Source organism: Kitasatospora sp. NPDC056184 (assembly GCF_042268405.1).
Classification (GTDB): Bacteria; Actinomycetota; Actinomycetes; order Streptomycetales; family Streptomycetaceae; genus Kitasatospora.
On sequence record NZ_JBHJUI010000001.1, the window covers coordinates 1,118,770 to 1,175,195 of the forward strand.

The window sequence follows — 56,426 nt, forward strand, 5'->3', positions numbered from 1 at the left end:
GCCCGCCCGCCTCTCCCTCCTCCCCCCCCCCCCCCCCCCCACACCCCCCCCCCCCCCCCCCCCCCCCCCCGCCGGCCCCCCCGGGGGGGGGGGCCCCCCCCCACGGCCCTGCGATCCGGCCCCGCGACCCGCGGGGCCCCGGGCTCAGCCCTCGGTCCAGCCGTGGGCCTTCGCGCACTGCAGCACGGCGTTGCGCACCTTGAGGACCTGCTCGCCGGTGAGCGACGGCACTTGCTCCAGCAGCAGCTCGGTCACCTCCACCAGGAGCTCCGCGGAGGTGAGGACGTCGCACTCCACCTCGTCGCCCTCGGCCGCCGCCGCCCGCGCGGCGGACACCGCCGGACCGGCCGGCCGGGTCGGCGCCCCCTTGGGCAGGCGCACCGAGGAGGCCTTCAGCCCCCGGTCGCCCTCCTCCATCTCGAACTCGACCACCAGGCCCGAGTGCACCAGCGACTCGGGCATCAGCATGTCGTTGACGTGCAGGAAGACGTCCTCCCCGCCGTGGTCCGGAGCGATGAACCCGTACCCGCGCACACTGTCGTACCGCACCACCCGACCGGTGACCACAACACACCCCCAAGGACAACAACCCGGGCCCCCTGCCCGACACCTGACGTAGAGAATAGAGGACCGGCCGCCCGGAACACGTCCCCGACCGCCGCGGCGGCCCCGCTCAGGGGGCGACGGACTCGATCGCGGCCCTCAACCGCTCCAGCACTCCGCCGAGTTCGGCGCGCGGCGGAGTGGCCAGGGCGAGTCGGAGGGCGGCGGGGCGGTACGCGCCGGTGGCGAAGGCGTCGGCCGTGGACACCAGGATGCCCCGCTCGGCCAGGACGGCGGCGACGTGGTCCGGGCGCTGGTGCGGCTCCAGGGACAGCCACAGCAGGTAGGAGGCGGGGTGCGCCCGGACGTCCAGGCCGGCGAGGGCGGCGCGCGCGATGCGCTGGCGCTCGGCGGCGTCGGCCCGGCGCTCGCGCTCCAGACGGGCCACCGTGCCGTCGGCGAGCCAGCCGGTGGCGACGGCGGTGACCAGGCCGGGGGCTCCCCAGGCGGCGGCGCGCAGGCTGCGCGTCACCGGCCGCAGCAGGGCGTCGGGCACGACGGCGAAGCCGAACCGCAGTCCGGCGGCGACGCTCTTGGACAGTCCGGCGACGTAGCAGGTGCGTTCGGGCGCCAGGGTCCGCAGCGGGGGCGGCGGCGCGGCCTCCAGGAAGGCGTAGGTGCCGTCCTCCACCAGCAGGCAGTCGTGGGCGCGGGCGAGGGCGGCCAGCCGCTCGCGCCGAGCGGCGTCCAGGACCCAGCCGAGCGGGTTGTGCACGGTCGGCATGGTGTAGACGGCGCGGACCCGGCGGGCCCGGCACAGCCGCTCCAGCGCGTCGAGGTCCGGGCCGTCCGGGGTGACCGGAACGGGGGCGAGCTCCAGGCCGCGGTCGGCGGCCGGCAGTTTGATCCCCGGGTAGCTGAGCGCGTCGACCGCGAGGACGTCGCCGGGCCGGGTGACCGCGCGCAGCACGCAGTCCAGCGCCTGCTGCGCCCCGGCGGTCAGCAGGACGTTGCGCGGGGCGGTGTCGATGCCGCGCTCCAGCAGGTGGGTGGCCACCGCCGCCCGGTCGTGGTGGTGGCCGCCGGGCGGGTGCTGGCGCAGCAGCGCGGTGACGTCGCCGGAGGCGGCGAGCGCGCGCAGGGCCTGGCGCAGGTCGTCGTCCTGGCCGGGGGAGAGCGGCTGGTTGAACGACAGGTCGGCGACTCTCGGCACCGGGAGGGCGCGGGAGGGTTCGAGGCCGTCGTAGCCGGAGCGGACCCTGACGAAGGTGCCCCGGCCCTGCTCGCCGACCACCAGTCCGGCGGCGGACAGTTCGGCGTACACCCGGGTGGCGGTGGCCGGTGCGATGCCGCGCTCGCGGGCGAGCGCGCGGTGGGTGGGCAGCCGGGCGCCGGCCGGCAGGGCGCCGGAGCGGATCGCGTCGGCGTACTCGTCGACGACGGCCTTGTAGGCGGGCGGTCGCATGTCGGCACCTCTCGGTCGAGCGGAGCAGGCCGGGCCGGGCCGGTGAAGTGTATCCAGGACAATTCCTGGATTGCCCTGCCCGCCCGCTCCTAGCCTCGGCGGCGAACCCGGCAAGCGGAAACGGAGTACGGGCATGACCGTGCACAGCGCGCGCGACGGCGACGTCGCGATCCTGACCATCGACCGCGAGAGCAAGCTCAACGCGCTCGACTACCCGACCGTCGACGCGCTGCTCGCGCACCTCGACGCGGCCGAGCGCGACGACGCCGTCCGGGCGGTGATCCTCACCGGCGCCGGCGACCGCGCCTTCAGCGCCGGCGCGGACATCCCCTCGCTGGCCGGCAGCATCGCCCGCTCCGCGGACGGCCCGGAGACGGCACTGCGCGAGATCGTCCGGCGCGGGCACGCGCTGACCCGGCGCGTCGAGGAGTTCCCCAAGCCGGTCATCGCCGCCGTCAACGGCCTCGCGTACGGGGGCGGGTGCGAGCTGACCGAGGCCGCGCCGCTGGCCCTGGCCGCCGAGCACGCGACCTTCGCCAAGCCGGAGATCACCCTCGGCTTCCCGCCGCCCTTCGGCGGCTCCCAGCGGCTGCCGCGCCACGTCGGGCGCAAGCGCGCCCTGGAGCTGATCCTCACCGGCGACCCGGTCCCGGCCGCCCGCGCGGCCGAACTGGGCCTGGTCAACGCGGTCGTGCCGGCCGGCGAGCTCCTCGGCGCGGCCCGCGACCTGGCGGCCCGGATCACCCGGCACGCGCCCACCGCGGTGGCCGCCTGCCTGCGGGCGGTGACCCGGGGCATCAACCTGCCGATCGAGGAGGGCCTGGCCGTCGAGGCGGCCTGGTTCGCCGCCACCGTCCCCACCGAGGGCGTGCGCGACGGCCTGCGCCGCTTCCTGGACCGCTCGGCCGACCGGCGTTGAAGCGGCGGGCACCCGCCGGGGCGGTGCCGCGGCCGCTACCAGGGCACGACCTGCCCCAGGTGGTCCACGAAGTGCAGGCCGCGCGCGCCCCGGTGGTGCTCGATCGTCGCCACCACCCCGGGGACGCTCTCCTCGACGCTCAGCCGGGCCCCGGGGCCGCCGAGTCCGGTGCGCACCCAGCCCGGGTCCATGAGCAGCAGCGTCCGGCCGTCCCCGGCGTGGCGGGCGGCGTGGCAGCGCATCAGCTGGTTGAGCGCCGACTTGCTGGCCCGGTACAGGTCCTGTCCGCCCCTGGTGTTGAGCGCGACGCTGCCCTGGGCGGAGGACATCACGCCGATGGTCCCGGCCGGTGCGACCAGCGGGCGGAGGGCCTCGACGACACGCATCGGGCTGAGCGCGTTGGTCACCATGACCTCGGTGAACACGTCCGTCGGCACCTCGCCGACCGGGAGGTCGCCGCGGGCGATGGCGGCGTTGACGAAGAGCAGGTCGAGGGTGCGTCCGGCCAGCCGGTCGCGGAGCGCCGCGATCTGCTCCGGATCGGTCATCTCCAGCGACTCGACGGCCAGTCGGCCCTCGGGCGACGCGGCCCGCAGCTCGTGCAGGCCGGTGGGCCGGCCGCCGCGGACGGTGCCGATGACGTCCCAGCCGCGCCGGAGGTACTCGGCGGCGATGCCGAGACCGAGGGTGCGGGAGGCGCCGACGACGAGGGCGGTCGGACGGGAGGCGGTCATGGGTGGTCCTGTTCGGGGAGGGGGCGGGAGGGGGCGGGAGGGAGTCGATCACGCGCCCGCACCGGGCGGGCGCTCACCCGGCCAGTCTCCGAGCGCCCCGGTCCGGGGGTCCAATACCCTTCCGGACTCATTGATACCGTCCGGGTATGGATCTGGACCTGCGCAAGCTCCGCTACTTCGTCGCGGTCGCCGAGCACCGCCACTTCGGCCGCGCGGCCGAGGCGCTGTTCATTGCCCAGCCGGTCCTCAGCCGCCAGATCCGCGCGTTCGAACGCGAACTGGGCCTCCGGCTGCTCACCCGGACCACCCGGAGCGTCGAACTCACCCCCGCCGGACTTCAGTTGTCCGAGGAGGCCGGCCGGATCACCGGGGCGGTGGACGCTGCGCTGGGCCGCGTGCGGGAGGCCGGACGCGGGGAGCGGCGGCTGGTCGTCGGGTTCTCGGCGGGCCTGCACGTGGCCGAGGCGATCCGGGCGTTCACGGCGAGCCACCCGGGGATCGCCGTGGACGTCCTCCCGCTGCGCTGGACGGAGCGGGACGCGCCGCTGCGCGAGGGCCGGGCGCACGTGGCCTTCCTGCGCCACCCCTTCGACGACACCGGACTGCACACCGTGCCGATCGGACAGGAGACCAAGGTCGCCTGCCTGCCGGTGACCCATCCGCTCGCGGGCCGCGACGCCCTCGCCCTGGCCGACCTCGACGGCGAGCCGCTGCTCGACGTCCGGAGCCGGCGGACCTCCTCGCTGGACGAGAAGTTCGAGCTGATCGCCTCCGGGCAGGGCGTCGCCCTCCTCCCGCTGAGCATCACCCGCTCGTACGCCCGCCCCGACGTGGTCTACCTGCCGGTCACCGACTTCCCGCCGGTCGCGACCTGCCTGGCGGTGCCGGAGGGGTACGGCCCGGGGCCGGTGGCGGACTTCCTGGCGACGGCCGCCGCGGTGCTGCGCCCGGACCGCGGCGGGAAAACCCCGGAGCCGGGCGGCCCCGGCCCCGTACGATCGGTCCCGGAGCGCGCGAAAACACGGCCCGGTCGGTAGTCCGGGCGCCGAAGGCCCCGGCCGGCGGTCAGTAACCTCCCTCCCAGGGTGTCCGGCGCGTTCCTCCCGACGCGCGGCCGCGCGCGGGGACGTGGCACCACCATGGGAGGACGCACCATGCCGAGCACGTTCAGCGTGTTCTTCGACGACCCGTTCTGGGTCGGTGTACTGGAGGTCTCGGGCCCCGACGGGGTCCGGGCGGCCCGTCATGTCTTCGGGGCCGAACCGGGCAACGCGGAGCTGCTGGAGTTCGTCCGCCGCGGCTTCGACCGGCTGCTGGAGCGCGCGCTCGCCGCCCCCGCCGTGGCCGGTGGGCGGCGGCCGGAACGGCGGGCGGTGAACCCCAAGCGGCTCGCCCGGCAGGCGGCCCGCGACCTCGCGGCCCGGCCGCTGGGCGGCGCCGCCGAGGAGGCGCTGGCCCGCGCGCACGAGCAGGCCGGACACCTCAACCGCGCCGCCGCCAAGCGCCGCGCCGCCGAGGCCGCCCGCGAACGGCGGGAACAGGCCAGGTCGCGCGCCCGGGCCCGGCACCGCGGCCGGTAGCGCCGCCCGGCCCGCCGACCTGCCGACCCGCCGGTTCCGCTGCCCTGCCCGCCCTGCTGCCCGGCCCTTCCGCGGCTCCGCAGGGACGGGCGGGGAACCCGGCGCGCACCGCCCGCCGGGCGCCGCTCGGGGGCAGTGCGAGCCCCCGGCCTCCCACCGTCGCGGGCGAGAACGTCCGATTATCGATCCCACCGGGAAGGGCAGCTGACCGTCCGTCAGTTGAGGGCGGCGAGTGGATCGCTCCCCGTGCGATCCGATGACGACCGACCCGCGAACGACCAGGAGACAGCTGTGCGCATTCTCTTCACCGGCCCGGCCGCACCCAGTCACTTCTTCCCGATGGTGCCGACCGCCCAGGCCCTGCGGGCCGCCGGGCACGAGGTCCTGTTCGCCAGTCCGCGGCCGCTGGACGAGCTCCGCCAGGCCGGGTTCCCGATCGTCGAGATCGGCGACGGGCGGCCCTTGAAGGAGGCCTTCGAGGAGGTGTTCGGCAGCCAGGCGCACTACGCCCAGCCGGACCTGACGCAGGACGAGATCATGGACCTCGGCGCCGCCGCCTTCGCCCTCGCCTCGCGCTCCACCGTGGACGACCTGCTGGCCGTGGCCGCCGGCTGGGAGGCCCGGCTGATCATCCACGACTCCTGCCTGGCCTCCGCCCAGCTGGTCGCGGCCAAGCTCGGCATCCCGGCGGCGCTGCAGAACTTCGGCTTCAGCTCCGGCCTCGACATGGCCGCCCGGCTGGCCGACCGGTTCACCGACGTCTACGAGAAGCAGGGCGTGGCCGCGCCCGCCGACACCACCCCGCTGAACATCGTGCCCGCCTCGCTCGGCGGCGACCCGACCGGCCTGCGGATGCGCTACCTCCCGTACAACGGCGGCGGCGTCGTCCCCGCCGCGCTGCTGCACCGGGGCGTGCGGCCGCGGGTCGCCGTGACCCTCGGCACGGTGATCGCCGGGACGGACGGGCTGGAGGCCATCGCCCCGCTGACCGAGGCCGCCGCCGGGGTCGACGCCGAGTTCCTGCTCGCCGTCGGGGACGCCGACCTGGCCGACCTGGGCAGGCTGCCGGCCAACGTCCACGCGCTGCCGTGGGTGCCGCTCGCCGAACTGCTGCGGGTGTGCGACGCGGTCGTCCACCACGGCGGATCCGGCAGCACCCTCACCGGGATGCAGGCCGGCCTGCCCCAGCTCCTGCTGCCCCAGGGCGCCGACAACTTCACGGTCACCGACGCCATGGTCGCCACCGGGGCCGCGCTGCGCTCCTCCAGCGCGGACGTGGACACCGAGCTGCTCACCCGCCTGGTCACCGACCCCGTACTGCGCGAGGGTGCCACCCGGCTGCGGGCGGAGAACGACGCCCTGCCGTCCCCGGCGGACCTGGTGCCCGACATCGAGGCCCTCGCCACCGCCCGTTCCTGATCCGTCCCCGCCCCCGTCCGTGCCCTCGGCCCCGGACCGCCCGACCGGCGGCCCGGGGCGTCCTCGGGGTGCCCGCCGGTACCGCGCCCGGTTCGCCACCGCTCGAACCTCCGCGCGAAATTCGCTCCCCCGTGTCGGTGCCCGGCCCTAGGGTGCTCCCAAGACGACCGGGGAGAAGAATCCGTGAGCCAAACATTTCGCGTCGACCTGCGCGGAATCGTCGATCTGCTGAGCCACCACCTCTACACCAGCCCGCAGGTGTACGTCCGCGAACTGCTGCAGAACGCGGTCGACGCCATCACCGCCGCGCACCAGGACGGCGGCGCGGCCGGGCAGGCGCCCAGGATCGCCATCTCCTCCGGCGAGGCGACCGGCGACGGTTCGCTGACGATCAGCGACAACGGCATCGGGCTGAGCGAGGCCCAGGTGCACGAACTGCTCGCGACCATCGGCCGCAGCTCCAAGCGCGACGACCTGGGCTTCGCCCGGCACGAGTTCATGGGCCAGTTCGGCATCGGACTGCTCTCCTGCTTCATGGTCTCCGACGCCATCGAGGTGGCCACCCGCCGGGAGGGCGAGCCCACCGTCCTGTGGCACGGCCGCTCCGACGGCGGCTACGCGCTGACTCCGGCCCCCGCCGACCGGCAGCGCCCCGAGGCCGGCACCACCGTCACCCTGCGCCCGCGCCCCGGCTGCGAGCACCTGCTGACCCGCCGCGCCGTCACCGAGCTGGTCGCCCACTACGGCGCGCGGCTCCCGCACACGGTCACCGTCGACGGCGAGCCGGTCACCGGCGGACCGGCCCCCTGGGAGCGCCCCGAGGGCGAGGGCGCCGCCGAGCGCCGGGCCCGCCTGGAGGCGTACTGCGAGGAGGTGTTCGGCTTCGCCCCGTTCGACGTCGTCGACCTCGGCGCGGCCGAGGCCGGACTGCGCGGCGTCGCCTTCGTGCTGCCGATGCCGGCCAACCCGGCCGTCCCTGCGGCGCACCGCGTCTACCTCAAGCAGATGCTGCTCTCCGAGGGCGCCGAACGGCTGCTGCCCGAATGGGCGTTCTTCGTGCGCTGCGTCGTCGACACCACCGAGCTCCGGCCCACCGCGAGCCGCGAGGCGCTCTACGAGGACTCGCTGCTGGAGGCGACCCGGGAAGCGCTGGGCGACCGGCTGCGCGGCTGGCTGGTGCGCCTCAGTGTCCAGGAGCCGGCCCGGCTGCGCTCCTTCCTGCGGGTGCACCACCTGGGCGTGAAGGCGCTGGCCCTGCACGACGACGAGATGCTCGGGCTGGTCGCCGAGTTCTGGCCGATGGAGACCAACGTCGGCCCGCTCACCCTCGCCGAGTTCACCGCCCGCTACGGGCTGCTCCGCTACACCCCGCTGCTGGACGAGTTCCGCCAGCTGGCGCCGGTCGCCGCCGCGCAGGGGCTCGCCGTCGTCAACGCCGGCTACGTCTACGACGCCGAGCTGATCGACCGGTTCGCCGGCGTCGACCGCTCGCTGGAGACCGAGCAGCTGCGCGCGGCCGACCTCACCACCCACCTGGCCCGGCTGGACGCGGCGGACGAGCGGGCGCTCGCGCCCTTCCTCACGGCCGCCGACCCGGTGCTCGCCCGCCTCGGCTGCGACCTGCTGGTCCGCTCCTTCGAACCGTCCGGTCTGCCCGCCCTCTACCTGCTCGACGAGGACACCGCCTTCCAGCTGGACCTGCGCGGCGCCCGCGAGCAGGTGGACGACACCTGGGCGGCGATCCTCGGCAGCCTCCGCGACGAGACCGAGCCCCGGCCCCGCCTCGTCCTCAACCACCGCAACCCGCTGGCCCGGCAGGTGCTGGCGCTGGCCGACCCGGAGCTGCGGGCGACGTGCCTGGAGGGCCTCTACGTCCAGGCGCTGCTGCTCGGCCACCACCCGCTGCGCCCGGCCGACACCGCGGCCCTCAACCAGTCCTTCCTCGGCCTGATCGGCCGGGCCGTCGCCGGAGGCGCCGCGTGAGCCGCACCGAGCAGGAACTGCGCGAACTCTTCCGCAGCACCCGCGCCATGCCCGACGGGGCGGCGAGGTTCGCCGCCCTGGACGAAGTGATCCGCCACGCCGACGCGCTCGGGCTGGTCGAGTTCGCCTTCGACGTGCGGATGGAGGCCACCGAGGTGTTCCAGCGGAGCTGGGCGCCGGCCAAGGCCTTCCTCACCTTCTCCTGGTGCCTGGCGGCCTACGACCGCGAGCCGGGGCGCTTCGAGGGCGGGCACGAGCACACCCTGCTCTGGCAGTTCAAGTGGATGGTCGCCAGCGTCCACCAGTTCCCGGAGATCCCGCTGGGCCGGTCCGAGGACCTGCTCGACGACATGGAGCGCCGCTACCGGCGCGGCGGCCACAGCCCGCACGCCGTCCTCCAGCACCGCGGGCTGCTGGCCGAGGCCGTCGGCGACCTCGCCCGCGCCCAGGAGTACTACGAGCAGATGGCGCTCACCCGCCGCGACAGCCTCTCGGACTGCTCCGGCTGCGTGCCGAGCAGCCAGGTGCGGACCCTCGTCGCGCTCGGCCGCGACGAGGAGGCGATCCGGCTCGGCGAGCCGGCCCGCCGCTCGGGCTGCGCCGAGCAGCCGCAGTGGCTCAACTCCGAGCTGCTGCTGCCCTACCTGCGGACCGGCCGCGGCGAGCAGGCGGCCGAGGCGCACCGCGTCGCGTACCGGCGGATCCGCGGCAACCCGGCCGACCTCGGCGAGCTCGCCTCCAACCTGCTGTTCTGCGCGCAGAGCGGCAACCCGGGGCACGGGCTCGACCTGATCGAGCGCCACCTCGGCTGGCTGGACCGGGCCCGGACCCCGCTGGCCGAGATGGAGTTCGCGGCGGCGGCCGTCGCGGTGCTGTCGGCCCTGGAGGCCTCCGGTGACGGGGAGCTGCTGCTGCGCTTCCCGACCGTCCAGGGCCGCCGCCGCCCGGACACCGCGGTCGCCGGGCTCGCCGCCGAGCTGCGCGAGCGCGCGTTCGGCCTCGCGGCCCGGTTCGACGAGCGCAACGGCAACGGCTACCAGAGCGCCCGGATGCGGGAGTGGGCGGCCGCCGCGCCGATCGGCGAGCCGGTCCCGCTCCCGGGCTCCGGCGGGGACCTGCGCGCGCGCAGCGGCGAACGCGTCCACCGCCTGACCGAGCGGGTCGCGGTCCTCGTCGCGGCCGGCGACGCGCCCGCGGCCGCCCGTGCCCGGGTCGAGCTCGCCGAGGCCCTGCTGGCCGCCGACCGCCTCGCCGAAGCGGCGCAGGCCGCCGAGGAGGCCGTCCGCGAACTGGACCGGCAGGGCCCGCCCGCGGAGGCGGCCGCCTGCCGCTGGCTGCTCGTCCGCATCGGTGAGGAGAGCGGCGAGCGCGGTGCCGCCGCCGAGCGACTGCGCGAGCTGCTGGACGACCCGGGGGACACCGCCCTGCCCGCCGCGCTGCCGCCCCGGCCCGAGCTGGAGGTCCGGCTGGCGGAGCTGCTCGGCCACGGCGGGGACGCGGCCGCCCGGTTCCTCGCCGCGGCCCGCGGCTTCGCCGCCGCCGACCGGACCACCGAGCGGCTCGGCGCACTCGTCCAGGCGATGTGGCGCCACCCCTACGGCGACACGGTGGCCGAGACGGGCGTCCTGCGGGACATCCTGACGGAGGCCCGCGGCACGCTCGACACCCTCCTCGACGGGTCGCCGCCGGACGTCGCCCCGCACACCGCCGAGGTCGTCGCCGTCCTGCGCGGCTACGTCGACCAGATCCGCGCGGCGGGCCGCCACCGCGAGGCCGCCGACCGGCTGCTCACCGCCCGCACCCTGCTGGAGCACCGCCTGGCCGCGGACCCGGCCGGGACCGGGGACCTCACCGAGGAACTCTGCGACGTGCTGACCGACCTGGGCGAGGAGTACCTGCGCCTCAACGACCCGCCGGCCGCCGAGGAGGCCGCCCGCGCCGCCCTGGTCGCCGCGGACGACACGGCGTACACCTGGGACGCGGCACTGCTGCTGGTCCGCGTGCTGCGCCTGCGCGGCGCCACCGACGAGGCCGCCGCCGTGATGGCCGCCCACGAGATCACCGAGGACGAGGTCCTGGAGGCCGACGAGTACTGACGGTTCCGCCCCGGCCCGCCGGCCGGCGGGCCGGGGCGGCGGCTCCGCTCACCGGCAGGGGAGGAGGGCGAAGGTGTAGCCGCGGGACTTCAGGGTGCGCAGGACGGCGGGCAGGGCGGCGACGGTCTGGCTGCGGTCGCCGCCGCCGTCGTGGAGGAGGACGACGGAGCCCGGCTTGACGGCGTTGAGCACGCGGCGCTCGATGGCGGCGCGGCCGGGTCGGGCCCAGTCCTGGGGGTCGACGCTCCACAGCTGGATGCTCTTGCCGAGGCCGGCCGCGGCCGAGCGGACGGTGCCGTTCACCCCGCCGTAGGGCGGGCGCAGGCACGTCGGGGTGGTGCCGGTCTGCGCCCGGATGCGGGCGTCGGTGGCCGTCACCTGGTCCTGGAAGGCGGACCTGGAGAGCTTGCGGAGGTCCGGGTGGGACCAGCTGTGGTTCTGCACGCTGTGTCCCTGGGCGGCCACCTGCCGGGTGACCGCGGGGTTGGCGGCGACGTTCTGGCCGATCTCGAAGAAGGTGGCGCGCACACCGTACTGGGACAGCAGCGCGAGCACCTGCGGGGTGTAGCGGGGGCTCGGGCCGTCGTCGAAGGTGAGGTAGACGACCTTGGCCTCGGCGGCCTGCGCCGGGGCGGCGGGCAGGGCGACGACGGCGGTGGCGGCCGCCAGCAGGGCTCCGACGGCGAGCCGGGCGGCGCGGCGCCCCCGGGGCCGGTCCGCTGCGCGGGGTGAAGACACAGGTCCTCCCTACGGCCGCGGCACGGGAACGAACCCGGTGCCCGCCCCCTGCCCGGCACTGCGCCCCAATGTAGCGGCCGGCCCACGCACCGTCGCGGGTCCGCGGCGGACCGGGGTCGCACTTCGGCCAGGCCGCGCGCCCGCGGCCCGCAATCGGCCCTCCCGGTGCGCCCCCCGGTCGAGGTACCGTCGAAGTCCGCGACCAAGGAACGGTTCCCGATGCCCCAGCAGCCCGCGCTCGCCCCCGACGGCGCCCGTCCCGGCGCCGTCGGCGCCGTCCCGCACCCCGCGGAGGCCCCCGGCGCCGCCGTGCCCGGTCACCCCCTGGACAACCCGGTGCGCTCCGCGCTGCTCGGCCCGCACGCCGGCCTCGCCGAACGGAACGGCGCCGCGCTGCGCTACCCGGCCGACGTGTCGCCGTTCGTCGCCCTGCCCGACCGGCCCGACGCCCGGGACTGGCGGGACCTGGCCGCGCTGGTCGAACCCGGCGCCGTCGTCGGCGCCGTCGGCTCCCCGGACGAGGTGCCCGCCGACTGGGAGCTGGTCCACGAGCTGCCGGGTGTCCAGCTGGTGGGGGAGGCGGTGCGGACCGGGCCCGACGAGGAGGCCGTCCGGCTGGGACCGGCCGACGTGCCGGAGATGCTGGCCCTGGTGGAGCGGACCCGGCCGGGCCCCTTCCTGCCCCGCACCGTCGAACTCGGCCGCTACCTGGGCATCCGGCGGGGCGGCGTGCTGGTCGCGATGGCCGGCGAGCGCCTGCGGCCGCCGGGCTGGACGGAGCTGAGCGCCGTCTGCACCGCCGAGTCGCACCGGGGGCAGGGACTCGCCTCCCGGCTGGTGCGGGCGGTCGCGGCGGGCGTGCACGAGCGCGGCGACACGCCCTTCCTGCACACCGCGGCGGAGAACACCGGCGCGATCCGGCTCTACGAGGCGCTGGGCTTCCGGCAGCGCCGACGGGTCACCTTCCTCGCCCTGCGCGCCCCCGGCGGCGGGCCCGGGGAGTGACGGCGGCCCGCTCGGCCGGGGCCTCGGCCGCGGGCCCGGCCGCCGGTTCAGCGGGCGAACGCCGAGATCACTTCGGCGAGTTCGACCTGCGGCTCCTCGGCGAGCAGTTCGGGGAAGCGGGCGAGCAGGCCGGCTACATAGGGGGCGGCGAAGTGGGCCTCGCGGGCCGCCTGGTCGGCGTACCGCTCCACCACCAGGAAGCGGTCACCGTCCTGGCGGGCGACCGTGTACGCGAGGGCGCCCGGTTCGCGCAGGGTGGACTCGGCCACCTCGCGCAGGGCCGCGTCGAGGGCGTCCGCCTGCTCCGGCCGCGTCCGCAGGATCGCCAGCACCATGGTCATGGGAGTTCCTTCCGTGTCGGTAGGAGGCCAGCCTGGCCGCCGGGGGCGAGCGGCGGATAGTAGAAATGCGACAGGCCCCGCCCGAGCAGGGCGGTCGGCCGTTCGCCGGTGAGCCGCCGGAACTCGCGGACGAAGTGGGCCTGGTCGTAGTAGCCGGCCGTCAACGCCGCGGGCAGGTAGTCGCGTTCGTCCTCCCGCAGCAGGTGCCGGGCGAGCCGCTGGAACCGCGCCAGGCGCTGGAACTCCTTGGGACCGGCCCCCACGGCCGCCGGGAACGCCCGCTGCAGCCGGCGCGCGCCGACCCCGGCCGCCTCGGCGAGCCGGTCCATCCGCAGACCGGCCGGCCGGCGGTAGACGCGCCCGACGGCGGCGTCCAGCCAGGGCTCCGGGCGGTGGTGCTCGACGAGCAGCCCGGTGAGGAACCCGTGCAGCGCCGCGACGCGCTCGCTCGCGCCGGCGGCCGTGCGGACCCGCTCGACGAGTCGCCGGCCGGCCGCGCCCCAGAGGTCCTCGGCGGCCACGATCCGGTCGGCCACCTCGTCGACGCCGAACGGCACGAGATGGCGCAGCGCGCCCGCCCGCAGCCGTACCGCCAGGAAACCGGTCGCCCCCGGCCGCCGGTCCAACTGCCAAGCGGTGCGGCGGAGGCAGACCAGGTGCGCGGCCGGCAGCGGCGTCGCCGCCGCGCCGCCGTCGGCCGCCCGCAGCTCCACCCCGCCCGCCCAGTGCACCCACAGCTCGGCGCCGGTCCCCGGCAGCAGCCGGGGCAGCGCACCCGCCCCGCCCTCGCACCACCAGTAGCGCTCGACGAGGGCCCGCAGCGCGGGCGCGGGCGGTGCGTGGCCGATCCGCGAACGGTCCGACGGGAGTGGAGTCATGACGGTGATGCTAGAAGGCGGAGCCGCGCCTTCCTCTCGTGGTCGAGCAGTGCCGGGAAGCCTATGCGGCGCGGCAGCAGGGCGCTAAGCTGCGGAGTTCTGAGCCAGTACCTGACAGGCCGTGCCACGGCCGGTGCCCCGGGCCGCCCCTCACCCGGATCCCACCGACCGCGTCATGACCCGTTGCCGTTCGGTGCTGGGAACTCTGCTGGATCGCGCTGAAGGAGGGGCAGATGGAGTCGTTTCCCGTACGGATGGTCCGGTCGTCCAGACGCCGTGCCGACCTGTTCGCCCGCGCCTACCGGCGCGTGGCCCCCGGCGTCCTGCGGGTCAGCGTGGGAGTGCTCTACCTCTGGTTCGGGCTGCCGAAGTTCTTCTCCGGAGCCAGCCCCGCCGAGGACCTCGCCACCCGCTGCATGAGCCTGATGACCTTCGACGCGGTGCCGCCCGGCGTCTCCCGGTTCCTGCTGGCGCTGATGGAGGTCTCCATCGGGTTCGGCCTGGTCACCGGGGTGCTGCTCCGGCTGACCCTGGCCGTGTTCTTCGTCCACATGACCGGCGTGTTCGCGACGCTGGTGCTGCTGCCGAACGACGTGTGGGCCCACGGCGTCCCGCCGGTGCCCACGCTGGAGGGGCAGTACATCCTCAAGAACCTGGTGCTGATCGCGGCCTGTCTGACCGTCGCCACCCGGGAGCGGAACGTGCCGGGGGCCGAGGCCGAGGCCGGAAGCGGGCCGGGGACCGGGACCGGTCCGGTCCGGCTCCGGACGGTTCCGAGCCCGCGCCTCCGCTCCCGCCGGCCCCGCCGGAGTTCGGTCGGCCGGGCGGACGCGGTGCCGAGCCGCTTCGCCGGGTCGCCGTCGGTGGCGGCGGCTCGCGAGCCCCAGTAGCCGCTCATCGGGACGCCGAGCACGCCGATCAGGTCCGCTCGACCTCCGCAAGCGCGGCCGGGCCGACCCCGCCCGCGACGGGATCTCCCGTTCCGGGCCGTGCGTCGACGAACTCCCGTACGATCGACCGTCATGGTTGATCTCTATCCTCCGACCGGCCCCTACGACCGCGGGTTCCTCGACACCGGAGACGGCAACCGCCTCTACTACGAACAGCTCGGCAACCCGGACGGCAAGCCCGCCGTGCACATCCACGGCGGCCCCGGGGCCGGCACCCCCGACCGTCCGACCCGGGCGTGGGACCCGGACGCCTACCGGGTGGTCCGCTTCGACCAGCGCAACTGCGGCCGCAGCACCCCGCACGCTAGCGACCCGGCGGCGGACATGCGGCTGAACACCACCCGGCACCTCATCGAGGACATCGAGCGGCTGCGCGAACACCTGGGCATCGAGCGGTGGTTGGTCAACGGTGCCTCCTGGGGTTCGGCGCTCTCCGTCGCCTACGCGGAGCAGCACCCGGAGCGGGTCACCGAGGTGGTGATCGCCGCCGTGTTCACCGCCCGCCGCTCCGAGATCGACTGGCTCTACCGGGGCGCCGGGCAGTTCCACCCGGAGGCCTGGGACCGGTTCCGCGCCGCCGTCCCCGAGGGCGAGCGCGACGGCGACCTGCTCGCCGCCTACGCCCGGCTGACGGAGCATCCGGACCGCGCCGTCCGCGAGCGCGCCGCCGCCGACTGGCTGGCCTGGGAGGACGCCGTCGTCTCCGGCGAGCCGAACGGCGTGCCCGGCATGTACAGCCGCCAGGAGACCGACGCCCGGGTGGCCTTCGTGCGGATCTGCGCCCATGTCTTCGGCAACGGCGCCTGGTGGGAGGAGGGACAGCTCATCCGCGACGCCCACAAGCTGGCCGGCATCCCCGGCGTGCTGGTGCACGGCCGGCACGACCTGGGCTGCCCGGTGCAGACCGCCTGGGAGCTGGCCAAGGCCTGGCCGGGCGCCCGCCTGCACATCATCGAGGACTCCGGCCACGCCGGCAGCGAGCTCATGGGCCGCACCATCCGCGAGGCGCTGGAGGAGTTCAAGACCCGCTGAGCACCCAACCGCCCCGGCGTGCTCGGCGGGTGTGGCCGCCGGGCCCCGCGGTTCCGTACGATTCCCCCGACGCCCGTAGGACGACACCGCCGGGGGGATCGTGCCGCCGTCAGCACTGCGCGCCCTGGCCGGGCTGATCGACCGCTCGTTCACCCGGATCGCGGCGGCCGCCGTCGACGCCCGCACCTTCGACCGGGCCCTGATCACCCGGGAGGCGGCGTTGTCCGACGACATCGACGCCGTTTTCGCCGCCCTGTCCGCGCGGCCCGCCCCGGGCCGGGAGTGGGCCGCCCCGGGCCGGGAGTGGGCCGCCCGGCGGACGCTGCGCTGGATCGCCGGCCGCGACGGGCCCAGCCACGCCCGGGTGGCGGCGCACCCCGAGGCCGAGGGGATCCCGCTCCCGGCCCCGCCGCCCGACGATCCGGCCCTGCCCCACCGGATCGCCTCGGGCTGGGTCGGGCCGCCGCGGCGCCGGCCGCTGGGGGAGGCCACCCGAGGCGCGCTGTCCCCGTACGATCCGGCGGACTGCCGGTTCCTCGGCCTGGAGGCGGAGTTCTGCGGCGACCGGCGCGACGCCGTCCTGACGGTGCAACTGCCGCGCCGGTACGACATCGACGAACCCGCCTGTGCCCAAGCCTGGTTGAGGATCAGGTGCGAAGCGGTCACCGAACTCGCGTTCACGGCCGGCCGCAGCCCGTGCGGCGCACTCAGCTGGCACGCCGGGGAGGGCGGGGTCGAGGTGCTGGCCGGCCGCCACGGCCGCCTGGTGGCCGAGCGGGCCACCCTGGAGATCGAGGACACGTACTGGTACCTCAGCGAACCCGGCCGGGCGGCCGCGGCCGTGCTCCCGCGTCACCCGGGGCGCCACCGCGAGCGGTGGCCGCTCGCTTCCGCCCTTCCCGAGCACCGGGGGGCCGGGCTCGCCGGGGCGCTCGTACGGCAGGCGCTGGCCGCGACCGCGAAGGCCCGCCGGGCGGACCGGGTCGACCAGGGGGAGATCCTCGACCTCTGCCGCGTCTTCGAGGGCGCCGGGACGGACGCGCTCGCCGCCGGCGCGCGGGGCGGGCGGGCGTTCCGCAGGCTGATCCTGCGCTGGGTGGAGCGGGGCGGGGATCCGCTGGCCGGCTGGTTCGCGGGGGTCCTCCACGTGAACAGCCGCCCCGGCCCGACCGGTGCCTGGGCCAGGGCGCTGGCCGTCGAGCTGACCCGACGCCCCGCCCCGGCCCGGTCCCTGCCGCCGGAGGTGCCGCCGGACCTGCCCGCGGCGGCGGTCCTGCGGCTGCTGTCGGTCGACTTCGACGGGCACGTCCACGGGGGCTCCCGCGCCGGGGCCGTGGCCCAGTTCGCCGTACCGCCCGCGGACGGAGGCGGTCGCCGCGAGGGCTGGGACCTCCTCTCGGTCGGCATCGAGAGGCTCGAACAGGTGCGTCTGCTCCCCGGAGCCTTCACCGCCCCCGACCGCCTCCAGCCCCTCCGCCAGGGGGCGCGGTCGCTGGAGTCGGGCTCCGCGCTCTCCGTGTCCTGGAACGCGGCGGGACGGATCCGCACGGTCGGCCCGCAACCGATCATCTCCATCGTTCCCCTGCCCGAGCGGCGGCCACGGCGGTGGACCGTCGGCTGACCCGGTGCGGGGAGGCTCAGCGCGCCCCCGGGGCGTCCGGCAGCCGTGCGACGGCGGTGCCGGCCTGGGACTCGCCGAATCCCCAGCCCGCGACCAGGGAGCAGCCGGCCGCTTCCAGGACGTCGTCCCAGGGCCAGCCGTCGGCGCCGGAGTAGAAGCCGCCCTCGCTGCGCGCGTCGGCCCGGGAGAGGCAGAGCATGCGGAGGTGGTCGCGGAGCGCGGGATGCGTGACCGCGCCCAGCCGCTCCTCCCAGGGCTCGGCGGCGGAGCGGGCGCGGCTCATGTCGCGGACCGACACCAGGTGCTCGGGGCCGCGCTCGGTGAAGGTGGCGGCCCGCATCGCATCGGTGAGCGTGCCGTCGGTGGCGACGCGCAGCAGCACGGTCAGCCAGGTGTTCAGCTTCGTGGCGTGCGGACCGGTCAGGTCGACCCCGTGGCGGCCCAGAAGTGCCCCCAACTCCGCGCCACGAACCAGAAGGTCACCGTACTCGTCGACCGTGCCGGCGGTCCGCAGGTCGGCGACGAAGGCGTCGTCGAACGGCCGGGGGCCCTTGTGCCCGTCCTCGCCCCACACGCCCGTTGCGGCCAGGAGGTCGGCGTCGAAGCGGAACAGCGACTCGCTCAGGTCGAACCGCCACGTCCAGGGGGAGAAGGGGTACTCGCCCTCCAACTCGGGGAATTGCCTCGGCGCCCGGTCGGACAGGGCGTCAGGGGTGGCCCAGGAATTGGGGAACAGGAACTCGTCGAGGGAGTCCGAGGCGTAGTAGACCCCGTAGCGGGCGGCGGGGCCGACGACCGGCGGGTCGCCGAGCAGGATCTCGAAGGCGCCGGCCAGGGCGGCGTCCCATCCGCTGGAGCCGGCCGCGGAAGCCGTCTCGGGCGTCGTCATGAGCACTCCTTCATGTCACGTCGCGTGGGCACCCGCACGGTACCGAGCGCGACCGACACGTCCGCCACGGGGGCACCGGCCACCGCCCCCGCTGGGAGGGGACGGTGGCCGGTGGTCCGTTGGCTACGCCCGGTGGTACGGCGACGGGGTCGCGACCTCGCCGCCGAGGGCGGTGGCGGCGTGGCGGGCCCAGTACGGGTTGCGCAGCAGCTCGCGGCCGAGCAGGACGGCGTCGGCCCGGCCGTCGGCGAGGATCTGCTGGGCCTGGGCGGCATCGGTGATCAGGCCGACGGCCGCGACCGGCAGGTCGGTCTCCCTGCGGACCGCCTCGGCGAACGGCACCTGGAAGCCGGGGGCGGCGTCGATCCGGGCGTCGGGCACCAGGCCGCCGGTGGAGACGTCGAGCAGGTCGACGCCGTGCACGAGCAGTTCCTTGGCGAGCCGGACGGTCTGCTCGGAGGTCCAGCCCTCGCGCCCGTCCTCGGGGTTCTCGGTGAGCCAGTCGGTCGCGGAGACGCGGAAGAACACCGGCAGGTCCTCGGGCCACACCGCGCGGATGGCGTCCACGACCTCCAGGGCGAAGCGGGTCCGCCCCTCGAAGGAGCCGCCGTACTCGTCGGTGCGGCGGTTGGTGTGCGGGGAGAGGAACTCGTGGACCAGGTAGCCGTGCGCACCGTGGACCTCGACGATCTGGAACCCGGCGTCGAGCGCGCGCCGCGCGGCGTCGGCGAACTGGCCGACGATCTCCTTGATCTGCTCGACGCTCAGCTCCTCCGGTGTGACCCGGGCCTCGTCGAAGGGGACGGCGCTGGGCGCGACCGGCGTCCAGCCGTGCTCCTCGTCCGGGCCGAGGGCGCGGCCGCGGTCGACCCAGGTCCGCTCGGTGGACGCCTTGCGCCCGGCGTGGCCGAGCTGGATCGCGGGTACGGTGCCGTGCGCCTTCAGGAACGCGGTGATCCGCCCGAACGCCTCGGTCTGGGTGTCGTTCCACAGCCCGAGATCGTAGGGCGAGATCCGGCCCTCGGGGCTGACGGCGGTGGCCTCGACGATGATCAGCCCGGTGCCGCCGGCGGCGCGCGCCGCGAGGTGGGTGAAGTGCCAGTCGTGGGGAACGCCCGCCGCCTCGCCGGCCGGTGCGGCGCTGTACTGGCACATCGGCGGCATCCAGACCCGGTTGGGGATGGTGAGCGACCGCAGGGTCAAGGGACTGAAGAGGCTGGTGCTCATGTCGGACTCTCCTGGTCAGGACGGAGGGCGGAGCGGAAGCGGACCCGCGAATGATTGCAGCCGCAATCTCTGCGAGAACAATAGTTGCATGCGCTCCCTAAGTGCAAGCGGAGCCCGCTCCGCCGCGGCGTGCGCTCGAAAACCGGTGGACAGCCGTGGGCGGTCGGCCTACCTTGGCGATCATCGGTGAGGGAACACGACTGCGGGGGTGGTGGGGATGGACGTTCGGACCGGCGCGGCCGACTGGTGGAAGCCGCGAACAGCTGCCCCGATCCCATCCGACCGAAGGACGCCCCGAAGTGGATCTTCCACGTAGTTTCGTCATCCGCGAGAGCAGCCACCGCATCCACAACCCGTTCACCAGCGAGAAACTGGCCACGCTCGGGGGCGCCCTCCGGCTGCCGCCGGACGCGCGCGTGCTCGACCTGGCCTGCGGGTCGGGGGAGCTGCTGTGCACCTGGGCCCGGGACCACCGGGTCACCGGCACCGGAGTGGACATCAGTACCGCGTTCATCGACCGTGCGCGGGCCCGCGCCGCCGAACTCGGCGTCGTCGACCGGGTGGGCTTCGTCCACGGGGACGCCTCCGGCCACGTGGCCGATGAGCCCGTCGACGTGGCCGCCTGCGTCGGCGCCGCCTGGATCGGCGGTGGCCTCCCGGGTACGGTCCGGCTCTTGCAGGAGAGCCTCAAGCGGGACGGGATCATGCTCATCGGCGAGCCGTTCTGGCGGCGCCGGCCGGCGGACCGGGAGGCCGTCGCCGGCTGCCACGTCGACAGCGTCGACGACCTGCTCCTCCTGCCCGGGCTCGTCGAGCGGTTCGGTTCGCTCGGCTACGACGTCGTGGAGATGGTCCTCGCGGACCAGGACAGCTGGGACCGCTACCGGGCGGCACAGTGGCTGAACGTCCGCCGCTGGCTCGCCTCGCACCCCGACGACGAACTCGCCGCCGGACTGCGCGCGGAGCTCACCACGGCTCCGGCGCGTTACGTCCGCTACGAACGCGAGTACGTCGGCTGGGGCGTCTTCGCGCTCATGCGTCGCTGACCGGCGGCGGGGCGGCGGTCCGGTCCGTACGGCGCGGGTCGTCGCCCTCCTGCGCGACCTCGTTCGCAGTCCGTGAACCGGTGGGTCGCCGCCCCGCGCCGTTCCGTGTCAGAGGGCGGTGCGGACCGGGAGCCGGATGCCGCGGAACTCCCAGTCGCCGCCGAGGGCCGTGGACAGCACCTCCTCGGAGGCCGTCACCTGGGCGCCGACGTCCGTGCGGATCGGGGTCGGGCCGGTGACCACGTGGTTGCGCAGCCGGCCGAGGCCCTCCGCCTCGACCTCGACGACGTCGCCGGGCTGCACCGGGCGGGAGTTGGCGGGGGTGCCGGAGAGCAGGACGTCGCCGGGGTACAGGGTGATGGTGCGGGCGATGTCGGCGACCAGGTAGTGCATGTCCCACTCCATCTCGTCCGTGGAGCCGTCCTGGACGAGCACGCCGTTGACGTAGGTGCGCAGGTACTTGCCGCGGAAATCCCAGTCGGTGACCAGGCCCGGCCCGAGCGGGCCCAGCGTGTCGGAGCCCTTGACCCGGAGCATCGAGCCGGCGTCGGTGTCCCGGAAGTCGTGCAGGCCGAAGTCGTTGGCGACGGTGTAGCCGGCGATGTACGCCCCGGCCTCGGCGGGGGCGATGTTGCGGCAGGTGCGGCCGATCACGATCGCCACCTCGCCCTCGTAGTTGAGGTACCGGCAGCCCTCGGGGCGCACGACGGCGCCGCCGTGGGCGTTGAGGGCGGAGACCGGCTTGTGGAAGTAGGTCGGGGCCGGGGTGAGCCGGATGCCGAACTCCTCGACGCGGCTGCGGTGGTTGAGGTGGACGGCGACGATCTTGCCCGGGAGCACCGGCGGCAGGTGGTGGGCGGTGTCGGCGGCGACGCGGCGGCCGTCGCCGGCCACCAGCTCCCCGCCCTCGCGGCGGACCTCGACGGCCGCGCCGTCGAGGAGGATCCGGCGGTACTCAGGCATGGGCGGTCTCCTCGTGGGGGTCGACGTGGTGGTGCGGGTCGTGCCGGAGGGCGGGGGCGCCGGCGGGCGGCGCGGTCCAGCCCGCCGCGGGGCGGTCGAACCAGAGCAGCGCCTGCCCGGTGCCGACCGAGTTCTCGTACTCCCCGTACTGCCGCGCGGGCGCGGTGCAGCGCCGCTCGCCGAGGGCGCCGGCCAGCATCAGGTAGTGGCCGAAGCGGGCCTCGGGCTTGAACCGCTGGAACGCGTCCATGGTGTCGAGCACCCGGTCGTGCCGGCCCTCGCGGAACCAGCCGATCCGCTCCTCGTCGGCGGCCCGGGCCTCGGGGGTGAAGATGTGCGCGGGGTCGCTGGACTCGTGGTCGCGCAGCCGGCGCAGCGGCCAGAAGGTGTGCGACAGCGCGCCCGAGGCGATCACCAGGACCTTGCGGTCGACGGCCGCGATGCCGTCGGCGAGCGCCCGGCCGAGCCGCAGGTGGTCCTCGGCGTCGCCGGTCTGGCAGACCCCGATGCTCAGCCAGCGCTTGTCCGGCAGGCCCTCGCCGAGGTACTTCCAGAGGTTGATCGTCGCGTAGTGGACGGGCAGGCAGGGGTCGTCGATCGGGGTGATCCAGGTGTCGTGGCGGTCGGCGAACCGGGCCACCGCGTGGGCGAGTTCCTGGTCCCCGGGGTAGTCGTAGAGCATCCGGCGCATGCCGCGCGGCAGCTCCTCGGAGGTGAACAGGCCGGCCCGGCGCTGCTGGGCGGCGATCACGAACTCGACGGTGGTGGCCCAGTGCGAGTCGAGGACCACGACGGTGTCGTAGTCGAGGGTCTCGAAGACCTCTCGGCGCAGCTCGCGCAGGCCGGTGACCAGGGTGACCTCCCGGCCCTCGTTGAGCTCGCGCCGGGTGGCCTCGGGCAGCACGATGGTGGGCACGTGGGCGAGCAGCCCGGCGCCGACGATCTCACCCATGGTCCGCCCACCCCCTCGGGGCGGTGACGGTGTTGCGCAGGTCGCCGTAGAAGTCGAAGCTCCAGTCGCCGCCCTCGCGGCCGATCCCGGACTCGCGCGAGCCGCCGAACGGGGCGCGCAGGTCGCGGACGAAGAAGCAGTTCACCCAGACGGTGCCGGCCACCAGCCGGTCGGCGACCCGGTCGGCGCGCGCCCGGTCGCCGGTGGCGACGGTGGCGGCGAGGCCGAAGCGGGTGCCGTTGGCCAGCGCCACCGCCTCCTCCTCGGAGTCGAAGGTCTGCAGGGTGAGCACCGGGCCGAACACCTCCTCCTGGACGATCTCGGAGTCCTGGCGGACGTCGGTCAGCAGGGTCGGCCGGTAGTGGAGGCCGCCCAGCTCCCCGTTGGGCCCGCCGCCGAACACCGCGCGGGCGCCGGCGGCCAGGGCGCGCCGCACGAAGCCGTCGATCCGCTCCAGCTGGCGCGGGTGGATGTTGGGGCCGAGGTCGGTGGACTCGGCGCGCGGGTCGCCCTGGCGCAGCGCGGCGGCGCGGGCGGTGAGCCGGGCGGTGAACTCCTCGGCCACCGAGGACTCGACGAGCAGCCGGGTGGCGGCCAGGCAGACCTGCCCGGCGTTGTCGAACTGCTCGACGGCGAGGTCCGCGGCGAGGTCGAGGTCGGCGTCGGCGAAGACCAGCAGCGGGGACTTGCCGCCGAGCTCCAGGCTGACCGGGGTGAGGTTGCGCCCGGCGGCCTCGGCGATCCGCCGGGCGGTGGGGACGGAGCCGGTGAAGCTGATCCGCCGCACGCCGGGGTGGGCGGTGAGCGGTGCGCCGACCTCGGCGCCCAGGCCCTGGACGACGTTGAGGACGCCGTCGGGCAGGCCGGCCGCGGCCGCGATGTCGGCGAGCAGCGAGGCGGTGAGCGGCGACCACTCGGCGGGCTTGAGGACGACGGTGTTGCCGGCCGCGAGGGCGGGGGCGACCTTCCAGCTGGCCAGCATCAGCGGCGCGTTCCAGGGGGTGATCAGGACGGTCGGTCCGGCCGGGTCCCAGCTGACCCGGTTGGTGTGTCCGCGGGTGTCCAGACCGGGGTGCCCGAGGGCGAGCAGGCGGTCGGCGAAGAACCGGAAGTTGTGGGCGACCCGGGGCATGACGCCGCGCCGGTGGGAGCGGAGCAGGGCGCCGTTGTCGGCGGTCTCGACGGCGGCCAGCTCCTCCAGTCGGGCCTCGACGCCGTCGGCGATCGCGTGCAGCAGCCGGGCGCGTTCGGCGGGGGCGGTGGCGGCCCAGCCGGGGAAGGCGGCGGTGGCGGCAGCGACGGCCGCGTCGGCCTCGGTGGCGGTGCCCCGGGCGATCCGGGCCAGCTCGGCGCCGTCGATCGGGGAGTGGTCGGCGAAGGTGTCGGCGGAGGCGACGCGGCGTCCGCCGATCCAGTGCCGGGTGTCCACGGGGACCCCGGCCACCGTCGCGAGGTGGGGCGGCGCCTCGGCGGCGGCCGCAGGGTGGACGGACATGCGCGCCCTCCTGGTTCTCGTTTGGCTCCAAACAACGTAGGGCCCGGAATCCGTGGAGGTCAACCCTTGGAAGCGGTCGGGTCCTTGGTTATCGTTTGCCTCCAAATGACATCCCGGCGGCCTTTGCACCGCCGCGAGTTCGACCGGAGGCACCGTGACGGGCGCACCGCACGACGACGACACCTACGAGGCCTGGCAGCGGCGCGCCCGCGCGCTGGCCCTCCCCACCGCCCACCTCATCGACGGCGCCCCGGAACCGGGCGGCGGCGCCACCTTCGCGGTGGTCTCCCCGCGCGACGGGCGCCTCCTGGCCGAGGTCGCGGCCGGCGGGGAGGCGGAGGCGGACGCCGCCGTCGCCGCCGCCCGCCGGGCCTTCGACCGCGGCCCCTGGCCCCGGCTCGCCCCCGCCGAGCGCGGGCGCGTGCTCCAGCGGCTCGCCGACCTGGTCGAGCGCCACCGCGACGAGCTCGCCCTGCTGATCAGCCTGGAGATGGGCAAGCCGGTCACCGAGGCGCGGGACATCGAACTGCGCGCCGTCGCCGCCACCTTCCGCTGGTACGGCGAACTCGCCGGCAAGCTCACCGACGAGGCCCCGCACACCCCCGGCGACGCCCTCGCCCTGGTCACCCGGGAACCGGTCGGCGTCGTGGCCGCCGTCGTGCCCTGGAACTTCCCCCTCACCATGGCCGCCTGGAAGACCGCGCCCGCCCTCGCCGCCGGCTGCACCGTCGTCCTCAAGCCCGCCGAGCAGTCGCCGCTGTCCGCGCTGCGCCTGGGCGCGCTGGCCGCCGAGGCCGGGCTGCCCGACGGCGTCCTCAACGTGCTGGCCGGCCAGGGCCCCGAGGCCGGCCGCGCGCTCGGCCGCCACCCGGACGTCGACGCGCTCGCCTTCACCGGCTCCACCGAGGTCGGGCGGCACTTCCTGCGGTACGCCGCCGACTCCAACCTCAAGCGGGTCTGGCTCGAACTCGGCGGCAAGTCCCCGAACATCGTGCTGCCCGACGCCCCCGACCTGGAGCGGGCGGCGGCCACCGCCGCCTGGGGGATCTTCTTCAACCAGGGCGAGATGTGCACCGCGCCGTCCCGGCTGCTGGTGCACCGCGCGGTCGCCGACCGGGTGGTGGACGCGGTGGTCGAGCGCGCCCGCACCCTGCGGGTCGGCGACCCGCTCGACCCGGCCACCGAGATGGGTCCGCTGGTCACCGCCGCCCACCGCGAGCGCGTCCTCGGGCACATCGCGGCCGCCCACCGGGACGGCGCCCGGCTGCGGGCGGGCGGCGAGCCGGCGCTGCCCGACAGCGGCGGCCCCTACCTGCGGCCCACCGTCTTCGACCAGGTCGGCCCGCGGATGCGGCTCGCCCGCGACGAGGTGTTCGGCCCGGTGCTCGCCGTGCAGGTCTTCGACACCCCCGAGGAGGCCGTCCGGATCGCCAACGACAGCGTCTACGGGCTGGCCGCGGGCCTGTGGACGTCCGACCTCTCCACCGCGCACCGGATGTCCCGGGCCCTGCGGGCGGGTACCGTCTGGGTCAACTGCTACGAGGAGGGCGGACTCGAAGTGCCCTTCGGCGGCGTGCGGCAGTCCGGGCACGGGCGCGACAAGTCCGCGCACGCGCTGGACAAGTACACCGACCTCAAGACCACCTGGATCCGGCTGTGAGCGCGCGGCGGCCGCTGATCGCGCTGCCCGCCCGCCACTCGGCGTCCGTCTCGGCGCTGCGGTACGCCGCCGTGGTGGCCGCCGAGGCGCTCGCCGAGGCCGTCTACCGGGCCGGCGGCGAGCCGTTCGTGATGCTGCCCGCCGGGCCCCGCGCTCCCGGGCCCGCCGGGGCCGAGGAGGTCGCCGAGCGGCTCGCGCGCTGCTCCGGCCTGCTGCTGCCCGGCGGCGGGGACCTCGATCCGGCGCACTACGGCGAGACCTCCCGGCACCCCGAGGTCTACGACCTGCACGCGGGCCAGGACGCCTTCGACCTCGCGCTCGCCGGGTACGCCCTGGTGGCCGGGCTGCCGACGCTCGCCGTCTGCCGCGGCCTGCAGGTCGTCAACACGGTGCTCGGCGGCACCCTGGAGCAGGACATGGGCGGCCCCGGGCGCGACCACCGGCACGTGGTGCACCCGATCGCGCCGCGGGCCGGCAGCCTGCTGGCCGGGCTGGCCGGCGCGGGGGAGCGGGAGGTCTCCTGCTACCACCACCAGCGGGTGGCCCGGCTCGGGCGGGGGTTGCTGGTGACGGCGTGGGCCGCCGACGGCACCGTGGAGGCGGTCGAACTCGCCGAGCCGGCCGGGTGGTTCCTGGGCGTGCAGTGGCACCCGGAGGACACCGCGGCCACCGACCGGGCCCAGCAGGCGGTGTTCGACGCCCTGGTGGAGGCCGCGGCCGCCGAGGGCCGCCGGGGCTGAGCGCACGACGCGAGGGACCCGTCCATCCGTGGACGGGTCCCTCGCGTCGTGCGGCGTGTCAGGCGTCGCGCCGGCGGCGACCACCCGGGCGCGGCGGCGGGGGAGCGTCGGCGGTCAGCTCGGCGCGGCGGGCCTCGCCGTCCTGCTCCAGGGTGCCGACGACCCGCCGCAGCAGGCCGGCCAGCTGCTCGCACTCCTCGTCGGAGAGCGCGCCGGCCACGAAGGCCTCCTCCTGGTTGAAGCGCGGGAACAGCCCGGCCATCAGTTCCTCGCCGGACGGGGTGAGCCGCAGCAGCACCATCCGCCCGTCCGAGGGGTGGCCGACCCGCTCGACCAGGCCGCGCGACTCCAGCGTGCGGGCGACCCCGGTGAGCGTGCCCTTGGAGATGCCCGCCTCCTCGGCGACGTAGCGGGTCTCCATCTCGCCCCAGATCCAGACCACCCAGAGGACCACGAAGGACGTCCAGGTCAGCTGGGCGCCGCGCAGGACGGAGTTCTCCAGGTGCTGGCGGACGGCGGCCGCCGCGCGGTGGATGTTGCCGACGGCGGCCATCTGCGCGCGCAGCAGCGGTACCCCGCCCAGCTTGGCCCGGACGGCCTGCTCGGTCTCCTCGATGGTGCGGTTGCTCACCGGTGGTCCCCTCCCCGCGGGCGGGCCGCGGTCGTGTCGTGGGGCCGAATCTAGCGCGACCGGCACTCCATTTGCACCCGTACGATTCCTCGGCGGTGACGGCGGTGGTGATGACGGCGGCGGGGTACGGGCCCGGGGTGCGGGCCCGCACCCGGGGTCAGGCGCCGGTGGCGGACTCCAGCAGCCGGCCGCCGTTCCAGACCACCCCGACCTGTCGGTAGTAGGCGCCGATCGGCTCCTCGATCCGCAGCGCCGCCAGCTCCTCGGTCGGCGCCTCGAACAGCTCCAGCTCGGCCGTGCCGCGCCAGGCCGGCCCGGCCTCGAAGGCGGCGGCCCCGCTCTCGACCAGCTCGTCCAGGGCGAGCGCGCCCGGCCGGTCGATGGCGGGCAGCCGGCGGTGGTGGGCCATCGGGTGGCCGTTGACGAAGCCGTTGGTCGCGGACTCCTCCTCCAGCGTCACCACCGCCTGGGCGAGCCGCCGGTCGGCCGCCGCGAGGGTGGCGCCGAACCGGGCGCCGGGGGCGATTCGGGGCGCCGGGCCGTAGGGGTGCGGGCGGGTCTGGTGGATCGAGCCGAGCTTCTTCGGGTAGCCCTGGTGCAGGCCGCGCGCGATGGCGAAGTCCTTGTCCACCCAGATGTAGACGCAGCGCGAGTAGGTGCGGCCCCGGTAGGAGCAGCGCACCACGGCGAAGCACTCCTTGTACTGCGCGCGGACCGGGTCGAGCAGTTCGGCGCCGTCGGCGGCGCAGGACTGCCAGTCGGCCCAGATCAGCGCGACGGCGCCGGGGTCCTCCTCGGCGAGTTCCAGCGGGGCGGGCAGCAGTTCGGCGACCCGGGCGGGGTCGGTGCGGTACTCGACCGTCAGCAGGTCGCCCGAGTAGTGCCAGGGCGGGGACGGGACGAGCGAGGAGCGGCCGGTGGCCGTCCTGGGGTGAAAGAAGCCGTGCACGGTGGCCACGGCACCTCCTGGATCGCGGGGGCCGGGGAGAGCGGCGGGCGGCGGTTCGGAGCGGCGCCGCGCGGTCTCTCGTTTGGGGCCATACGATATGCCCTGACGGGCGGGCTGTCACCCCGTCCGCGCGGATCGCGCGGATCTGCCCGGGGGGCTTGTCCGGCGGTGCCGGTCGGGCCTACTGTTTGATCCCAAACGAGAGTCCCGGGCCGGAGCTGACCGTTCGCCCGCCCGGACCACGGTGAACTCCCCACCCCCCACGCCCGCCTCACGAGGAGGCCCGCAGTGACCGACCCGGTCGCCATCCCCGAAGCCGCCCCCGCCGCCCAGGACCCCGCCGTGCCGGACTCCGCCGCCCAGGACTCCGCCGGGCAGGACCCCGCCGGGCAGGACCCCGCCGGGCGGAGCCCCGAGGCGGTGGCCGCCGACCTGAAGGCCCGCGGCATCGACGTCGTCCGGATCACCTACCCGGACCTCATGGGCTCCGACCGCGGCCGCGACGTCCTGGTCGACGCGCTGCCCGCCGCCGTCCGCCACGGCCTCACCTTCTGCCGCGCCATCTACCACACCGGACCGCTCGGCGAGGTCGTCCCGGTGGAGGGCGGCCTCGACGCCGGCCTGCCCGACATCACCGTCCACCCCGACCTCGCCACCCTGGTCCCGCTGCCCTGGGAACCCGGTGTCGCCTGGTGCCTGGGCCGCGTCACGGACCCGGCCACCGGCCGCCCGTGCCCGGAGTCCCCCCGCGAGGTCCTGCACGGCGTCACCGGGCGCCTGGCCGGGCACGGCCTGACCGCCGTCGTCGGACCGGAGCTGGAGTACTTCCTCTGCGAGCCCGACCCGGCCGCCCCGAGCGGCTGGCGCCCGTACGCGGCCGCGCCCGGCAACGTCTACGTCGCCGGCCGGCGCGGCGACCCGGACGGCCACCTGCTGCGCACCCTGCGCCTGCTCGCCGGGCTCGGCATCGGTGCCACCATGGGCAACCACGAGTTCTCCGGCGGCCAGTTCGAGATCAACCTGACCCACTCCGAGGCCGTCGACGCCGCCGACCGGGCCTTCCGCTTCAAGGCCGCGGTCAAGGAGATCGCCCGCACCGAGGGCCGGCTGGCCACCTTCATGGCCAAGCCGTTCACCGGCGAGGGCGGCTCCGGCTTCCACCTGCACGTCTCCTGCCTCGACGGCGAGGGGCGCAACGCCTTCGCCGACCCCGGCGCGCCCGACGGCCTCTCCGCCACCGCCCGGCACGCCATCGGCGGCGTCCTGCGGCACGCCCCGGCGCTCGCCGCGCTGCTCAACCCCACGGTGAACTCCTACAAGCGGTTCGGGCCGGACACCCTGGCGCCCTGGCTGATCGACTGGGGGCTGGACAACCGCAGCGCGATGGTGCGCATCCCCCCGGAGCGCGGCGACGCGACCCGCCTGGAGGTGCGCCTGGGCGACGCGAGCGCCAACGCCCACCTCGCCGTCGCCGGCCTGGTCGCCGCCCTCGCGCTCGGCGTCGAGGAGGCCGTGGAGCCGCCCGCGCCGTTGGAGGGCTACGGCTACGACGCGACCAAGGCACCCGTGCTGCCCGGCTCGCTGGGTGCGGCCCTGGACGCGCTGGAGGCCGACACGGCGCTCTGCGAGGCGCTGGGCAAGGGCTTCGTCTCGGCCTTCCTCGCCTTCAAGCGCGCCGAGCTGGAGCGCTTCGGCCGGTACGTCACCGACTGGGAGTTCCGCGAGTACGGCTACCACCTCTGAGCAGCCGTCCGCCGGCCCCGCCGCCCCGACCCGGGCCGGCGGGGCCTTCGCCGTTCCGCGGGCCGGGCCGGGAACCGCGACGCCGGACCCGGAACGCCGGACCGGGAACGACGACGCCGCCCCGGGCCGGCGGGCCCGGGGCGGCGCGAGGGGCTGGCGCGAGGGGGTGGCCGTCAGCGCTCGGCGGCGGGCGCCGGGATGATGCCCAGCCCGTCCGCGCCGACCTGCACGGCCGACTCGTCCAGCGCCGCCGAGACCACCGGCTGCGGCCTGCCGTCGAGGTCCAGCACCGGCGTGGCCTCCTTGTACCAGGACTCGATCACGGCGTTGCCCCAGAAGTCCCGCCGCCGGTCGTCGTGCACGTTCCAGCGGTAGGTCTCGTGGTCCGGGTCCCCGGTGTAGTAGTCGGAGGTGTAGATCTCCACCCGGTGCCCGTCCGGATCGCGCAGGTACAGGTAGAAGGCGTTGGACACGCCGTGCCGGCCCGGACCGCGCTCGATGTGGTGCTCGGCCCGCAGCGAACCGAAGATGTCGGCGGTGCGCAGCACCTGGTGCGCCTCGGGGGCGAACACCCCGACGTGGTGCATCCGCGGGCCGGCGCCGCTGGTGAACGCCACGTCGTGCACGGTCTGCTTGCGGAACATCCAGGCCGCGTACAGCTCGTGCTCGTCGCCCTCGATGGTCTCCGAGCAGCCGAAGCCCAGCGCGCGGTAGTGCTCGTAGGCGGCCGGGATGTCCGGCACCACGATGTTGAAGTGGTCCATCCGCGCGACCTCCGCGCCGCGGCGCAGGTCGTAGCGCTGGATGAGGCGTTCGGCCCGGTCGATCGCGTGGAAGAACTCGACCGGGAAGCCGAGCGGGTCCACCACCCGCACCGCGTCGCCGACGCCGCGCGTCCCGGCGCCGGCCGGCACCCGGCGCACCGGGCAGCCGAGCGCGGTGAAGTACGCCTCGGCGCGGTCCACGTCCTCGGGCGTGCGCACCCGGTAGGCGATGTGGTCGAGCGCGGGCGCGTCGCCGGCCCGCAGCACCAGGCTGTGGTGGGTCAGCTCGTCGGTGCCGCGCAGGTGGAGCGTGCGGGCGTCCTCGTACTGGACGTGGAAGCCGAGCATGTCGACCCAGAACCAGCGGGCCCGGGGCACGTCGGTGACGACGAGCTGGGCGTAGGCGGAGCGGACGACGTCCGGCGGGGTGGGCATCTGCGTGACCTCCATCGGCGTGACTCCCATCTGCGGGTTCAGTGCTGCTCGTCGGCGCCGAAGCGCGGCGTGTGGACGTCCCCGAGCATCACGTGGACGATCTTGGACTCGGTGTAGAAGTCGATGCTGTGCGCACCGCCCTCGCGGCCCAGACCGCTGGCCTTCACCCCGCCGAACGGCGTGCGCAGGTCGCGGACGTTGTGGGAGTTGATCCAGACCATGCCGGACTCCACCGCGTGGGCGACCCGGTGACCCCGCTTGAGGTCGGACGTCCACACGTATGCGGCCAGACCGTATGCGGTGGAATTCGCCAGGTCAATGGCCTCCTCCTCGTCGTCGAACGGCGCGACCGCCACGACCGGGCCGAAGATCTCCTCCTGGAAGATCCGGGCGTCGCGCGGCACGTCCGCGAAGACCGTCGGCTGGAGGTAGTTGCCCTCCGGCAGGTGCGCGGGACGGTCGCCGCCGGCCACCAGGCGCGCCTCGGACTTGCCGGCCTCGACGTAGTCCAGCACCCGGCGGTAGTGCACGGGGTGGACCAGGGCGCCGACCTCGGTCGCCGGGTCGCCCGGCACGCCGACCCGGACCCGCTCGGCGCGCTCGGCCAGCCGGCGGGTGAACTCCTCGTACAGCGGGCGCTCGACCAGCACCCGGGAGCCGGCCGTGCAGCGCTCGCCGTTGAGCGAGAACACGCCGAAGACGACCGAGTCGAGGGCGGTCTCGACGTCCGCGTCGGCGAAGACCACCACCGGGGACTTGCCGCCCAGCTCCATCGAGACGGTCTTCAGCCGGTCCGCCGAGCAGCGCACGATGTGCCGTCCGGTGGCGGTGGAGCCGGTGAAGGAGAGGATCGGCACGTCCGGGTGGTCCACCAGGGCCTGCCCGGCCTCCGTGCCGAGACCGTGCACGATGTTGACCACACCGGCCGGCAGGCCGGCCTCGGCCAGGATGTCCGGCCACAGGCTCGCCGACAGCGGCGTCCACTCGGCGGGCTTGAGCACCAGGGTGCAGCCGGAGGCGATGGCCGGCGCCAGCTTCCAGCTCTCCAGCATGAACGGGGTGTTCCACGGGGTGATCAGCCCGGCCACGCCGACCGGGGTGCGCACCACGTAGTTGAGCTGCTGGGTGCCGACCCGGAAGGCCTCCTCGCCGAGCGCCACGACCACGTCGGCGAAGTAGCGGAAGTTCTCGGCGGCGCGCCGGGCCTGGCCGCGCGCCTGGGTGATCGGCAGGCCGGTGTCGAAGGACTCGAAGGCGGCCAGCTGCTCCTCGCGGGCCTCGACGGCGTCGGCGATCCGGTTGAGCACGGTGGCGCGCTCGCGGTTGCCCAGCGCCGACCAGGCCGGGAAGGCGGCCCGGGCGGCCGCCACCGCGCGGTCGACGTCGGCCGCGCCGCCCGCCGCGAGGGTGGCGTAGGCGGTGTTGGAGACCGGGTCGGCGACGTCGAGGACGCGGCCGTCGGCGGACGGCACGCGCGCGCCGCCGATCCAGTGCAGGATCTCGCCGGGCAGCGCGGCGGGGCGGGCCGGGGCACCGGCCGGGTCGGCGGCGGGCTGCGGGGCCGCCTCGGTGGTGGTGGTCATCTCGTCTCCTGCTCTCGGGGTGGGAGGGGCGCCGGGCCCGGGGTCACAGCTGCTGGGTGAGGTCGCCGCCCGCGGCGAGCAGCGCGCGGATCCGCTCCAGGCCGGCCTCGGTCGGGGCGGTGAGCGGCGGGCGGACGTGGCCGGAGGCGATCCGGCCCTGCTGGGCCAGCACCCACTTGGCGGGGGCCGGGTTGGTCTCCACGAACAGCAGGTCGACCAGCGGGTGGAGGCGGTAGTGCAGCTCGCGGGCGCCGGCGTGGTCGCCCTGCTCCCACAGCTCGTACATCCGGGCCACCGCGGCGGGCGCCAGGTTGGCGACGGCGCTGATGAAGCCGGCCCCGCCGAGGGCCATCAGCGGCAGGCAGAGCAGCTCGATGCCGGACCAGACGAGCAGCTCGGGGCCGCAGGCGTGGATCACCCGGGAGAAGTGCTCGAAGTCCTTGGTGGTCTCCTTGACGCCGACGACGTTGTCGAAGTCGGTGAACAGCCGGCGCACCGTCTCCGGCTCGATGTCCACGGCGGTGCGCGAGGGCACGTTGTAGACGACCAGCGGCAGGTCCGGGAACTCCCGGGCCACCGTGGCGTACCACCGGTACAGCGCCTCCTGGGTGGGCCGCGCGTAGTAGGGGGTGATCACCAGGGCGGCGTCGGCGCCGAGTTCGGCCGCCGCGGCGGTGAGTTCGAGGGTCTCGTCGAGCTTGGCGGAGCCGGTGCCGGGCAGGAACGGCACCCGGTCGGCGATCTCGTCGGCGGCGGTGCGCATCGCGGCGATCCGCTCGGCGACGCTCTGCGCGCTCGGCTCGCCGGTGGAGCCGCCCAGCGAGATGCCGTGCGAGCCGGAGTCGAGCTGCCAGCGGACGAGGGCGCGCAGCGAGTCGTGGTCGACGGCGCCCTCGGCGGTGAAGGGCGTGACCACGGGGGCGAGGGAGCCGCGGATCACGGACGGGTCGCTTCGGAACTTCATCGGGTCTCCGTGGGGGGAGTGGGGGCGGGGGGAGGAGGGTCAGTCGCCCTGGCGCTCGCGCTCGTAGCGGGCGCGCCAGTGCGCGTTCATCGGGTAGAGGCCGTCGATGCCGGCGCCGCCGTCCACCTGCCGCAGGACGAAGCGCTCCTCGTCCTCCTGGGCGGCGGCGTCCCGGGCGACCTCGGCGGCCAGCGCGGGCGGGATCACCACGACGCCCTCGGCGTCGCCGACCAGGACGTCGCCGGGCATCACCAGCACTCCGCCGCAGTCGACCGGCACCTGGGAGTCCATCGGGACGTGCCGGCGGCCGAGCACGGCGGCGTGCGGCCCCGCGTAGTAGGAGGGCAGGTCGAGGCCGGCGAAGGAGGGGCTGTCGCGCAGTCCGCCGTCGGTGACCACGCCGGCCGCGCCGCGGCGCAGGGCGCGCAGCGCGAGGATGTCGCCGAGGGTGCCGGAGCCGTGCTCGCCGCGGGCGCCGATCACCAGCACCTCGCCCGGCAGCAGCTCCTCGACGGTGCGCTTCTGGGCGTTCATCCCGCCGCCGATCGCGGCGAACACGTCCTCGCGCAGCGGCAGGTAGCGCAGGGTGCGGGCGGTGCCGACCATCCGCAGGTCGGGGCGGGCCGGGCGGACGCCCTCGATGAAGTGGTGGTCGATGCCGCGCTTGCGCAGCTGGGCGGAGAGGGTCGCGGTGGAGACGGTGCGCAGCAGGGCGGCGGTCTCCTCGTCCAGCCCGGCCGGGGCGCCCCGGTCCGGTCCGGCGGCGGGCGCGGGCGGCGGGACGGAGCCGTAGGCGGCCTGCCGGGCGGACTCGGTGACCCGGGGCAGCGCGCCGTACTCGGTGACGCCCGGTTCCTCGGCGACCACCTCGTTGCGCAGTCGGCCGCTCTCCTCCAGCTCGACCTCGACCACGTCGCCGGGGTGCACGACGGTGGAGCCGGCCGGGGTGCCGACGAGCAGGACGTCGCCCGGCTCCAGGGTGGTCGAGCGGGACAGGTCGGCGATCAACAGGTCGACCGGGAAGAGGAGTTCCTCGGTGGAGGCGTCCTGGACGAGCAGGCCGTTGACCCAGGTGCGCAGCCGCAGCCGGGCGGGGTCGACGCCGGTCAGCAGCGCCGGGCCGACGGGGGTGTAGCCGTCGCGGCCCTTGGCCCGCAGGTTGGCGCCGAGGTCGGCGTGCTTGAGGTCGTAGACGCCGAAGTCGTTGGCGGCCGCGTAGCCGGCCACGTGCTCCAGGGCCTGCTCGCGGGAGACCCGGTGCGCCCGCTTGCCGATGACCACCGCGATCTCGCCCTCGAAGGCGAGCAGTTCGCAGCCGACCGGGCGGACGACGGGCTGTCCGCTCCAGGAGAGCGAGGACGGGGGCTTCAGGAAGTAGGAGGGGGCGTCGGGTGTCCGCCCGCGCTCGGCCGCGCGGCTGCGGTAGTTGAGGTGCACCGCGATGATCTTTCCCGGGGCCAGTCCGAGGGGGTGTGCCACATTGCCCTCCTAGAATCGTATACGGCATCATGCACGATAGCGGACGTGATCGACGCTGGCCATGGTTGATCGGATGTGACTTCGTACATGATCCGCGGATGCGGACCGGCCCTGTCGAGATCATGACGGGGCGGGTGGGCGTGCAGTACTATCAAAAATCGTATGCGAAAGCAGGGGAGAGGTGCAGTGGTCATGACCCACAGCGATGACCTGGCGGTGCGGATCATCACGCCGGAGGAGGGCGACGCGGGCGGCGTCGGGGGCCGGCCGCCCGTCGTCCTGCTGCACGGCTTCGCCTCCGACGGCGAGAGCGACTGGATCGCGCCGGGCACCGCCGCCGCGATCGCCGCCACCGGGCGCACCGTGCTGGTGCCGGACCTGCCCGGGCACGGCGCCTCGCCGGACCCGGCCGACGCCGCCGAGGCCGGCGCGGGCGCCCTGACCGCCCGGCTGCTGGCGGCCCTGGACGCCGCCGGGGTGGGGGAGTTCGACCTCGTCGGCTACTCCCTCGGCGCCCGGCTGGCCTGGGAGTTCCCGGCGGCCGCGCCCGGGCGGGTGGGCCGGGTGGTGCTCGGCGGGCTCAGCCCGTTCGAGCCGTTCGCCGGCGTCGACGTCGAGGCGCTGCACCGCGCCGTCGCCGGCGGCGGCGAGCCCGCCGACCCCTTCACCGGCATGGTCGCCGGACTGGTCCGCTCCCGCGGCGAGCGCGCCGCGGCCCTCGCCCGCTGTGTCGAGGGTCTGCGCAACACCCCCTTCGCGCCCGGGCATTGGGCCGGCCGGACCGCCCCGGTGGTGGTGGTCGGCGCGGACGATGTGATGACGCGGGGCATCGAGAGTATCGTTGCTCCCCTTGACGGGGCGGAACTGGTGACCGTTCCCGGCGATCACCTGGGGGCCCTGGCCGGTGCGGAGTTCCGCGGCGTCGTGCTGAAGGCCCTCGCCCGGTGACCGCCCGGGGCGCGCGGACCGCCCGGCGGTCCGCCACGGGGGCGAGTGCCGTGCTGAGGAAGGACGAGGGAACGGCGTTGGGTTCCGCGAAGGACCGAACTGGTGGGTCGAAGGCCGAGCAGAGCTACGAGTTGCTCCGCTCGCGGATCCTCGACGGCACGTACGGCCCGGGCTACCGCCTGGTGATGAACCAGCTCGCGCAGGAGACCGGGGTCAGTACCATCCCGCTGCGCGAGGCGCTGCGCCGGCTGCAGTCGGACGGCCTGGTCGAGGTGGTGCGCAACATCGGCGCCAGGGTGGCGGTCTTCGAGGCCGTCCAGGTTGAGCACTCGCTGCAGATCCTGGCCCGGCTGGAGGGGTACGCGACGGCCGTCTGCGCACCGCTGCTGACGCCGGACCAGATCGCCGCCTCGCGCGAGATCAACGCCCGGATGGTGGCCGCGCTGGACGAGTTCGACCCGGCCGCGTTCACCGCGCTCAACCGCACCTTCCACTTCTCGATCTACCAGCACTGCCCGGACGCGCACCTGCGCTCCCTGCTGGAGGAGGAGTGGGCCCGGCTGGACCACATGCGCCGCTCCACCTTCACCTACGTGCCGGGCCGGGCCCGGCGCTCGGTGGTGGAGCACGAGCAGATCCTCGACCTGATCGAGCAGGGTGCCGACGCGGCCGAGATCGAGCGGGTGGCCTGCGCCCACAAGGCGGCCACCGCCGACGCGCTGCACCAGGCCAAGCCGTCCGGCTGAGCCGGCCCGCACAGCCCGAAGGGGCGGGAGTCCGCGGAGGACTCCCGCCCTTTCCGGGTTCCCGGAGGTCAGACGAGCAGCTGGCCGCCGTCCACCTGGACCACCGCGCCGGTGATGTGGCGGGCCTGCGCCGAGGCGAGGAACAGCACCAGCGGCGTCAGGTCGCCGGTCTCGGCGATCCGGCCGAGCGGGATCCGCGCCTCCCAGGCGCCGCGCGCGGCCGCGTCGTCCATCAGCGGCGCGGTCATCGGGGTGTGCACCGGCCCGGGGGCGACGCCGTTGACCCGGATGCCGTGCCCGGCGAGTTCCAGCGCGGCGGTGCGGGTGAGCGCGTCCACCGCGGCCTTGGTGGCCTCGTAGTGGCCGAGCCCCGGGGTGGGCTGGCGGGCGCCGATCGAGCTGATGTTGACGATCGCCCCGCCCCGGCCGCTGTCGACCATCTGCCGGCCGACCACCTGGGTCACCGTGAAGGTGCCGCGCAGGTTCACCGAGACGACCAGGTCGAAGACCTCGGCGGGCAGGTCGATCAGCGGACCGCCCCCGCCGGCCAGGCCCGCGTTGTTGACCAGCACCTCGACCGGGCCGAACCGCTCGGTGGCCTCGGCCAGCGCCGCGGCCACGCTCGCCCGGTCGGTGACGTCCATGGTGACGGCGAGCGCGGTGGCGCCCAGCTCCTCCGCCACGGCGTCCGCCGCCGCGCGGTTCAGGTCGGCGACCACCACCCTGTCCCCGGCCGCCGCGAAGGACCCGGCGACCGCCCGGCCGATGCCGCTGGCCGCCCCGGTGACCAGGACGACGCGCCCTGCGCCCGCCGTCGCGCCCTCGGTGCTCATCGTGCCTCCGCGATGATGATGCGCGGGCTGCCGGGCAGCGCGCGGGTCTCGACGGGCTCCCAGCCGGCCTCGCGCAGCCAGCCGCGGACCTCGTCCTCCGGGTAGACGATCGTGCCGTCGATCACCAGGTACTCGCCGGCGTGCAGGGCGTCGATGGCGCGCTGCTTCTCGTCGGAGTCCAGGAAGAAGTCCAGCAGGACCAGCTTGGCGCCCTCGGCCGCCGCCGCGCGCGCCCGGCGGGCGATGGCGAGGTTCTGCTCGGCGTCGAAGCGGTGCGCCACGTGCTCCAGCAGCACCAGGTCGAAGCCGCCCGGGACGTCGCCGGCCACGGCGTCGCCCTCGACGATGTCGACCCGGTCGGCGACCCCGGCCGCGGCCAGCACGTCGCGGGCGTGGCCGACCAGCTCGCCGGCCGAGAAGAAGGTGCCCTTGAGGCCCGGGGCGGCGGTGAGCGCCTCGGCCAGGAAGGAGCCGGACAGGCCGCCGAGGTCGAGCACCCGCTCGTGCGCGGTGAAGTCGTAGTGCTCGGCGAGCAGGCGGGCGTGCAGGGCGTTGTACGTCATGACGCCGCCGAGGAAGGTGGTCATCCGCTCGCCGCCGAAGTCCAGCTGCTGCGGCTCGGCGGTGCGGCTGGTGTCGCCGAAGCCCAGCCAGTGGCCGTAGCTGATCTCGTCCAGGAAGGTGAGGAAGGGGCGCAGGTCGATCTGGCCGTCGGCGCCGGTGAGGTAGGCGGCGGTACTGGCAGAGTTGGCGTAGCGTCCGTCGGTGCGCTCCAGCAGGCCGAGCCCGGCCATCGCGTCGGCCAGGATGCGGCTGGTGCGCTCGGGCAGGCCGGTGCGCTCGGCGAGCTGCGGCACGTCCAGCGGGCCGTCGGCGAGCGCGGCGAACAGGTTCGCGTCGGCGGCGGCGAAGAGCTGCTTGGCGGCCATGTAGCCGACGGCCACCTCGACGATCGGGGCCGGGTCCGCGGAACGGGGGGATTCCGGGCGAAGGGACATCGCGTCCTCCTTGACGGTCAAAGAATATGCCGGATGCTATACGATCGCCTTCCCGGCGGCCAGAGCCGGACCACTCGGATCCTCAGGAGGTTGGCGTGGAGTACTCGGAAACCGTGTCCCGGGACGGCGGCACCCAGGCGGTGCCCCGGCGCCGGCTCGGCGCGGACGGCCCGCAGGTGCCGGTGTTCGGCCTCGGCTCGTGGAACACCTGGGACCGGATGACCACCGACGAGGCGGCCGAGCTGGTCGCCCGCGCCGTCGCGCGCGGGGTGAACCTGTTCGACGTCGCCCACTACAACTTCGGTCCGCACGCGGAGAACGCGGTCACCGACATCCTCTTCGGCGAGGCCGTGCGGGGCGCCGGCCTGTCCCGCGCGGACTACCTGCTCTGCGGCAAGCTGTGGCTCTGGGACTACCCGAAGGCCTCCTTCGCCGAGCAGCTGGAGGTCTCGCTGGCCCGGGTCGGCACCGACCGCGCCGACTTCGTGGTGGTCGGCGACTACCTGGGCGAACTCGACGTCCCGGCGGTGGTCACGGACGTCGCCGAGCAGGTGCGGGCCGGGCGGTTCACCGCCTGGGGCGTCAACAACTGGTCGGCGGACGACCTGGCCGGGGCCTGCCGGTTCGCGCGGGCCGAGGGCCTGGTCGCGCCGTCCTTCGCCCAGCTCAAGTACAGCCTGGCCCGCCGCTCGGTGCCCGAGGGCGAGCCCTACGGGCGGCTCTTCGACGAGTTCGGGCTCGGCCTCCAGGCCTCCGACGTGTTCGAGGGCGGCATCCTGGCCGGCAAGCTGCACCCGCAGCGCAAGATCGGGGCCGACCCGGGCGGCATCCGCGAGCGGATCCGGGAGTCCTACCCGGAGGTGCTGCGGATCGCGGAGGGCTTCGGCGCCACCCCGGCCCAGCTCGCGGTGGCCTTCACGCTCACCCACCGGGCCGCGGCGAGCGTGCTGTTCGGCGCCAGCAGCCTGGAGCAGTTCGAGGCCAACCTCGGCGCGCTCGACCTGCTGGAGCGCCACGGGGACGAGCTGCGCGCGGCGGTCGCCGGCCTCTGGCTGGACCGCGACGTCGTCCACCCCGGCGCCTCCTGGGGCACCGACGCGCCCGCGACGTAGGACGGACGCGCCCCGTCCCTCCCGCGCGGGAGGGACGGGGCGTACGCGCCCGGCCGCGGTCTCAGCGCTCGTGCACCACCCGGCCGTCCACCACCGTCATCGCCACCGGCACCTCGGGCAGCGCGGCCGGGGCGACCTCCCGCAGGTCCGCGTCCAGCAGGCACAGGTCGGCCGCCTTCCCGGCCTCCAGCGTGCCCTTCCAGTCCTCGGCGCCGTCCTGCCGCGCCGGGGCCGCCGTGTAGGCGTACAGCGCCTCCGCCAGGGCGAGCCGCTGGTCGCGGCCGGTGGCCTCGACGGCCCGGGTGGCCGCCGCGGCCGCGCCGGCCCGCCAGTCCGGGGCGAGCACCGGGGCGTCCGAGCTGAGGCAGAGCGGCACGCCCGCCGCCAGCGCGTCGCGCACCGGCCAGGCGTGCGCCAGCGCGTCCGCGCCGAGCGCCCCGGCGAGCATCGGGGCGGTCGCGGCGGCGATGCCCGGCTGGGTGTTCAGGCCCACCCCGGCGGCGGCCATCGCGGCGAGCGTCGCCGGGTGCAGCACGTCGCCGTGGATGAGGTAGTGCCGTCCGTCCCGGCCGTCCGCCGCCCGGGCCTCGGCGAAGGCCTCGGTGACCACCCGGGTGGTGCGGCTGCCGGTGGCGTGCACCCCGATCTGGTGGCCGGCCGCGTGCGCGGCGCGGATCATAGCGCGCAGGTTCGCCTCCCGCTCGCCCGGGTCGGCGCCGTCCACCAGCAGGTCGCCGTGGCCGCCGTCGGCGTACGGCTCCTCGCTCCAGGCGCTGCCCATCGGCGGGATGCCGTCGGCGAAGATCTTCACCCCGGCCACCCGGAACCAGCCGGGCACCTCGGCGGGCGCCGCGAACCCGGTCAGCCCGCGCAGCAGGTCGGCGGCGCTGCTCGCGCCGTCCAGCAGGCCGAACAGCAGCAGGGCGGTCACCCGCGCCCGCAGCAGGCCCTCGGCGGCCAGCTCGGCGTACTCGGCCAGCACGGCTGAGGAGAAGCAGCCGGTCGGACCGCCGTCCTCGCCGGGGCCGAGGCCGGGCTCGGTGTAGCTGGTGATGCCGAGCGAGGCGAGCAGCTCGCCGGTGCGCAGGATCGCCCGGCGCCGCTCGGCGGGGGTGCCCAGGGCCGCCAGGGCCGGCCCCTCGCCCGCGTGGTCGTGGCCGTCGTGGCCGTGCCCGCCGCCGCCGGGGCCGCCGTCCGCCGGCGCGGCCGCCAGCTGGGCCATCAGCGTGTCCGGCCACATCGTGCCGAGCCAGGCGCCGTGCAGGTGCGAGTCGTTGATCCCGGGCAGCAGGGAGCGCCCGCGCAGCTCCACCACCCTGGTCCCGGGCCCGATCAGCGGCGCCACCTCGGCATCGGTGCCGACCCGGACGACCGTGCCCGCGTGCACCGCCAGCGCCTCGGCGACCGTACGGGCACCGTCCATCGTGTGCACGCGGCCACCCCGCATGACCAGGTCAGCTGTGGTGATTCCGGCCTGGAATCCGTTGCGCATCATCTTGCTCCCAGCTCTGGACACCGTGGATTGTGACTGCTTAACGTACATGGAATCAGATACGATTTTCGAGTGCCGAACCCCCCAAGCGGCACCGGGCAATCGGAGGTAAACGATGCCCCTGCACCCCGAGGCACAGCTGATCATCGACCGGGCCGGTGCGGCGGAGCAGCCCGCCCAGCCCGTCGAACTCGATGCGGCCACCATGCGCGAGCAGTTCCGCACCACCTGGATCATGCCGGAGACCCTGCCGACCGTCGGCTCGGTGGTGGACAGCACCGTCCCCGGCCCGGCCGGCGACATCCCCGTGCGGATCTACACCCCCGAGGGCGAGGGCCCCTTCCCCGCCTTCGTCTGGCTGCACGGCGGCGGCTGGACCATCGGCTGTCTCGACGAGAACGAGTACTCCTGCCGCGCCGTGTGCGCCGCCGCCGGCGCCGTGGTCGTCTCCGTCGACTACCGGCTCGCCCCCGAGCACCGCTACCCGGCCGCCGCCGACGACTGCTACGCCGTCCTCACCTGGCTCCACGAGAACGCCGCCACGCTCGGCGCCGACCCCGAGCGCCTCGCCATCGGCGGCGAGAGCGCCGGCGGCAACCTCGCCGCCGTCACCAGCCTGCGCGCCCGCGACCAGGCCGGACCCCGGATATCCCTCCAGGTCCTGGTCTCCCCGGTGGTCGCCCACCCCGACGAGGGCCGGGTCTCCTACCGGGACTTCGCCGAGGGCTACTTCCTGTCCAAGGACAGCATGGACTGGTTCTTCACCCAGTACCCGCGCGACGAGGCCGACCTCGCCGACCCCTACCTGCTCCCGATGCGCGCCCGCGACCTGTCCGGACTGCCCCGGGCGCTCGTCCTGGAGGCCGAGTACGACGTGCTGCGCGACGAGGGCGAGGAGTACGCCCGGGCGCTCGCCGCCGCCGGCGTCGAGACCTCGCTGGTGCAGTTCGACGGCCTCATCCACGGCTTCTTCGGCCTGCTCGCCACCGACCTCACCGACGCCGCCCGGGCCCACGCCCTGGTCGCCGACGCCATCCGCGCCGCCTGCGGGGACGCGCGATGACACCCGCGCTCGCGCTGCGCGACCTCTGCATCAGCCGCGCCGAGGCCCCCGTCGTCCACGGGGTGAGCCTGGACGTCGCCCCCGCCTCGGTCACCGTCCTGCTCGGGGCCAACGGCGCCGGCAAGACCACCCTGATGGACGGCATCGCCGGCCTGGTGCGCTGCACCTCCGGCACCGTCAGCCTCGACGGGAAGCCGATCGACAAGCTGTCCACCTACCGCCGCGCCACCGCCGGACTCGCCTACGTCGAACAGGCCCGCAGCGTCTTCCGCACCCTGACGGTCGAACAGAACCTGCTGGTCGCCCAGCGGGACGGCGCCGACCTCGACACCGCCTACCGGCTCTTCCCCGAGCTGGACAAGCGCCGCGGCCTGCAGGCCGGCCACCTCTCCGGCGGCGAGCAGCAGATGCTCGTCCTCGGCCGCGCCCTGGTCTCCCGGCCGAAGACGATCCTCATCGACGAGATGTCCTCCGGCCTCGCGCCGGTGGTCGTCCACCGCCTGATGAAGGCCGTCGCCGAGCTCGTCGACCTCGGCATCGCGGTGCTCCTCATCGAGCAGTTCGCCCACCTCGCGCTGGAGATCGGCGAGCGGGCCTACGTGCTCAGCAAGGGCCGGCTCGCCTACGACGGCCCCTGCGCCGAACTGCGCGGCGACGCCGACCGGCTGCACGACTTCTACTTCGGCGCGACCCCGCAGCCCGCCGGCGCGGCGGTGGCGGACCACGGCCCGGGCAGCGGCCCGGCGGAGAGCGGGGGAGCATGAGCCTCACCGAAAGACTGGCCGGCGACCGACGGGCACTGCTCACCGGCCTCGGCGCCGCCGTCGCCGCCTGCGTCCTGGTCCCGGCCCTGCTGCCCGCCTACTGGGTGTACCTGGCGATCACCGCCGTGGTCAGCGCCGTGATCATGCAGAGCTACGGCGTCATCGTCGGCCGGGTCGGCGTGATGTCGCTCTGCCAGATGTCCTTCGCCTCGATCGGCGCCTGGGTGGTGCTGCGGCTCAACGTCGCCGACGCCCCCGGCGGCTTCCTGGTCTGGCTGGTGCTCGGCGGCCTGGCCGCCGTCCCGGTCGGCGTCGCGATCGGCCTGCCCGCGCTGCGCATCCGCGGCGTCAACCTGGCCGTGGTGACCTTCGGCTTCGCGGTCTCCGCCGACATCGTGCTGAACGCCAACCAGATGCCCGGCATGTCCGAGCTCAAGACCCTGGAGCGGCCCGCGCTGTTCGAGGAGGACGGCGCCTACTTCGTCCTGGTCGTCCTGGTCTTCACCGTGATCGCCCTCGGCCTCGCGCTGCTGAACCGCACCCGGCTCGGGATGTCCTGGACGGAACTGCGGCACTCCGAGCGGGCCGCCGCCGCGCACGGCGTCTCGGTCGCCCGCAGCAAGCTCGCCGCGTTCGCGATCAGCGCCTTCGTCGCGGGCGTCGGCGGCGGCCTGATGGCCGGCCAGCTGGGCCTGGTCGTCCCCGGCAACTTCGCCATGATGCAGTCGCTCGCGCTGTTCGCGGTCGCCATCATGATCGGCCCGCACAACCCCGAGGGCGCCGTGATGGGCGGCATCTTCGGCGCCGTGATGGCGACGGTCCTGGAGAAGCTGGACCTGCCGCAGGACCTCGGCGGCATGCTGTTCGGCGTCGGCGCCGTGTTCGCGCTGCGCAGCGGCGTCAGCCAGACCGACTTCACCCGCTCCCGCAAGCGCGAGCGCGCCGCCCGCGCCTTCCTGAAGGAGTACGAGGCCGCGGCCGCCGACCGCCCGGCCGAGCCCGAGGCGCCCGCCGCCCCCGCCACCGTGGCCACCGGCGAGCCGGCCCTCACTGTCAGCGGGCTGACCGTCCGCTACGGCCGGGTCACCGCCCTGGACGCGGTCGACCTGACCGTTCCGCGGGGCGCCGTGGTCGGCCTCATCGGCCCCAACGGCGCCGGGAAGTCCACCTTCATCGCCGCCGTCACCGGCTTCGTCGGCGGCTACGCGGGAAGCGTGGCGCTCGCCGGGGACCCGCTCGACCGGCTCAGCCCCAGCGCCCGCGCCGGCCGCGGCCTGCGCCGCACCTTCCAGACCACCACCATCGCCCCGGAGCTCACCCAGTACGAGTACCTCACCATCGGCGCCGGCCGCAGCCTCTCCACCGAGGAGGCCGACGAACTGCTGGACTTCTTCGGCTGCCCGCCCGGCCGCCTGCCCGTCTCGCTGGTCGACGCCGGCGCCCGCCGCCTGCTCGACGTCGCCGCGGCCGTCGCCGCCCGGCCCGCCGTCGCGCTGCTCGACGAGCCCGCCGCCGGCCAGTCCGCCGCCGAGTCGCTCGCCCTCGGCCGCCGGCTCGCCCAGGTGCCCGCCCGGTACGGCGTCTCCGTCCTGCTCGTCGAGCACGACATGGACCTCGTCCAGGCCGCCTGCTCCGAGGTCACCGTCCTCGACTTCGGCCACGTCATCGCGAGCGGACCGACCGGCGAGGTGCTCGCCGACCCGACCGTGATGGCCGCCTACCTCGGCACCGCGGACGTCCCGGTCGCCTGACCGGCGCCCCGCACCGCCCCGTCTCCCGCACCCCCACACCCACCCTCGCGCGGGACCGCGCAGCTCCCCCCAGTTCCGGCGCGCCCCCACAGAACGGAATGAGTGCACCCATGACGCACGCCCGGCCGATCGCCGCCCTCGCCGCCGCCACCGCACTGGCCCTCGGCGCCACCGCCTGCAACAGCTCCGAGTCCGGCTCGGAGTCCGGCCCGATCAAGGTCGGCTCGATCAACGGCATCACCGGCCTCTTCCAGACCCCCGAGGTCCCCCAGGCGGTCAAGGCCGTCTTCGACGAGGTCAACGCCGCCGGCGGCATCAAGGGCCGCAAGCTGGAACTCGTCAGCATGGACGACGCGATGAACCCGCAGCGCTCCACCGAGGCGGCCGTCGACCTCGTCAAGTCCAAGAAGGTCATCGCCCTGGTCGGCTCCTCCAGCGCCGTCGACTGCGGCCTCAACCGCGCCACCTACAGCAAGGAGCGGATCGTCTCGATCCCGGCGGTCGGCGTCGACCCCGCCTGCTTCACCAGCCCCAACATCGCCCCGGTCAACCCCGGTCCGTTCAACCTGCTGACCGCCAACCTCTACTACGCCTCCGAGGTGCTCAAGCGGGACAAGGTCTGCCTCGACTACACAGTGCTGCCCGGCAGCGGCGGCGGCATCGAGGACGCCATCAAGAAGTGGACCGTGCTGACCGGCAAGCAGCTCGCCCACAAGGAGCTCGCCATCGCCGAGGGCGACCCGACCAAGTACCTGGTCGCCGACAAGGGCGCCGGCTGCCAGGCCGTCCTCTACAACGGCATCGTCGGCCCGTACTTCGCGCAGGCCAAGACCCAGGGCATGGACGACGTCGACTTCATCGTCGGCGCCAACAGCTACACGGACGCCAACGCCCAGGCCATCCCGGCCGGCCTCAAGGTCTACGCCGGCACCGAGTGGCAGCCGTACACCGACACCACCCTGCCGGGCAACGACCGCTGGTCCCAGCTGGTCGACAAGAACAAGATCCAGAAGACCGCGTTCAGCCAGGGCGGCGTGATGGCGGCCGACCTGTTCGTCCAGGTCCTCAAGGGCATGTCGGGGCCGATCACCCGGGAGACCGTCACCGAGGCCTTCAAGACCATGCAGCCGATCGAGTACCCGATGGTCGGCACCCCCTGGGTGTTCGGCGACAGCGACGCCCACAACCCGGTCCAGGGCAGCCGCTTCGTCCAGGCCGTCGACGGCGCCTGGAAGGTCCTCCCCGAGGGCTTCGTCGTCCCCGGCAAGAAGTGACCCCGACCCCGCAGGACCCCCGCCGGACCCCAGGAGGTGTCCCATGCTCAACTCCACGCTCGCGGGCCTGACCGGCGGCGGCGTCTACGCCCTGCTCGGCCTCTGCGTCGTCCTGACCTACCGGCTCGTCGCCACCGTCAACTTCGCGATGGCCGCCGTCGGCGCGATCGGCGCCTTCGTCATGGTCAGCCTCACCGACGAGGGCGTGAGCCTCTGGCTGGCCCTGCCCGCCGGGGTGCTCGCCGGGGCCGCGCTGTCCGCCCTGCTCGGCACGGTGCTGGTGCGCTGGTTCGCCGGCCACTCGCAGAACACCAAGGCGGCCGTCACCGTCGCCGTCTACGTCGCCGTGATGGCCGCCGGACTGCGGCTGTTCGGCTCCACCACCACCGGCGCGCACACCTTCCCGAGCCCCTTCGAGAAGCCGGTGCTCACCCTCGGCGGCGTGGTGATCCCGCAGTCCGTGCTGGTCACCATCGCCTTCGCCGCGCTGATCACCGTCGGCGTCGGCCTGCTGCTCGGCCGCACCCGGCTCGGCCTGCGCCTCCAGGCGCTCTCCGAGCAGCCCGCCACCGCCGAGGTGGTCGGGATCCCGGTGGCCAGGCTGGCCGTCGCCGTGTGGGCCGCCATCGGCGCCGTCACCACGCTGGTCGTGGTGCTCGCCGCGCCGCGCCTGGGCGGGGACTTCTCCACCCTCGGCAAGCTCATCAACACCGCGCTGGCCGTGGCCATGCTCGGCGCCTTCCGCAGCCTGCCGCTGACCCTGCTCGGCGGCCTCGTCCTCGGCTGCCTGGAGGGCCTGTCCGCCTCCGTCGAGGCGATCCAGAAGTACCAGGGCGTGGTGCCCTTCCTGGTCATCGTGGTGCTGCTCTGGTGGCGCAGCCGCAACGAGGTCTGGGACACCGCGCACAGCCGATGACCGGCCCGGGCACCTGCCCGGACCGTCGACCGGGGGAACGAAGGAGACGAAGGACCATGACGCTTCCGACCGGCACCAGGGCCGCCGTGCTGTACGCCCACGGCGAGCCGCTGGTGATCGAGGAGCTGCCGCTGCCCGAGCGGATCGAACCGGGCGCCGCCCTGGTGCGCGTCGACTGCGCCACGCTGTGCGCGACCGACGTCCACCTGTGGAGCGGGGCGATGTCGCTGCCCGGGATGCTGCCGCTGGTCCTCGGCCACGAGATGACCGGCACCGTCGTCGCGGTGGGGGAGGGCACCGTGGACGCGCTCGGCCGCCCGGTCGCGGTGGGCCGCCGGATCGGCTGGTCCGAGTCCACCTGCGGCTTCTGCCACGGCTGCACCGTGCTGCGCACCCCGGTCGCCTGCGAGGACCGCGGCTACGGCTTCCGCCAGCGGGCCGACCGCTACCCGTACGCCACCGCCGGGCTCGCCGAGTACAACTACGTCGTCCCGAACGCGCAGAAGTACCTGCTGCCCGACGAGGTCGAGTCCACCTGGGCGGCCGCGGCCGGCTGCGCCGTCAAGACGGTGCTGCACGCCTTCGACCGGGCCGGCGGCACCCGCCCCGGCTCCTCGGTGGTGATCCAGGGCGCCGGCGCGCTCGGCATCGTCGCCACCGCCGTGGCCAAGGCGGGCGGCGCGGGACCGGTGATCACCATTGGGGCGCCGGACAGCCGCCTGGAACTCGCCGCCGAGTTCGGGGCGGACCTGACGCTGGGGCTGGCCGACGGCCCGGAGGCCCGGCGCGAGGCGGTGCTCGCCGCCACCGGCGGGCGCGGCGCCGACCTGGTGATCGACCTCGCCGGCGCGCCCGGCGTCGGCGCCGAAGCGGTGGACCTCGCCGCCTGGGGCGGGCGCTTCGTGGTCGTCGGCACCACCGGGCCGGCCCTCCAGGAGCTGCCGCTGGGCACCGTCATGGGCAAGGAGCTGACCGTGCTCGGCTCGCTCAACGGCGATGTCGGCGACTACCACCGGGCCGTGGAGTTCCTGGCCGCGTTCCGCTCGCACTTCGACTGGGACGCGCTGTTCAGCGCCCCGGTCGGCCTGGGCGGCGCGACCGGCGCCATCGAGGCGATGGCGCGCCTGGAGCAGACCAAGGCCGTCGTCCACCCCTGGCTGCCCTGACCCCGCTCCACCCCGCGCCGGCGGCCCCGTCCGCCGGCGCCCCGATCCGCCCGGCGCCCCGGGGCGTCCCCTCATGTCCCTGTGTCCCGCCCCGGGGCGCCGGGTGCCCCCTTCCGCACCCGCCCGCCCGTTCCCCTGAGCCACCCCCGACCCCCGTGAGGACCACCATGACCGTCGTCCCCCGCCGCCGGCTCGGCACCGCCGGACCCGAGGTGTCCGCCCTGTCCCTCGGCTCCTGGCACACCTACGACCGGATGGACTTCGGCGACGCCGTCGCCATGGTCCGCCACGCCGTGGACCTCGGCATCAACCTCTTCGACGTCGCCGTCTACGGCATCCCCGGCCACCCGCCGGTCTTCACCGACGTGCTGTTCTCCGCGATCGTGCGGGCCGGCGGCCTCGCCCGGACGGACTACCTGCTCTCCGCCAAGCTCTGGCTGGAGCCCTACCCGCAGCTGTCGCTGCGCGACCAGCTGGCCAACGCCCTCTTCCGGGCCGGCGTCGAGCACGCCGACCTCGCCGTGCTCGGCGACATCCGCCGCGACGACCTCGACCTGCGCGCGATCGCCGAGGAGCTCGCCGAGCTGGAGAAGGAGGGCCTGATCGGCTGCTGGGGCGTCAACAACTGGTCCGCCACCGCGATCCGCACCATCGGCGAGCACGCCCGCGCCGCCGGCTCGCCCGGCCCGCAGCTCGCCCAGCTGAAGTACAGCCCCTGCCGCCGCGCCATCCCCGACGGCGAGCCCTTCGCGGAGCTGTTCGCCGAGGGCCTCTCGCTCCAGGCCTCGGACATCCTGGAGGGCGGCATCCTGGCCGGCCGCACCAGCCCCGCGCGCGAGATCGGCCGCGACCCGGGCGGGATCCGCGACCGGATCACCGGGGCCGCCGGCGGGCTGGCCGCCGTCGCCGCCGACCTCGGCGCGACCCCCGCACAGCTCTGCGTGGCCTTCGCGCTCACCCACCCCGCCACCGCCACCGTGCTGTTCGGCGCCAGCCGGATGACGCAGCTGACCGACAACGTCGGCGCCCTGGCGCTGCTGGAGCGGGTCGGCGCCGAGCGCGTGCGCGAGCTGGTCGAGCCGTACTGGGCGGACCGCGGCGTCGTCTCCCCCGAGGGGCCCTGAGACCGTGGACCTCCCCGCCGACTCCCGCCCGGCCGGCTCCCGCCCCGCCGACTCCCGCCCCGCCGACCTCGTCCTCGTCGACGGCGACGTGCTCACCGTCGACGCCGGCTTCAGCACCGCCCAGGCCCTGGCCGTCCGCGACGGCGTCATCACCGCCGTCGGCAGCACCGCCGCCGTCCTCGCCCACGCCGGGCCCGCCACCACGGTGGTGGACCTGCGCGGACGCACCGTCCTGCCCGGCATCAACGACTCCCACCTGCACGGCCACGCCTGGGGCCTCAACCGCCCGCCGCTCGCCCTCGACCTCAACTTCCCCGTGGTCCGCTCGATCGCGGACATCGTGGCGGCCGTCGCCGCGGCCGCCCGCGCCGCCGCGCCGGGGGAGTGGATCGTCGGCCGAGGCTGGGACGTCGGCTACCTCGCCGAGTGCCGCGACGGCCGCCGGACGCTGCCCGACCGCGCCGACCTGGACGCCGCCGCCCCGGACAACCCGGTCTGCCTGACCGACTTCTCCGACCACATGGCCTGGGTCAACACGGCGGCCCTGCACGCGGCCGGCATCGGCCCCGCCACCCAGCCCCCGCCCGGCGGCACCATCGACACCGACCCCGCGGGCCACCCCACCGGCATCCTCCGCGAGGCCGCCCAGCGCGCCGTCCACGCCCACATCCCGCGCCCCGACGAGCGCCGCCGCCGCGCGGCGGTCACCGGCGCGATCAGCGCCCTGCACGCCCTCGGCACGACCAGCTACACCGAACCCGGCCTCGGCCCCGGCGGCGAGGGCATCATGGCCGGGGCGATGGGCACCGGCGCCCTGCACACCTACCTGGACCTCGCCCGCGCCGGCGACCTGCGGGCCCGGGTCAGCCTCCTGCTGCTGCCCTCCCCGATGGGCGGCGGCCTGCCCGACGTGCGGGCCGGGCTCGCCGAGCTGGCCGGCGTGCCGCTGGACGGCGTCGACCCGCGCCGGCTCGCCGTGCTCGGCGTCAAGCTCTTCGCCGACGGCGTGCCGCCCAACCGCACCGCCTGGATGCACGACGCGTACGAGGGCGGCGGCCACGGCGCCCTGTGCGTGCACGGCTCCGCGCCCGGGCTCCAGGCCGCCGAGCTCACCGCGATGATCGGCGCCGTGCACGCCGCCGGCCACCAGATCGGCGTCCACGTCACCGGCGACCGGGCGATCGACACGGTCGCCGACGCCTTCGCCGCCGCCCAGCGCACCCACCCGCGCGCCGACGCCCGGCACTACCTCATCCACGGCGACTTCGCGACCGAACGCAGCCTCGCCCTGCTCGCCGAGCACGGCTACGGGGTCAACATGAACCCGGCGATCAAGTGGACCATCTCCGACCTCATGGACGAGGTGGTCGGCGCCGAACGCTCCGGGCGGATGTGGCCGGTGCGCTCCGCCCTCGCGGCCGGCGTGCGGCTGTGCGCCAGCTCCGACGCGCCGATCACCGAACCGGACTGGCGGCAGGGCGTCGCCTCGATGCTGCTGCGCGAGTCCAAGGCGACCGGCCGCACCAGCGGACCGCAGGAGCGGGTCGGCCTCCCCGTGGCGGTGCGCGCCTACACCTCCGCCCCGGCCGTCCAGGACTTCGCCGAACAGTGGAAGGGCAGTCTCGAACCCGGCAAGGTCGCCGACCTGTGCGTCCTCGGCGGACGCCTCGCCGACACCTCCCCGCACGATCTGCCCGACCTCCCGATCGACCTCACCCTCTTCGACGGGCAGGTGGTGCACGGCACCCTGTGACCCCCGGTCCGGCCACCGCCCCCGGCCTGCCGGGGGCGGTCCGGATGTCCTCGAACTCCCCTTCCATGACCCGAAGGGCGGACTTTTCCGGATTCCCCGGGTGCGGCCGGACCTGGTGGGACATGATCGGCCCGTGCCGAGTGACAACATGGGTCCGAACACCGCGACTCTGCCCGCCTCGTGGACCACCTGGTGGTTCCGGCGCTGCGAGACGCACCTGCAGGCGGTCACCGTCGAACTGTCCTGGTGGGGCCACGACTTCCCGGACGGCCCCCCGGACGCCGAGGACGCCCTGATCCTCCTGCGCCGCACCGCGGCCTGCCTCCGGGACTCCGACCCCGACGCGCCGGGCGCCGAAACGGCCGCACTGCTGCTCCGCGCCACCGCCCCCCTGGAAGCCGCCGAGGCGTTCACCCGAACCCTCGCCCCCCGGCTCCTCCCGCTGGTCTCCCACCACTTCGGCACCGCCGCCCGCCACCTGGCGGCCGCCCGCGAACACCGCACCTCGGCCCGCCCGACCTGAGCCGTCCGCCGGTCGCGGGGTCAGCCGTGTTCCGCCGAGCCGGTGAGCCGGAGCTTGCGCTGGGCTCGCTGGTAGAAGGTGGTGTGGCCGAGCCGGACGACGCGGGCGGCGGCGGGCAGCATGGTGACCGCGACGCTGTCGCCCGGTACGACGTGGCCGACGAGGAGGCCGTCGGCCTCGACGGCGAGGTCGCCGCTGTGCGGCAGGACGTCCAGGTCGAGCCGCTCGCCGCTGGAGAGGAACACGGAGCGGTTGAACGCGGCGTGCGGGGCCACGGGGGTGACCAGCAGGCCCTCCGCGTTCGGGGAGACGATCGGGCCGCCGGCGGAGAAGCTGTACGCGGTGGAGCCGGTCGGCGTGGCGACGACGACGGCGTCGGCGGTGTAGGCCACGAAGGGCTCGCCCTGGACCCGTACGGCGACCGCCGCGGACTTGTGCCCCGGGCTGCGCAGGAGCACGACGTCGTTCAGCGCCGTCTCCTGGGCGTCCCCGAAGCGGGCGTGGACGCCGGAGCGGACCTCCACGGTGAACCGGTGGGCGTCGATGGCGTCCAGGGCGGCGGGCAGTTCCGGGATGTCGACCTCGGCGAGGAAGCCCAGCCGGCCGACGTTGACGCCCAGGACCGGCGCGTGGCCGCCGGCCGCGAGCCGCATGGCGCGCAGCATGGTGCCGTCCCCGCCGAGGCTGATCAGCAGGTCGGCGCTCGTGCTCATCTCCTCGGCCGAGACCGGAACGGCCTCGCAGCCGATCCGTGACACCTCCGCCGCGAGCCCCAGGACCTTGGTGCCCCGGGCGCGGCTCCAACGGATCACGGTCTCCACCGTGGGCGCGCAGGTGCGCTGGGGGTGGAGGACCAGCCCCACCGTGCCGATGAATCCCATCCTGGGCACCTCGATGTCGGCCGGGCCGCTGTTGCTCCTCCCAGTCTTGTGGCCGTGGCCGCCGTCCGCCAGAGGGGAGCCCGTGACCGGCGGGCGCGGCATCGTCTCCGTCCCCGGACGGGTCCCGGGCTCCTCGGGCCGATGGTCGGTCCCCGATGGATCGGAATTCACCGGAGGGCCGGAAAGCCGTTGCTTTCGATAATCCGTCAAACGTTCGAGTGGTGAGGAATTCGGGCTTCCGGTCGGACGGGGAGCGCCCGGTCGAGTGACGGGTGTGACTCCAGTGAATTTCGCTCGAATGATGGTCCGAGGTCCGACGGTTATTTCGGATGGGAATCGGACGTACGGATTCGGTGTGCGCAATGGCGAGATCTGGACCGGTGCGCTCGTCGGGTGATCGCATTTTGGCAGTTCCAGGCCTTGGGGCAGGAGAGCGCCGAGTGGCTTTGGGTGACTGCGGTGTCCTTTTATGGCGTCCGGCTGGCCGAAACCGGGTGCTTGCGGATCATCGATCGCCCGATTCAGAGTTCTGCTGCCTGCGCTCGCCCGTGCTAATCGACTCTGGACGTGATGGAACGGTATGGCCGATTCGGATGCTGTCGCGATCGTCGGTTTCGCCTGCCGTGTGGCGGGAGCCGACACCCCGGACGGGTTCTGGGAACTCCTGCGCACCGGCGGCGATTCCGTCCGCGAACTCCCCGAAGGCCGCCGGGATTTGACGCCGCCGGAACGCCCCGGCGGCACGGCCGCCGCCGACGGGCCGGACCGGCCCCGGCGCGGTGGCTACCTGGAGGAGGTCAGCGGCTTCGACCCGGAGTTCTTCGGCATCGGTCCGGGCGAGGCGGCGCTCATGGACCCGCAGCAGCGGCTCATGCTCGAACTGTGCTGGGAGGCCCTGGAACACGCGGGCATCCCGCCGCACGGGCTGAGCGGCGGCCCGGTCGGCGTGTTCGCCGGGGCGATCTGGGACGACTACGCCGTGCTGCTGCGCCGCGCGGGCATCGCGGCCGGTGCGCGCCAGGTGACCGGCCTGCACCGCAGCATGATCGCCAACCGGGTCTCCTACACGCTCGGCCTGCGCGGCCCCAGCATGACGGTCGACGCGGCCCAGGCGTCCTCGCTGGTCGCGGTGCACACGGCCTGTGAGAGCCTGCGGCGCGGCGAGTCCGAACTCGCCCTGGCCGGCGGCGTCAACCTCGACCTCGTCCCCGACGCCCCGGGCGAGGCGGGCAAGCTGGGCGGCCTCTCCCCGGACGGCCGGTGCTTCACCTTCGACGCCCGCGCCAACGGCTACGTGCGCGGCGAGGGCGGCGCCGTCGTCGTGCTCAAGCCGCTGGCCCGCGCGCTCGCCGACGGCGACACCGTGCACTGCGTGGTGGCGGGCAGCGCGATGAACCACGACGGCGGCGGCGCTGCGCTCACCTCGCCCGAGGCCGCGGCGCAGGAGCAGGTGATCCGCGCGGCCCACCGCCGGGCCGGGTTCCGTCCGGCCGAGGTGCAGTACGTCGAACTGCACGGCACCGGAACCCCCGTGGGCGACCCGGTGGAGGCGGCGGCGCTGGGCGCCGCGCTCGGCACCGGCCGCCCGGCCGGCGCGCCGCTGCGGGTCGGCTCGGTGAAGACCAACCTCGGGCACCTGGAGGGCGCGGCGGGCATCGTCGGGCTGGTCAAGACGGTCCTCGCCATCCGGCACCGCGAGCTGCCGCGCAGCCTCAACTACGCGACCCCGAACCCGCGCATCCCGCTGGGGGAGCTCGGCCTGCGCGTCCAGGACGCGACGGGTGCCTGGCCGCGGCCCGAGCGGCGGCTGGTCGCCGGGGTGAGCTCCTTCGGCATGGGCGGCACCAACTGCCACGTGGTGCTGGCGGAACGGCTCCCCGACGGGAGCGGGCAGGCCTCGGCGGAGCCCGCCGCCGATCACGCCGAGCCGGTCGCGGAGCCCCGGCTCCCGGTCCTCGCCCCGCTCTCCGGCACCACGCCCGAGGCGGTGCGCGCCCAGGCCGACCGCCTGCACGACCACCTGCTGCGGCACCCCGGGATCGAGCCGGCGCACCTCGGCTGGTCGGCCGCCACCACCCGGAGCCACCTCGCCGCCCGCGCCGTCGTCCTCGCCCCCGACCGCGCGGGGCTCCTGGCCGGCCTGGACGCGCTCCGCACCTCGGGCGCCGCCCCCGGCGTGGTGAGCGGTGAGGTCAGGTCCGGCCGCACCGCCTTCCTGTTCACCGGCCAGGGCAGCCAGCGCCCCGGCACGGGCCGCGAGCTCCACGACCGGTTCCCCGCGTTCGCCGCCGCCTTCGAGGAGGTCTGCCACCACCTCGATCCGCACCTGCCGCGCCCGCTGCGCGAGGTGCTGTTCGCGCCCGAGGGCAGCCCGGAGGCGGAGCTGATCCACCGCACCGAGTTCACCCAGCCCGCCCTCTTCGCCGTCGGGGTGGCGCTGCACCGGCTGCTGGCGCACTGGGGCGTCGTCCCCGACCTGCTGCTCGGCCACTCGATCGGTGAACTCACGGCCGCGCACCTGGCCGGCGTCCTCGACCTGCCCGACGCGTGCGCCCTGGTGGCCGCCCGGGGCCGGCTGATGCAGCACCTGCCCGCGGGCGGCGCGATGGCGGCGGTCCGCCTGGGCGAGGCGGAGGTCGCGGAGGCGCTCGCCGGCCTCGCGGACCGGGTCGCGATCGCGGCCGTGAACGGCCCGGCGGCCACCGTCGTCTCCGGCGACGAGGAGGCCGTGCTCGCCCTCGCGGAGCAGTGGCGGGCCCGGGGCCACAAGGTCCGGCGGCTGCGGGTCGGCCACGCCTTCCACTCGCCGCGGATGGAGCCGATGCTCGACGCCTTCGCGGAGGTCGCGCGGGGGCTGCGCTTCCGCCCGCCGACGACGCCCGTGGTGTCGAACCTGACCGGCCGCACGGCGTCCGCCGAGGAGCTGTGCTCGCCCGACTACTGGGTGCGGCAGGTGCGCGGCACGGTGCGCTTCGGGGACGGCGTCGACCGGCTGCGCGAGGCCGGTGCGACCGTCCTGGTCGAACTGGGGCCCGACGGCAGCCTGTCCGCGCTGGCCCGGGAGTGCCCGGTGCCCGAGGGCGGCGAGGCCTTCGCCACCGTCGCCACCCTGCGGGCCGGCCGGCCGGAGGCGGACGCCCTGGCCGAGACCGCCGCCCGGCTGCACACCCTGGGGGCCGCGCTCGACTGGACCGCGCTGTTCGGGGCACCGGCGCGGCGCCGGGTCGAGCTGCCCGGCTACGCGTTCCAGCGCTCCCGGCACTGGCTGCGCGCCGCCGCCCCCGAGGACGTCGCGTCCGAGGACCTCGTCGCCGGGGACCTCGCTGCCGAGGACCTTGCTGCCGAGGATCCCGCGCTCGGGGAGTCCGCGCCCGCGAGGCCCGGACCGGCTCGCGCGGCGCAGGAATCGCCGCTCGCCCGCCGGATCGCCGGGCTGCCGGAGGCCGACCGGGCGCGCGTGGTGCTGGACCTGGTCCGCTCGCACGCGGCCGCCGTGCTCGGCCACGCCACCAGGGACGCCGTCCGCGCGGACCTCGCCTACCGCGAGTCGGGACTCGACTCGCTCGCCACCGTCGAACTCCTCCAGCGGCTGTCCGCCGCGACCGGCCTCGACCTGCCCGCGAGCGCCGGCTACGACCACCCGACGCCCGCCGACCTCGCCCGCCACCTGCGCTCCCGGATCCTGGCCCTGCCCGTGCCGGAGCGGCGGGCCGAGCGGGCCGAGCGGGCCGAGCGGGCCGAGCGGGCCGAGCCGTCCCCGGCGGCCGACCGGGACGGCGACCCGATCGCCGTCGTCGCCATGGGGTGCCGCTTCCCCGGCGGCGCCCACACCCCCGAGTCGCTGTGGCGCTTGGCCGCCGAGGGCGTGGACGCCATCGGACCGTTCCCCCGGGACCGCGGCTGGGACCTCGGCCGGCTGCACCACCCCTCCCCGGAACGGCTCGGCAGCACCTATGTGCGCGAGGGCGGGTTCCTCGACGGCGCGGGCGAGTTCGACGCCGAGTTCTTCGGCATCAGCCCGCGCGAGGCCCTCGCGATGGACCCGCAGCAGCGGCTGCTGCTGGAGACGTCCTGGGAGACCCTGGAGCGCGCCGGACTCGACCCCGCCGGGCTGCGCGGCGACCGCGTCGGGGTGTTCGTCGGCGCCACCGCGCAGGACTACGGCCCGCGCATGCACCAGCCCGCCGACGGCCTGGACGGCTACCTGCTCACCGGCACCACCCCGAGCGTCGCCTCCGGCCGGATCGCCTACGAGCTC

General features: G+C 75.3%; 48 protein-coding genes (1 of these 48 running past the window's edge). 27 read left to right on the forward strand and 21 right to left on the reverse strand.

From position 1 onward, the window contains the following. Nucleotides 1-144 precede the first annotated feature (144 nt). Both ACFC0B_RS04340 and ACFC0B_RS04345 read right to left on the reverse strand, forming a co-directional pair. Nucleotides 145-567 (reverse strand): cold-shock protein, encoded by a 423-nt coding sequence (locus tag ACFC0B_RS04340; protein ID WP_376081922.1) that lies wholly within the window; start codon nucleotides 565-567, stop codon nucleotides 145-147. A 106-nt stretch (nucleotides 568-673) separates the two neighbouring features. After that, a complete protein-coding gene (locus ACFC0B_RS04345) occupies nucleotides 674-2,008 on the reverse strand; it encodes a PLP-dependent aminotransferase family protein (protein WP_376081925.1) in 1,335 nt (444 codons plus the stop codon). Between the two features lie 133 nt (nucleotides 2,009-2,141). On the opposite strand from ACFC0B_RS04345, the gene ACFC0B_RS04350 reads away from it, so the two are divergent. Next, nucleotides 2,142-2,927: an enoyl-CoA hydratase-related protein gene (locus tag ACFC0B_RS04350; protein ID WP_376081928.1), complete on the forward strand. Its 786-nt coding sequence runs from the start codon at nucleotides 2,142-2,144 to the stop codon at nucleotides 2,925-2,927. 35 nt (nucleotides 2,928-2,962) lie between these two features. Here ACFC0B_RS04350 and ACFC0B_RS04355 read toward each other — a convergent pair whose 3' ends face one another. Next, nucleotides 2,963-3,661, reverse strand: coding sequence for an SDR family oxidoreductase (locus ACFC0B_RS04355; protein WP_376081931.1), 699 nt, complete (start codon nucleotides 3,659-3,661; stop codon nucleotides 2,963-2,965). A 146-nt stretch (nucleotides 3,662-3,807) separates the two neighbouring features. Between ACFC0B_RS04355 and ACFC0B_RS04360 the strand changes: the two genes are divergently transcribed. The 5 genes from ACFC0B_RS04360 (at nucleotide 3,808) to ACFC0B_RS04380 (ending at nucleotide 10,739) form a co-directional block, all read left to right on the forward strand. Continuing rightward, complete coding sequence (locus ACFC0B_RS04360) at nucleotides 3,808-4,698, forward strand: LysR family transcriptional regulator (protein ID WP_376081933.1); 891 nt, start codon at nucleotides 3,808-3,810, stop codon at nucleotides 4,696-4,698. A 117-nt stretch (nucleotides 4,699-4,815) separates the two neighbouring features. Next, nucleotides 4,816-5,241: a YjdF family protein gene (locus ACFC0B_RS04365; protein WP_376081935.1), complete on the forward strand. Its 426-nt coding sequence runs from the start codon at nucleotides 4,816-4,818 to the stop codon at nucleotides 5,239-5,241. Between the two features lie 291 nt (nucleotides 5,242-5,532). Then, nucleotides 5,533-6,660 carry a nucleotide disphospho-sugar-binding domain-containing protein gene (locus ACFC0B_RS04370; protein ID WP_376081937.1) on the forward strand — a complete coding sequence of 376 codons (1,128 nt, stop codon included), beginning with the start codon at nucleotides 5,533-5,535 and terminating at the stop codon, nucleotides 6,658-6,660. A gap of 183 nt (nucleotides 6,661-6,843) precedes the next feature. After that, nucleotides 6,844-8,643 carry an HSP90 family protein gene (locus tag ACFC0B_RS04375; protein ID WP_376081939.1) on the forward strand — a complete coding sequence of 600 codons (1,800 nt, stop codon included), beginning with the start codon at nucleotides 6,844-6,846 and terminating at the stop codon, nucleotides 8,641-8,643. Then, nucleotides 8,640-10,739 carry a hypothetical protein gene (locus tag ACFC0B_RS04380; protein ID WP_376081943.1) on the forward strand — a complete coding sequence of 700 codons (2,100 nt, stop codon included), beginning with the start codon at nucleotides 8,640-8,642 and terminating at the stop codon, nucleotides 10,737-10,739. The genes ACFC0B_RS04375 and ACFC0B_RS04380 overlap by 4 nt, the downstream gene beginning before the upstream one ends. A gap of 48 nt (nucleotides 10,740-10,787) precedes the next feature. On the opposite strand, the gene ACFC0B_RS04385 is transcribed toward ACFC0B_RS04380, so the two are convergent. Continuing rightward, the gene (locus ACFC0B_RS04385) at nucleotides 10,788-11,477 is read right to left on the reverse strand and encodes a polysaccharide deacetylase family protein (RefSeq protein ID WP_376081945.1); all 690 of its coding nucleotides are present in this window, start codon (nucleotides 11,475-11,477) and stop codon (nucleotides 10,788-10,790) included. Between the two features lie 219 nt (nucleotides 11,478-11,696). On the opposite strand from ACFC0B_RS04385, the gene ACFC0B_RS04390 reads away from it, so the two are divergent. Beyond that, entirely contained in the window at nucleotides 11,697-12,482 is a 786-nt protein-coding gene (locus ACFC0B_RS04390; protein ID WP_376081947.1) for a GNAT family N-acetyltransferase, read from the forward strand. A gap of 47 nt (nucleotides 12,483-12,529) precedes the next feature. Here the strand turns inward: ACFC0B_RS04390 and ACFC0B_RS04395 are convergent, their stop codons facing one another. Together ACFC0B_RS04395 and ACFC0B_RS04400 are read right to left on the reverse strand one after the other, a co-directional pair. After that, the gene (locus ACFC0B_RS04395) at nucleotides 12,530-12,823 is read right to left on the reverse strand and encodes a putative quinol monooxygenase (RefSeq protein WP_376081950.1); all 294 of its coding nucleotides are present in this window, start codon (nucleotides 12,821-12,823) and stop codon (nucleotides 12,530-12,532) included. Next, nucleotides 12,820-13,701, reverse strand: a complete 882-nt coding sequence (locus ACFC0B_RS04400) for a helix-turn-helix domain-containing protein (RefSeq protein WP_376081952.1) — start codon at nucleotides 13,699-13,701, stop codon at nucleotides 12,820-12,822. Before ACFC0B_RS04400 ends, ACFC0B_RS04395 begins: the two co-directional genes overlap by 4 nt. A gap of 233 nt (nucleotides 13,702-13,934) precedes the next feature. Between ACFC0B_RS04400 and ACFC0B_RS04405 the strand changes: the two genes are divergently transcribed. From ACFC0B_RS04405 to ACFC0B_RS04415, 3 genes are all read left to right on the forward strand, one after another. Next, on the forward strand, nucleotides 13,935-14,591 hold the full coding sequence (locus ACFC0B_RS04405; protein WP_376081955.1) for a hypothetical protein: 657 nt from the start codon (nucleotides 13,935-13,937) through the stop codon (nucleotides 14,589-14,591). Between the two features lie 132 nt (nucleotides 14,592-14,723). Next, entirely contained in the window at nucleotides 14,724-15,683 is a 960-nt protein-coding gene (gene pip, locus ACFC0B_RS04410; protein ID WP_376081956.1) for a prolyl aminopeptidase, read from the forward strand. 100 nt (nucleotides 15,684-15,783) lie between these two features. Next, a complete protein-coding gene (locus tag ACFC0B_RS04415; protein WP_376081959.1) occupies nucleotides 15,784-17,304 on the forward strand; it encodes a hypothetical protein in 1,521 nt (506 codons plus the stop codon). 16 nt (nucleotides 17,305-17,320) lie between these two features. Here the strand turns inward: ACFC0B_RS04415 and ACFC0B_RS04420 are convergent, their stop codons facing one another. Both ACFC0B_RS04420 and ACFC0B_RS04425 read right to left on the reverse strand, forming a co-directional pair. Next, nucleotides 17,321-18,193 carry a hypothetical protein gene (locus ACFC0B_RS04420; protein WP_376081962.1) on the reverse strand — a complete coding sequence of 291 codons (873 nt, stop codon included), beginning with the start codon at nucleotides 18,191-18,193 and terminating at the stop codon, nucleotides 17,321-17,323. A 123-nt stretch (nucleotides 18,194-18,316) separates the two neighbouring features. Continuing rightward, nucleotides 18,317-19,420: an NADH:flavin oxidoreductase/NADH oxidase gene (locus ACFC0B_RS04425; protein ID WP_376081964.1), complete on the reverse strand. Its 1,104-nt coding sequence runs from the start codon at nucleotides 19,418-19,420 to the stop codon at nucleotides 18,317-18,319. A gap of 299 nt (nucleotides 19,421-19,719) precedes the next feature. Here ACFC0B_RS04425 and ACFC0B_RS04430 point away from each other — a divergent pair, with 299 nt between their 5' ends. Beyond that, entirely contained in the window at nucleotides 19,720-20,466 is a 747-nt protein-coding gene (locus ACFC0B_RS04430; RefSeq protein ID WP_376081966.1) for an SAM-dependent methyltransferase, read from the forward strand. A gap of 108 nt (nucleotides 20,467-20,574) precedes the next feature. Here ACFC0B_RS04430 and ACFC0B_RS04435 read toward each other — a convergent pair whose 3' ends face one another. From ACFC0B_RS04435 to ACFC0B_RS04445, 3 genes are read right to left on the reverse strand one after another with little or no spacing between them, the layout of a single operon-like run. Continuing rightward, on the reverse strand, nucleotides 20,575-21,429 hold the full coding sequence (locus ACFC0B_RS04435; protein WP_376081968.1) for a fumarylacetoacetate hydrolase family protein: 855 nt from the start codon (nucleotides 21,427-21,429) through the stop codon (nucleotides 20,575-20,577). Beyond that, nucleotides 21,422-22,381: a 3,4-dihydroxyphenylacetate 2,3-dioxygenase gene (locus ACFC0B_RS04440; protein ID WP_376081971.1), complete on the reverse strand. Its 960-nt coding sequence runs from the start codon at nucleotides 22,379-22,381 to the stop codon at nucleotides 21,422-21,424. The genes ACFC0B_RS04435 and ACFC0B_RS04440 overlap by 8 nt, the downstream gene beginning before the upstream one ends. Continuing rightward, complete coding sequence (locus ACFC0B_RS04445) at nucleotides 22,374-23,876, reverse strand: aldehyde dehydrogenase family protein (RefSeq protein WP_376081974.1); 1,503 nt, start codon at nucleotides 23,874-23,876, stop codon at nucleotides 22,374-22,376. Before ACFC0B_RS04445 ends, ACFC0B_RS04440 begins: the two co-directional genes overlap by 8 nt. Before the next feature lie 154 nt (nucleotides 23,877-24,030). Here ACFC0B_RS04445 and ACFC0B_RS04450 point away from each other — a divergent pair, with 154 nt between their 5' ends. Next, complete coding sequence (locus ACFC0B_RS04450; RefSeq protein WP_376081977.1) at nucleotides 24,031-25,536, forward strand: aldehyde dehydrogenase; 1,506 nt, start codon at nucleotides 24,031-24,033, stop codon at nucleotides 25,534-25,536. Next, complete coding sequence (locus tag ACFC0B_RS04455) at nucleotides 25,533-26,276, forward strand: gamma-glutamyl-gamma-aminobutyrate hydrolase family protein (protein WP_376081979.1); 744 nt, start codon at nucleotides 25,533-25,535, stop codon at nucleotides 26,274-26,276. Before ACFC0B_RS04450 ends, ACFC0B_RS04455 begins: the two co-directional genes overlap by 4 nt. A gap of 58 nt (nucleotides 26,277-26,334) precedes the next feature. Here ACFC0B_RS04455 and ACFC0B_RS04460 read toward each other — a convergent pair whose 3' ends face one another. Both ACFC0B_RS04460 and ACFC0B_RS04465 read right to left on the reverse strand, forming a co-directional pair. Beyond that, on the reverse strand, nucleotides 26,335-26,907 hold the full coding sequence (locus tag ACFC0B_RS04460; protein ID WP_376081982.1) for a MarR family winged helix-turn-helix transcriptional regulator: 573 nt from the start codon (nucleotides 26,905-26,907) through the stop codon (nucleotides 26,335-26,337). A 157-nt stretch (nucleotides 26,908-27,064) separates the two neighbouring features. Then, entirely contained in the window at nucleotides 27,065-27,865 is an 801-nt protein-coding gene (locus tag ACFC0B_RS04465; protein ID WP_376081985.1) for an acetoacetate decarboxylase family protein, read from the reverse strand. Between the two features lie 471 nt (nucleotides 27,866-28,336). Between ACFC0B_RS04465 and ACFC0B_RS04470 the strand changes: the two genes are divergently transcribed. Continuing rightward, a complete protein-coding gene (locus ACFC0B_RS04470) occupies nucleotides 28,337-29,599 on the forward strand; it encodes a glutamine synthetase family protein (RefSeq protein WP_376082405.1) in 1,263 nt (420 codons plus the stop codon). Between the two features lie 173 nt (nucleotides 29,600-29,772). Here the strand turns inward: ACFC0B_RS04470 and hpaD are convergent, their stop codons facing one another. The 4 genes from hpaD to ACFC0B_RS04490 are packed head-to-tail and all read right to left on the reverse strand — an operon-like array spanning nucleotide 29,773 to nucleotide 34,824. Beyond that, on the reverse strand, nucleotides 29,773-30,813 hold the full coding sequence (gene hpaD, locus ACFC0B_RS04475) for a 3,4-dihydroxyphenylacetate 2,3-dioxygenase (protein WP_376081987.1): 1,041 nt from the start codon (nucleotides 30,811-30,813) through the stop codon (nucleotides 29,773-29,775). Between the two features lie 23 nt (nucleotides 30,814-30,836). Continuing rightward, nucleotides 30,837-32,381 (reverse strand): 5-carboxymethyl-2-hydroxymuconate semialdehyde dehydrogenase, encoded by a 1,545-nt coding sequence (gene hpaE / locus ACFC0B_RS04480; protein WP_376081990.1) that lies wholly within the window; start codon nucleotides 32,379-32,381, stop codon nucleotides 30,837-30,839. Nucleotides 32,382-32,424: 43 nt separating this feature from the next. Beyond that, entirely contained in the window at nucleotides 32,425-33,345 is a 921-nt protein-coding gene (dapA, locus tag ACFC0B_RS04485) for a 4-hydroxy-tetrahydrodipicolinate synthase (protein ID WP_376081993.1), read from the reverse strand. 39 nt (nucleotides 33,346-33,384) lie between these two features. Beyond that, complete coding sequence (locus tag ACFC0B_RS04490) at nucleotides 33,385-34,824, reverse strand: fumarylacetoacetate hydrolase family protein (RefSeq protein WP_376081996.1); 1,440 nt, start codon at nucleotides 34,822-34,824, stop codon at nucleotides 33,385-33,387. 192 nt (nucleotides 34,825-35,016) lie between these two features. Here ACFC0B_RS04490 and ACFC0B_RS04495 point away from each other — a divergent pair, with 192 nt between their 5' ends. Beyond that, nucleotides 35,017-35,772, forward strand: a complete 756-nt coding sequence (locus tag ACFC0B_RS04495) for an alpha/beta fold hydrolase (protein ID WP_376081998.1) — start codon at nucleotides 35,017-35,019, stop codon at nucleotides 35,770-35,772. A gap of 77 nt (nucleotides 35,773-35,849) precedes the next feature. After that, a complete protein-coding gene (locus tag ACFC0B_RS04500) occupies nucleotides 35,850-36,518 on the forward strand; it encodes a GntR family transcriptional regulator (RefSeq protein ID WP_376082000.1) in 669 nt (222 codons plus the stop codon). Between the two features lie 68 nt (nucleotides 36,519-36,586). Here ACFC0B_RS04500 and ACFC0B_RS04505 read toward each other — a convergent pair whose 3' ends face one another. Together ACFC0B_RS04505 and ACFC0B_RS04510 are read right to left on the reverse strand one after the other, a co-directional pair. Then, on the reverse strand, nucleotides 36,587-37,351 hold the full coding sequence (locus tag ACFC0B_RS04505; protein WP_376082001.1) for an SDR family NAD(P)-dependent oxidoreductase: 765 nt from the start codon (nucleotides 37,349-37,351) through the stop codon (nucleotides 36,587-36,589). Continuing rightward, on the reverse strand, nucleotides 37,348-38,349 hold the full coding sequence (locus tag ACFC0B_RS04510; RefSeq protein WP_376082003.1) for a methyltransferase: 1,002 nt from the start codon (nucleotides 38,347-38,349) through the stop codon (nucleotides 37,348-37,350). The genes ACFC0B_RS04505 and ACFC0B_RS04510 overlap by 4 nt, the downstream gene beginning before the upstream one ends. A gap of 95 nt (nucleotides 38,350-38,444) precedes the next feature. On the opposite strand from ACFC0B_RS04510, the gene ACFC0B_RS04515 reads away from it, so the two are divergent. After that, nucleotides 38,445-39,461 (forward strand): aldo/keto reductase, encoded by a 1,017-nt coding sequence (locus ACFC0B_RS04515; protein WP_376082005.1) that lies wholly within the window; start codon nucleotides 38,445-38,447, stop codon nucleotides 39,459-39,461. 61 nt (nucleotides 39,462-39,522) lie between these two features. Here the strand turns inward: ACFC0B_RS04515 and ACFC0B_RS04520 are convergent, their stop codons facing one another. Continuing rightward, nucleotides 39,523-40,953: an amidohydrolase gene (locus ACFC0B_RS04520; protein WP_376082008.1), complete on the reverse strand. Its 1,431-nt coding sequence runs from the start codon at nucleotides 40,951-40,953 to the stop codon at nucleotides 39,523-39,525. A gap of 115 nt (nucleotides 40,954-41,068) precedes the next feature. Here ACFC0B_RS04520 and ACFC0B_RS04525 point away from each other — a divergent pair, with 115 nt between their 5' ends. The 9 genes from ACFC0B_RS04525 (at nucleotide 41,069) to ACFC0B_RS04565 (ending at nucleotide 51,287) form a co-directional block, all read left to right on the forward strand. After that, nucleotides 41,069-42,016, forward strand: coding sequence for an alpha/beta hydrolase (locus ACFC0B_RS04525; RefSeq protein ID WP_376082009.1), 948 nt, complete (start codon nucleotides 41,069-41,071; stop codon nucleotides 42,014-42,016). After that, nucleotides 42,013-42,780: an ABC transporter ATP-binding protein gene (locus ACFC0B_RS04530; RefSeq protein WP_376082011.1), complete on the forward strand. Its 768-nt coding sequence runs from the start codon at nucleotides 42,013-42,015 to the stop codon at nucleotides 42,778-42,780. The genes ACFC0B_RS04525 and ACFC0B_RS04530 overlap by 4 nt, the downstream gene beginning before the upstream one ends. After that, nucleotides 42,777-44,531, forward strand: a complete 1,755-nt coding sequence (locus tag ACFC0B_RS04535) for an ATP-binding cassette domain-containing protein (protein WP_376082013.1) — start codon at nucleotides 42,777-42,779, stop codon at nucleotides 44,529-44,531. Before ACFC0B_RS04530 ends, ACFC0B_RS04535 begins: the two co-directional genes overlap by 4 nt. A gap of 110 nt (nucleotides 44,532-44,641) precedes the next feature. After that, complete coding sequence (locus ACFC0B_RS04540) at nucleotides 44,642-45,805, forward strand: ABC transporter substrate-binding protein (RefSeq protein WP_376082016.1); 1,164 nt, start codon at nucleotides 44,642-44,644, stop codon at nucleotides 45,803-45,805. 43 nt (nucleotides 45,806-45,848) lie between these two features. After that, nucleotides 45,849-46,721 carry a branched-chain amino acid ABC transporter permease gene (locus tag ACFC0B_RS04545; RefSeq protein ID WP_376082018.1) on the forward strand — a complete coding sequence of 291 codons (873 nt, stop codon included), beginning with the start codon at nucleotides 45,849-45,851 and terminating at the stop codon, nucleotides 46,719-46,721. Between the two features lie 56 nt (nucleotides 46,722-46,777). After that, the gene (locus tag ACFC0B_RS04550; protein ID WP_376082021.1) at nucleotides 46,778-47,887 is read left to right on the forward strand and encodes a zinc-binding dehydrogenase; all 1,110 of its coding nucleotides are present in this window, start codon (nucleotides 46,778-46,780) and stop codon (nucleotides 47,885-47,887) included. A 167-nt stretch (nucleotides 47,888-48,054) separates the two neighbouring features. Further along, nucleotides 48,055-49,011, forward strand: coding sequence for an aldo/keto reductase (locus ACFC0B_RS04555; protein WP_376082022.1), 957 nt, complete (start codon nucleotides 48,055-48,057; stop codon nucleotides 49,009-49,011). Between the two features lie 4 nt (nucleotides 49,012-49,015). Further along, on the forward strand, nucleotides 49,016-50,764 hold the full coding sequence (locus ACFC0B_RS04560) for an amidohydrolase (RefSeq protein WP_376082025.1): 1,749 nt from the start codon (nucleotides 49,016-49,018) through the stop codon (nucleotides 50,762-50,764). A gap of 133 nt (nucleotides 50,765-50,897) precedes the next feature. Further along, nucleotides 50,898-51,287, forward strand: coding sequence for a hypothetical protein (locus ACFC0B_RS04565; RefSeq protein ID WP_376082028.1), 390 nt, complete (start codon nucleotides 50,898-50,900; stop codon nucleotides 51,285-51,287). Between the two features lie 20 nt (nucleotides 51,288-51,307). Here the strand turns inward: ACFC0B_RS04565 and ACFC0B_RS04570 are convergent, their stop codons facing one another. Next, nucleotides 51,308-52,168 (reverse strand): NAD(+)/NADH kinase, encoded by an 861-nt coding sequence (locus ACFC0B_RS04570; protein WP_376082029.1) that lies wholly within the window; start codon nucleotides 52,166-52,168, stop codon nucleotides 51,308-51,310. 580 nt (nucleotides 52,169-52,748) lie between these two features. Between ACFC0B_RS04570 and ACFC0B_RS04575 the strand changes: the two genes are divergently transcribed. Continuing rightward, on the forward strand, nucleotides 52,749-56,426 hold the start of the coding sequence (locus ACFC0B_RS04575) for an SDR family NAD(P)-dependent oxidoreductase (RefSeq protein WP_376082032.1). The gene runs 21,807 nt beyond the window's last position; the window shows 3,678 of its 25,485 coding nt (coding positions 1-3,678); it begins with the start codon at nucleotides 52,749-52,751; its stop codon lies off the right edge, out of view.

Coding starts and splice junctions, on each gene's coding strand:
- ACFC0B_RS04345 (WP_376081925.1), bottom strand. CDS start 2,008: ATGCGACCGCCCGCCTACAAGGCCGTCGTCGACGAGTACGCCGACGCG.
- ACFC0B_RS04350 (WP_376081928.1), top strand. CDS start 2,142: ATGACCGTGCACAGCGCGCGCGACGGCGACGTCGCGATCCTGACCATC.
- ACFC0B_RS04355 (WP_376081931.1), bottom strand. CDS start 3,661: ATGACCGCCTCCCGTCCGACCGCCCTCGTCGTCGGCGCCTCCCGCACC.
- ACFC0B_RS04360 (WP_376081933.1), top strand. CDS start 3,808: ATGGATCTGGACCTGCGCAAGCTCCGCTACTTCGTCGCGGTCGCCGAG.
- ACFC0B_RS04365 (WP_376081935.1), top strand. CDS start 4,816: ATGCCGAGCACGTTCAGCGTGTTCTTCGACGACCCGTTCTGGGTCGGT.
- ACFC0B_RS04390 (WP_376081947.1), top strand. CDS start 11,697: ATGCCCCAGCAGCCCGCGCTCGCCCCCGACGGCGCCCGTCCCGGCGCC.
- ACFC0B_RS04395 (WP_376081950.1), bottom strand. CDS start 12,823: ATGACCATGGTGCTGGCGATCCTGCGGACGCGGCCGGAGCAGGCGGAC.
- ACFC0B_RS04400 (WP_376081952.1), bottom strand. CDS start 13,701: ATGACTCCACTCCCGTCGGACCGTTCGCGGATCGGCCACGCACCGCCC.
- ACFC0B_RS04405 (WP_376081955.1), top strand. CDS start 13,935: ATGGAGTCGTTTCCCGTACGGATGGTCCGGTCGTCCAGACGCCGTGCC.
- pip (WP_376081956.1), top strand. CDS start 14,724: ATGGTTGATCTCTATCCTCCGACCGGCCCCTACGACCGCGGGTTCCTC.
- ACFC0B_RS04420 (WP_376081962.1), bottom strand. CDS start 18,193: ATGACGACGCCCGAGACGGCTTCCGCGGCCGGCTCCAGCGGATGGGAC.
- ACFC0B_RS04425 (WP_376081964.1), bottom strand. CDS start 19,420: ATGAGCACCAGCCTCTTCAGTCCCTTGACCCTGCGGTCGCTCACCATC.
- ACFC0B_RS04435 (WP_376081968.1), bottom strand. CDS start 21,429: ATGCCTGAGTACCGCCGGATCCTCCTCGACGGCGCGGCCGTCGAGGTC.
- ACFC0B_RS04440 (WP_376081971.1), bottom strand. CDS start 22,381: ATGGGTGAGATCGTCGGCGCCGGGCTGCTCGCCCACGTGCCCACCATC.
- ACFC0B_RS04445 (WP_376081974.1), bottom strand. CDS start 23,876: ATGTCCGTCCACCCTGCGGCCGCCGCCGAGGCGCCGCCCCACCTCGCG.
- ACFC0B_RS04470 (WP_376082405.1), top strand. CDS start 28,337: ATGGGCTCCGACCGCGGCCGCGACGTCCTGGTCGACGCGCTGCCCGCC.
- hpaD (WP_376081987.1), bottom strand. CDS start 30,813: ATGGAGGTCACGCAGATGCCCACCCCGCCGGACGTCGTCCGCTCCGCC.
- hpaE (WP_376081990.1), bottom strand. CDS start 32,381: ATGACCACCACCACCGAGGCGGCCCCGCAGCCCGCCGCCGACCCGGCC.
- dapA (WP_376081993.1), bottom strand. CDS start 33,345: ATGAAGTTCCGAAGCGACCCGTCCGTGATCCGCGGCTCCCTCGCCCCC.
- ACFC0B_RS04495 (WP_376081998.1), top strand. CDS start 35,017: ATGACCCACAGCGATGACCTGGCGGTGCGGATCATCACGCCGGAGGAG.
- ACFC0B_RS04505 (WP_376082001.1), bottom strand. CDS start 37,351: ATGAGCACCGAGGGCGCGACGGCGGGCGCAGGGCGCGTCGTCCTGGTC.
- ACFC0B_RS04510 (WP_376082003.1), bottom strand. CDS start 38,349: ATGTCCCTTCGCCCGGAATCCCCCCGTTCCGCGGACCCGGCCCCGATC.
- ACFC0B_RS04520 (WP_376082008.1), bottom strand. CDS start 40,953: ATGCGCAACGGATTCCAGGCCGGAATCACCACAGCTGACCTGGTCATG.
- ACFC0B_RS04525 (WP_376082009.1), top strand. CDS start 41,069: ATGCCCCTGCACCCCGAGGCACAGCTGATCATCGACCGGGCCGGTGCG.
- ACFC0B_RS04530 (WP_376082011.1), top strand. CDS start 42,013: ATGACACCCGCGCTCGCGCTGCGCGACCTCTGCATCAGCCGCGCCGAG.
- ACFC0B_RS04535 (WP_376082013.1), top strand. CDS start 42,777: ATGAGCCTCACCGAAAGACTGGCCGGCGACCGACGGGCACTGCTCACC.
- ACFC0B_RS04540 (WP_376082016.1), top strand. CDS start 44,642: ATGACGCACGCCCGGCCGATCGCCGCCCTCGCCGCCGCCACCGCACTG.
- ACFC0B_RS04545 (WP_376082018.1), top strand. CDS start 45,849: ATGCTCAACTCCACGCTCGCGGGCCTGACCGGCGGCGGCGTCTACGCC.
- ACFC0B_RS04550 (WP_376082021.1), top strand. CDS start 46,778: ATGACGCTTCCGACCGGCACCAGGGCCGCCGTGCTGTACGCCCACGGC.
- ACFC0B_RS04555 (WP_376082022.1), top strand. CDS start 48,055: ATGACCGTCGTCCCCCGCCGCCGGCTCGGCACCGCCGGACCCGAGGTG.
- ACFC0B_RS04570 (WP_376082029.1), bottom strand. CDS start 52,168: ATGGGATTCATCGGCACGGTGGGGCTGGTCCTCCACCCCCAGCGCACC.